General features: G+C 72.0%; 44 protein-coding genes (1 of these 44 only partly in view). 22 read left to right on the top strand and 22 right to left on the bottom strand.

The features are described from left to right. Positions 1-501, top strand: the 3' portion of a protein-coding gene (locus tag AB0D28_RS14390; protein WP_357385785.1) for a glucose 1-dehydrogenase. The gene continues 297 nt to the left of window position 1, outside the view; the window shows 501 of its 798 coding nt (coding positions 298-798); its start codon lies beyond the left edge, outside the window; the stop codon is at positions 499-501. A 6-nt stretch (positions 502-507) separates the two neighbouring features. On the opposite strand, the gene AB0D28_RS14395 is transcribed toward AB0D28_RS14390, so the two are convergent. The 20 genes from AB0D28_RS14395 to AB0D28_RS14490 form a co-directional block, all read right to left on the bottom strand. Next, positions 508-1,206, bottom strand: a complete 699-nt coding sequence (locus tag AB0D28_RS14395; protein WP_357385787.1) for a DUF4386 domain-containing protein — start codon at positions 1,204-1,206, stop codon at positions 508-510. A gap of 147 nt (positions 1,207-1,353) precedes the next feature. Further along, positions 1,354-2,445, bottom strand: coding sequence for a hypothetical protein (locus tag AB0D28_RS14400; protein WP_357385789.1), 1,092 nt, complete (start codon positions 2,443-2,445; stop codon positions 1,354-1,356). Further along, entirely contained in the window at positions 2,442-3,578 is a 1,137-nt protein-coding gene (locus AB0D28_RS14405) for an SPFH domain-containing protein (RefSeq protein ID WP_357385791.1), read from the bottom strand. Before AB0D28_RS14405 ends, AB0D28_RS14400 begins: the two co-directional genes overlap by 4 nt. 112 nt (positions 3,579-3,690) lie before the next feature. Beyond that, on the bottom strand, positions 3,691-4,701 hold the full coding sequence (locus AB0D28_RS14410) for a glycosyltransferase family 2 protein (RefSeq protein ID WP_357385793.1): 1,011 nt from the start codon (positions 4,699-4,701) through the stop codon (positions 3,691-3,693). 30 nt (positions 4,702-4,731) lie between these two features. After that, a complete protein-coding gene (locus AB0D28_RS14415) occupies positions 4,732-6,543 on the bottom strand; it encodes a hypothetical protein (protein ID WP_357385795.1) in 1,812 nt (603 codons plus the stop codon). 90 nt (positions 6,544-6,633) lie between these two features. Further along, complete coding sequence (locus tag AB0D28_RS14420; protein ID WP_357385797.1) at positions 6,634-7,224, bottom strand: DinB family protein; 591 nt, start codon at positions 7,222-7,224, stop codon at positions 6,634-6,636. Between the two features lie 47 nt (positions 7,225-7,271). Then, positions 7,272-7,688 (bottom strand): PPOX class F420-dependent oxidoreductase, encoded by a 417-nt coding sequence (locus AB0D28_RS14425; protein WP_357385799.1) that lies wholly within the window; start codon positions 7,686-7,688, stop codon positions 7,272-7,274. Positions 7,689-7,782: 94 nt separating this feature from the next. Continuing rightward, positions 7,783-8,907, bottom strand: coding sequence for a ricin-type beta-trefoil lectin domain protein (locus AB0D28_RS14430; protein ID WP_357385801.1), 1,125 nt, complete (start codon positions 8,905-8,907; stop codon positions 7,783-7,785). Positions 8,908-8,918: 11 nt separating this feature from the next. Continuing rightward, positions 8,919-10,673 (bottom strand): family 43 glycosylhydrolase, encoded by a 1,755-nt coding sequence (locus tag AB0D28_RS14435; RefSeq protein ID WP_357385870.1) that lies wholly within the window; start codon positions 10,671-10,673, stop codon positions 8,919-8,921. A gap of 118 nt (positions 10,674-10,791) precedes the next feature. Further along, a complete protein-coding gene (locus tag AB0D28_RS14440; RefSeq protein WP_357385803.1) occupies positions 10,792-13,209 on the bottom strand; it encodes a ricin-type beta-trefoil lectin domain protein in 2,418 nt (805 codons plus the stop codon). A 50-nt stretch (positions 13,210-13,259) separates the two neighbouring features. After that, entirely contained in the window at positions 13,260-14,780 is a 1,521-nt protein-coding gene (locus tag AB0D28_RS14445; RefSeq protein WP_357385805.1) for an arabinofuranosidase catalytic domain-containing protein, read from the bottom strand. 272 nt (positions 14,781-15,052) lie between these two features. Beyond that, a complete protein-coding gene (locus tag AB0D28_RS14450; RefSeq protein ID WP_357385807.1) occupies positions 15,053-16,369 on the bottom strand; it encodes a cellulose binding domain-containing protein in 1,317 nt (438 codons plus the stop codon). A 389-nt stretch (positions 16,370-16,758) separates the two neighbouring features. Further along, positions 16,759-17,610 (bottom strand): CoA ester lyase, encoded by an 852-nt coding sequence (locus tag AB0D28_RS14455; protein WP_357385809.1) that lies wholly within the window; start codon positions 17,608-17,610, stop codon positions 16,759-16,761. Beyond that, complete coding sequence (locus AB0D28_RS14460) at positions 17,607-19,064, bottom strand: dihydroorotase family protein (protein WP_357385811.1); 1,458 nt, start codon at positions 19,062-19,064, stop codon at positions 17,607-17,609. Before AB0D28_RS14460 ends, AB0D28_RS14455 begins: the two co-directional genes overlap by 4 nt. Then, on the bottom strand, positions 19,061-20,503 hold the full coding sequence (locus AB0D28_RS14465; protein ID WP_357385813.1) for an MmgE/PrpD family protein: 1,443 nt from the start codon (positions 20,501-20,503) through the stop codon (positions 19,061-19,063). The genes AB0D28_RS14460 and AB0D28_RS14465 overlap by 4 nt, the downstream gene beginning before the upstream one ends. Further along, positions 20,496-21,344, bottom strand: coding sequence for a cyclase family protein (locus AB0D28_RS14470; protein WP_357385815.1), 849 nt, complete (start codon positions 21,342-21,344; stop codon positions 20,496-20,498). The genes AB0D28_RS14465 and AB0D28_RS14470 overlap by 8 nt, the downstream gene beginning before the upstream one ends. Before the next feature lie 49 nt (positions 21,345-21,393). After that, positions 21,394-22,617, bottom strand: a complete 1,224-nt coding sequence (locus AB0D28_RS14475; protein ID WP_357385817.1) for a CoA transferase — start codon at positions 22,615-22,617, stop codon at positions 21,394-21,396. Positions 22,618-22,648: 31 nt separating this feature from the next. Further along, positions 22,649-23,314 (bottom strand): SDR family NAD(P)-dependent oxidoreductase, encoded by a 666-nt coding sequence (locus tag AB0D28_RS14480; protein ID WP_357385819.1) that lies wholly within the window; start codon positions 23,312-23,314, stop codon positions 22,649-22,651. Continuing rightward, positions 23,311-23,973, bottom strand: coding sequence for a carboxymuconolactone decarboxylase family protein (locus AB0D28_RS14485; protein WP_357385821.1), 663 nt, complete (start codon positions 23,971-23,973; stop codon positions 23,311-23,313). The genes AB0D28_RS14480 and AB0D28_RS14485 overlap by 4 nt, the downstream gene beginning before the upstream one ends. Beyond that, positions 23,970-24,779, bottom strand: coding sequence for a hypothetical protein (locus AB0D28_RS14490; protein ID WP_357385823.1), 810 nt, complete (start codon positions 24,777-24,779; stop codon positions 23,970-23,972). The genes AB0D28_RS14485 and AB0D28_RS14490 overlap by 4 nt, the downstream gene beginning before the upstream one ends. Positions 24,780-24,962: 183 nt before the next feature. Here AB0D28_RS14490 and AB0D28_RS14495 point away from each other — a divergent pair, with 183 nt between their 5' ends. From AB0D28_RS14495 to AB0D28_RS14595, 21 genes are all read left to right on the top strand, one after another. Continuing rightward, positions 24,963-25,718: a hypothetical protein gene (locus AB0D28_RS14495; RefSeq protein ID WP_357385825.1), complete on the top strand. Its 756-nt coding sequence runs from the start codon at positions 24,963-24,965 to the stop codon at positions 25,716-25,718. A gap of 166 nt (positions 25,719-25,884) precedes the next feature. After that, complete coding sequence (locus tag AB0D28_RS14500; protein WP_354874058.1) at positions 25,885-26,628, top strand: aspartate/glutamate racemase family protein; 744 nt, start codon at positions 25,885-25,887, stop codon at positions 26,626-26,628. A 44-nt stretch (positions 26,629-26,672) separates the two neighbouring features. After that, positions 26,673-27,785 carry an ABC transporter substrate-binding protein gene (locus AB0D28_RS14505; RefSeq protein ID WP_357385828.1) on the top strand — a complete coding sequence of 371 codons (1,113 nt, stop codon included), beginning with the start codon at positions 26,673-26,675 and terminating at the stop codon, positions 27,783-27,785. Between the two features lie 53 nt (positions 27,786-27,838). Beyond that, positions 27,839-28,927 (top strand): alpha-hydroxy acid oxidase, encoded by a 1,089-nt coding sequence (locus AB0D28_RS14510; protein ID WP_357385830.1) that lies wholly within the window; start codon positions 27,839-27,841, stop codon positions 28,925-28,927. Between the two features lie 22 nt (positions 28,928-28,949). Continuing rightward, entirely contained in the window at positions 28,950-29,771 is an 822-nt protein-coding gene (locus AB0D28_RS14515) for an ABC transporter ATP-binding protein (protein WP_357385832.1), read from the top strand. Next, positions 29,768-30,604 carry an ABC transporter permease gene (locus AB0D28_RS14520; protein WP_357385834.1) on the top strand — a complete coding sequence of 279 codons (837 nt, stop codon included), beginning with the start codon at positions 29,768-29,770 and terminating at the stop codon, positions 30,602-30,604. The genes AB0D28_RS14515 and AB0D28_RS14520 overlap by 4 nt, the downstream gene beginning before the upstream one ends. Before the next feature lies 1 nt (position 30,605). After that, complete coding sequence (locus tag AB0D28_RS14525) at positions 30,606-31,973, top strand: MmgE/PrpD family protein (protein ID WP_357385836.1); 1,368 nt, start codon at positions 30,606-30,608, stop codon at positions 31,971-31,973. Positions 31,974-32,032: 59 nt separating this feature from the next. Continuing rightward, a complete protein-coding gene (locus AB0D28_RS14530) occupies positions 32,033-32,896 on the top strand; it encodes an IclR family transcriptional regulator (protein WP_357385838.1) in 864 nt (287 codons plus the stop codon). A gap of 331 nt (positions 32,897-33,227) precedes the next feature. Then, the gene (locus AB0D28_RS14535) at positions 33,228-34,883 is read left to right on the top strand and encodes an ABC transporter substrate-binding protein (protein ID WP_357385840.1); all 1,656 of its coding nucleotides are present in this window, start codon (positions 33,228-33,230) and stop codon (positions 34,881-34,883) included. A gap of 16 nt (positions 34,884-34,899) precedes the next feature. After that, positions 34,900-35,910, top strand: a complete 1,011-nt coding sequence (locus AB0D28_RS14540; protein ID WP_013474645.1) for an ABC transporter permease — start codon at positions 34,900-34,902, stop codon at positions 35,908-35,910. Beyond that, positions 35,910-36,794 (top strand): ABC transporter permease, encoded by an 885-nt coding sequence (locus AB0D28_RS14545; protein ID WP_357385842.1) that lies wholly within the window; start codon positions 35,910-35,912, stop codon positions 36,792-36,794. Before AB0D28_RS14540 ends, AB0D28_RS14545 begins: the two co-directional genes overlap by 1 nt. Positions 36,795-36,796: 2 nt before the next feature. Then, positions 36,797-38,830, top strand: a complete 2,034-nt coding sequence (locus tag AB0D28_RS14550; protein ID WP_357385872.1) for a dipeptide ABC transporter ATP-binding protein — start codon at positions 36,797-36,799, stop codon at positions 38,828-38,830. Continuing rightward, the gene (locus AB0D28_RS14555; RefSeq protein WP_357385844.1) at positions 38,827-40,878 is read left to right on the top strand and encodes a hydantoinase/oxoprolinase family protein; all 2,052 of its coding nucleotides are present in this window, start codon (positions 38,827-38,829) and stop codon (positions 40,876-40,878) included. The genes AB0D28_RS14550 and AB0D28_RS14555 overlap by 4 nt, the downstream gene beginning before the upstream one ends. Next, positions 40,875-42,563 (top strand): hydantoinase B/oxoprolinase family protein, encoded by a 1,689-nt coding sequence (locus tag AB0D28_RS14560; protein WP_357385846.1) that lies wholly within the window; start codon positions 40,875-40,877, stop codon positions 42,561-42,563. Before AB0D28_RS14555 ends, AB0D28_RS14560 begins: the two co-directional genes overlap by 4 nt. Then, on the top strand, positions 42,556-44,226 hold the full coding sequence (locus AB0D28_RS14565; RefSeq protein ID WP_357385848.1) for a hydantoinase B/oxoprolinase family protein: 1,671 nt from the start codon (positions 42,556-42,558) through the stop codon (positions 44,224-44,226). Before AB0D28_RS14560 ends, AB0D28_RS14565 begins: the two co-directional genes overlap by 8 nt. Beyond that, positions 44,223-45,488 (top strand): amidohydrolase family protein, encoded by a 1,266-nt coding sequence (locus tag AB0D28_RS14570; RefSeq protein WP_357385850.1) that lies wholly within the window; start codon positions 44,223-44,225, stop codon positions 45,486-45,488. Before AB0D28_RS14565 ends, AB0D28_RS14570 begins: the two co-directional genes overlap by 4 nt. Then, complete coding sequence (locus AB0D28_RS14575) at positions 45,485-45,898, top strand: nuclear transport factor 2 family protein (protein ID WP_357385852.1); 414 nt, start codon at positions 45,485-45,487, stop codon at positions 45,896-45,898. The genes AB0D28_RS14570 and AB0D28_RS14575 overlap by 4 nt, the downstream gene beginning before the upstream one ends. Next, the gene (locus AB0D28_RS14580) at positions 45,895-46,899 is read left to right on the top strand and encodes a zinc-binding dehydrogenase (protein WP_357385854.1); all 1,005 of its coding nucleotides are present in this window, start codon (positions 45,895-45,897) and stop codon (positions 46,897-46,899) included. The genes AB0D28_RS14575 and AB0D28_RS14580 overlap by 4 nt, the downstream gene beginning before the upstream one ends. Then, on the top strand, positions 46,896-47,222 hold the full coding sequence (locus AB0D28_RS14585) for a TIGR04076 family protein (RefSeq protein WP_151500654.1): 327 nt from the start codon (positions 46,896-46,898) through the stop codon (positions 47,220-47,222). Before AB0D28_RS14580 ends, AB0D28_RS14585 begins: the two co-directional genes overlap by 4 nt. Beyond that, the gene (locus tag AB0D28_RS14590) at positions 47,219-48,217 is read left to right on the top strand and encodes an LLM class flavin-dependent oxidoreductase (RefSeq protein WP_357385856.1); all 999 of its coding nucleotides are present in this window, start codon (positions 47,219-47,221) and stop codon (positions 48,215-48,217) included. Before AB0D28_RS14585 ends, AB0D28_RS14590 begins: the two co-directional genes overlap by 4 nt. Before the next feature lie 5 nt (positions 48,218-48,222). Then, complete coding sequence (locus AB0D28_RS14595; RefSeq protein WP_357385858.1) at positions 48,223-49,302, top strand: alpha/beta hydrolase; 1,080 nt, start codon at positions 48,223-48,225, stop codon at positions 49,300-49,302. A gap of 61 nt (positions 49,303-49,363) precedes the next feature. Here AB0D28_RS14595 and AB0D28_RS14600 read toward each other — a convergent pair whose 3' ends face one another. Further along, entirely contained in the window at positions 49,364-49,999 is a 636-nt protein-coding gene (locus tag AB0D28_RS14600) for an XRE family transcriptional regulator (protein ID WP_357385874.1), read from the bottom strand. A 181-nt stretch (positions 50,000-50,180) separates the two neighbouring features. Further along, the gene (locus tag AB0D28_RS14605; protein ID WP_357385860.1) at positions 50,181-51,179 is read right to left on the bottom strand and encodes an alpha/beta hydrolase-fold protein; all 999 of its coding nucleotides are present in this window, start codon (positions 51,177-51,179) and stop codon (positions 50,181-50,183) included. Positions 51,180-51,299: the final 120 nt, after the last annotated feature.

Below are 51,299 nucleotides of genomic sequence, written 5' to 3' on the forward strand. Positions count from 1 at the left end.
GCCTTCAACAACGGCGCGACGATCGTGCCGCCCGGACCGATGGACCGGGTGCGCGAAGACGACTTCGACCACGTCTACGCCGTCAACCTCAAGGGACCGTGGCTCGCCATGGTCGCCGAGGTCGCCGCGATCCGGGCCACCGCCGGCACCGGCGCGATCGTCAACAACTCCAGCGTCGGCAGCCTGATGGGCAACCCCGAACTGCCCGCGTACGGGGCGATGAAGCGCGCCGTGAACAGCCTTACCGAGTCCGCCGCGGTCACCTACGGGCCGGAGGGCATCCGCGTCAACGCGATCGCCCCGGGCAGTACGCTCACCGAGATGATGCGCTCCTGGGACGCCGAGTCGCCGGGCATCATCGACCGGCTCGCGGCCGCCACGCCGTTGCGCCGGGCCGCCGAGCCCGACGAGATCGCCCAGGCCGCCGCCTGGCTGCTCAGCGACCGCGCCTCCTTCGTCACCGGCACGGTGCTGCGGGTCGACGGCGGCGCGCGGGCCTGACCCGGCTCAGACGGTGGCGTCCTGGACCGGCCGGGGCTCGACCGCGCCGGCCGGGACGGGCGAGGGCCGGAAGCCCTTCACGACCAGGTAGACACCGAGCGAGAACTCCCACACCGCGATGGGGAGCGCGGCGACAGCCGTCACCGGCGACAGCCGGTCCCAGGCGCCGAACAGGACGCCGAGGTCGGAGGCGACGAGCAGTGGCGCGCCGACGAGACCGAGCACCGGCAGCACGCGCGGCACGAGGCGGGACTGGTACAGCAGGGTGCCCACCAGCAGCGCGTTCACTGCCGGCAGGAGCGACTGGCTGAGCAGGAACACCGAGTCGTAGAAGGCGACGAGCGCCTGGCCGGTGACGAGCGCGTCCGGCCCGGCCCCGGACCGCCGCAGCGCGACGAGCGTCAGGACGCTCGCGACGCCGACGAGGATGCCGGCTGCCTCCAGGCCCCGGGCGCCGGCGAAACCCAGCGCCCGGGCCGGGCCCTGGTGCTTGAGCACCGGGTACAGCGCGACGGCGGTGCCGACGCAGGCGAGCGCGACGATCATCTCCAGCACGCCACCGAGGACGACCGGGGCGTCCGACGTGGTGCCCAGGACGTAGTCCGCCTCGCGGATCGGGGCGTACAGGGTCAGGGTGGGGATCGAGACGAAGGTGAGCAGATAGGCGCCGCCCGCGACCAGCGACGTCTTTCGCAGTGAGTCCATCGGGTTTCCCCTCCGCCGCCGCCCGGCCGATGGTGGTCGTGCCCTCACTGTCCTGCGGACCGGCCCGGCGGCGCATCGGCCGCTCGGGCAGTCACCTCGCGCGATGCGTACGGGCCACCGGTGCGGCACACCGGTGGCCCGTACGCGTCAGCGGCTCATCGCGTACGCCACCACGATCGCCGCGACGAGCGCGAGCGCGGCCAGCACCGCCGCCGCGATCTTCGCCGCACTGTAGGGGCGCTCGCCGATGACCTGACCGGTCCGCGCGTTCACCAGCACCTGGTACGACCGCCCGGCGTGCAGGTACGCGGCGATCCACACCGGCAGCAGGACCAGCTTGTACGACACGTCGGAGTACGTGGTGTCGACGGCGGACACCCGCTGCTCGTCGCCGCCGATGTCCGACCGGCAGTCCCGCTCGATGACCGGCGCCATCCGCGCCTTCGCCTCGGTCAGCCCTGCCTCGGGCTCGGTGTCGTACCGCAGGGCCTGGTATCCGGCCAGGTAGTCGCCGTGGTAGGCGGTCACCTCGGCCAGCGGCCACGGCGCAAGCTTGTCCAACTGCTCGGTGGGCAGGTGGGTGGTGGCGGGCACCAGCACATCGTCGAAGTCCCGGCGGACGGTGCCGGCGGCCGGATGCCACCGGGTGTGCCGCACCTGCCGGGTCCGCGTCTCCTGCTTGCCGTCGACCGTCACCGTGTACGTCTCGGTGACGTAGTAGTGCTCGCCCCGCTGACCCTGGTAGTCCGACACGGTCCGCGCGTCGAACGTCCAGTGCGGCAGGTACGTGCCCTTCAGCGTCTCCGCCTCGGTGATCTTCTTCAGGCTCCCGGGCGCGAACCAGCGGCTGCCGCACCACTGGCCCAGGGCCGTCCGCACGCCGTTACGGTCGACGGCGAACGGCAGCACCGCCTCCGGCGCGATCAGCTCACCCGCTCCGGCGTCGGCCACCAGCGGGGTGGCGCAGAACTGGCAGCGCTGTGCCAGCGCGTCGCTCTCCGTCCGGGCGCCGCAGCCCGGGCAGACGAACGTGTGCGCCCCGACGCTCGCCACCGGCTTGCGGGGCAGCGACGCCAGTTCCGCGTACGCGTGCTCGCGCACCTCCCGGCCGGCGCCGGCGATCTCCTGCCGGTACCCGCAGTACGGGCAGCTCAGCGTGGTGGTGCCCGGCGCGTACTCCACCCGGGCGCCGCACCCCCCGCACTGGTACGAGGGCGGCGAGACAGCCGTGTCGCTCATGCCGGCGGCAGCGGCGGCGGGACGCTGGCGAGGACCGACGCCAGCTCGGGCACCTGCCCGGCGGGCTGCCACTGCGCCATGCCGGCGCGCCAGACGAGCGTGTCCGCGCCGAGCGCGCCCGCACCCGCCTGCTCGGCCAGCCCACCGAGGTCGTACGGGCCCTGCCGCTGGCCGCCGACGCCGACGTACCACTGGGCCTGGTCCGGCAGCGGCGGCGGCTCGGCGGCGGCCGGCTGCGCGGGGGCCGGCTGGGCCGGCACCGGCTGCGTGGCCGCGCCCCCGCCCATCGACCGGGCCATCTGCTGGCCCATCGCCATGCCGAGGCCGAGGCCGATGCCCGCGCCCGCCTCGCCACCCGGGTTGTTCGCCGCGGCCTCCATCGCGTTCGCCGCCTGGAAGCGGGTGTACCGGTCCAGGTCGCCGACCGCGCCCATGCTGGTCCGCTTGTCCAGCGCCTTCTCGACCTCCGGCGGCACCGACACGTTCTCGATGACGAACTTGGGGATCGCGATACCGACCTCGGCCAGTTCCTCGGTCAGCACGGCGGCCAGCCGCCGGCCGATCGCGTCCTGGTGCGCCGCGAGGTCCAGCAGCGGCACCCCGGCCGTGGCGAGCGCGCCGCCGAGCCGCCCGACCATGAGCTGCCGCAGGTACTCCTGCACCTCCTCGGTGCGGAACTGAGGGTCGGTGCCGACCAGTTCCCGTAGCAGCCGCGCCGCGTCCACCACTCGGGCCGCGAAGGCGCCGAACGCCCGCACCCGCACCACACCGAACTCGGCGTCGCGCAGGATGACCGGGTTCTGGGTGCCCCACTTCATGTCCGTGAACTGCCGGGTGTTGACGAAGTACACCTCGGCCTTGAACGGAGAGTTGAAGCCGTACTTCCAGCCCTTCAGGGTGGACAGGATCGGCAGGTTGCGGGTCTCCAGCGTGTACGTCCCCGGTGCGAAGACGTCGGCGATCTTCCCCTCGTTGACGAACACCGCCGTCTGGGACTCCCGGACGACCAGTTGGGCGCCCATCTTGATCTCGTTCTGATACCGGGGGAATCGCCAGACCATCGTGTCGCGGCTGTCGTCCAGCCACTCGATGATGTCGATGAGCTCGCCCCGGAGCTTGTCCATCAGCCCCATCGCAACCCTTTCCTCGGCGCCGGTCTCCGGCGTCGCGGCGACCATAGCAACCGCCCGCCACCTGCGAAAAGACAGCTTTTCGGCGCTATCGGCGGCCACCGATCGGAGGCGCTCAGCCGGTTTCGCCGGCCATCGATTCGCCGGTGGCCGTACGCTGCTCCGGAAGCCGGGACGCCCGGCCGGGGGTATCGACGAGGCGCTCGGTCTCCTGCACCAGATAGTGCGGGCGGCGCTTGGTCTCGTAGTAGATCCGGCCGATGTACTCGCCGATCACCCCGAGGATCATCATCTGGATGCCGCCGAGCCCGATCACGCTGACGATGATCGTGGTGTAGCCGGGCACGTCGATGCCCTTCTCCACGGCGTCCGCTACCACCCAGGCCATGTAGCCCACCGCGATGAGCGTGAGGAACAGCCCGCCGTAGATGGCCAGGCGCAGCGGCCGGTTGTTGAACGACAGCAGGCCGTCGAACGCGTAGTTGAACAGCTTGCCGAACGTCCAGCGGCTGTGCCCGGCCTGCCGGGTCTCGTTGCGGTGCGCCACCACCGCCGTGCGGAAGCCGATCCACGAGAACAGGCCCTTGGAGAAGCGGTTGTATTCCGGCATGGCCAGGATCGCGTTCACCGCGAGCCGGGACAGCAGCCGGAAGTCGCCCGCGCCGTCGAGCAGGCGGACGTCTATCCACCAGTTGACCAGGCGGTAGAAGGAGCGCGAGGCGACCATCCGGATGAACCGGTCCCCACGCCGGTCCCGGCGGGCGATCACCTGGTCGAAGCCCTGGCGGTAGAGCATCACCATCTCGGGCAGCAACCGCGGCGGATGTTGCAGGTCGGCGTCCATGATGACCACCGCGTCGCCGGTGGCCCGGCGCAGGCCGGCGAGCATGGCCGCCTCCTTGCCGAAGTTGCGGCTCAGCGACGTGTAGCAGACGGCCGGGTCGGCGGCGGCGAGCCGGCGCAGCGCCGCAAGCGTGCCGTCCTCGCTGCCGTCGTCGACGTACACCACCTCGACGTCCACGTCCTGCAGTTCGGCGAACGCGACGCTGAGCATCTCGTGCAGCCGCTCCACCGACGCTTCCTCGTTGAAGCAGGGCACCACCACTGACAACCGCACGGCGCTCACCGTGCCCGGCCCGCGCCCGGGCACCCGGCGTCAGAGGCGGTAGACAAGCGTGCCATCGACATCCTCCCGGGTGATGCCCAGCCCGTCGACCGGCCGGGTCTCGATGCCCTCCCACGGCGTCCCCGCCGCGCGGCTCGGCACCGCGACGACCGACCGCACGCCGATCCCGCGCAGGTACGCCACGCTGCCCGCGTCGGGGAACGAGGCCACGGCGACCCGGGTCTGGGCCTGGGTGACCGGCTCGAAACCGCCGAGCCCGTTGGTGATCCGGGGGAACCCGTCGGTCGACCACAGCATGTAGTTCAGGTCGCCCACCCCACCGGCGGGCAGCACCAGCATGGGTTCCGGCGCGGTCCGCATCGCCGCCGGTGGCGTCGGCACGACCGGGTGCGGCGTACGGTTGACGCCCTCCAGCGTGACCAGGGCGAGCGGCACCAGCAGGACCAGTGCCGCGACGGCCCGGGACGCGCGCGCCGCCGCCGGCCGGCGCCACGACTCGGCCAGCGCGGTCACCAGCCCGGCCGCCAGCACGGCCAGCAACAGGCTGGTCCAGTGCATCATCCGGCCCGGGGTGCGCAACGCGTCCCAGCCCGGCAGGAGCCGGGACAGCGTCAGGTAGCCGGGTTCGCCGTCCCCGCCGAGCGTGGAACCGAGGCCCAGCAGCACGGTGCCGGCCACGCCGAGGCCCAGCGTGACCCGGTGCCGCACCGGGAAGGCCGAGACGAACAGCCCCGCCGCGGCCAGCCCGATCAGCGTCATGCCTGGTAGCAGTGCCATCTCCGGCGGCCAGGTGAGCTGTTCGCGGGCGGCGGCGTGCCGTTCCCCCCACAGCCACGAGTCGCCGGGCGCGGTGACGAACCCGATCAGCGGCGGGGAGAACATCTTGGTCCAGTCCAGCGACCGGACGGCCTGCGGGTTGAGGTCGACCACGCGCAGGTAGACCAGCCCGAGCAGCAGCGTGACGGTGCCGAACACGGCGCCACCGGCCAGGTCCGCGACGAGCAGCCGCCGGCCGAACGGGGGCCGTTCCCGCTTGCGCCACCAGGACCAGCCGTAGCAGCCGGCCGCCACCAGCGCGGCGGCCAGCAGGAAGTAGACGAGCGGCAGCCCGATGCCGAAGCCGAGCGTGACCTGCCAGGCCGCGACGAGCCACCCGGCCACCGCCCAGCCGGGCCGACGGCGCTCCGGGCGGTATCCGTGGCGCAGCGACCAGCCGTGGCCACGCGCCAGCATCGCCAGCGCCAGCGCGATCCCGCCGCTGGACAGGATGTTCAGGTGGCCGGAGTGCGCCAGCCGCCACGGCGCGTACGCCCACGCCACCCCGGCGACCGCACCGCCCCAGCGGTTCGCGCCGAGCTGCCGGGCCAGCGCGTACGCCCCGACGAACGCCAGCGCGTGCAACAGCACGTAGAGCACGTTGTAGCGGATCAGCGCGGCCTCGAATCCGGAGCCGAGCATCCCGAACGGCGCGTAGCCGAGCAGCGTGTCGCTGTAGGCGTAGGTGTAGCGCTCCGGATAGAACGTGTTCGAGTTCCACAGGTTGGCCGGGTCGTTGAGCAGGGCGTGTCCCGACCAGGCGACCTGCCACGCCTGCAACGTCGGGTCGCCCAGGTCGCCGGGGATCGTGGTCGCCGGGTGCCGCAACGTCGGCCAGGTCAGCACCACCGCCAGCAGCAGACTGCCCAGGATCGCCAGCGTCCACTCCGGGTTCGGCCGCCACCGGCGGCTGCCGTCCGTCGGGCGCTCGTCGGTGGGGCTGTCGTCCGAGGGCGGATCGGCGGGCGGCTGCGCGGGACCGCTGTCCTCAGCGGCCGGCGGGGCGACGGCGGGCCGGATTTTCATGGGATAGATGCTTCACGATGCTGCTGATCCTGTCGATCCGCTGTCCGAAATATGGTTGAAACTTCCGGCCCGCAGTACCGGAAGGGCCGGCTACGCGAACCGGTCCGCGAGCGCCGACAGCTTACTGACGTACGCCGGCCAGTCATAGCCGTCGGGGACGTTCCGGTTCTCCCGCCCCAGCCCGATCGCCGCGTCGTGCTGCTCGCGCATGATGTCGGCGTGACCGGCGTGCCGGGCCAGGTCGACGCAGACGTGCACGATGATCTGGTGCAGCGTGACGTCCTGCCGGCCCGGATACCACCACGGCACCCGCCCCGGCGCGTCCAGCGGCAGCGTCTCGATCGTCTCGTCCGCGAACGCTCCTACCCGGCGGTAGAGGTCGATCAGCCCGTCCTTGGTCTCGTCCTCCCGGGCGTACCAGTCCGCCTGCGGGTCCGCGTCGAACATCTCCAGCGCGACCAGTTCCCCGGGGTTGGGGAACTCGCGGCCGAACGTGGGCCCGAAGTAGCCGGCCTCGACGTTCAGGCAGTGCTTGAGCAGGCCCAGGAAGTTGTTGCCGGTCGCGGTGCGGGGAAGCCGGGCCTCGCGTTCGCTCAGCCCGTCGAGCTTCCAGATCAGGTTCTCCCGGATCGCGCGGAGGTAGTGGTGCAGCGCGGTCTTCGGGTCCTTCGATTCGGTCATGCCCGACACTCTCGCGCATGGGTCGGACATCGTGGGGGCGGCGGCGGTCAGCCGGTCTGGTCGTTGTCCTTGTGCGCGCCCCACCCGTGCCAGCGCTCGATCTCGATCCACGCGCTGACCCGGCCGCGGTCCCGTCGCGGGTACGGCCGTCCGGTGTAGTGCTGCGAGATCCGGTCGATGTCCGCCAGGCCCTCGTCGTCGCGCACCTCGACCACCCGCCCGATGAGGCTGACGTGGGTGTACCAGTTCCCCTCGTCCAGCACCGTCAGGGAGACCCGGGGGTCGCTGCGCAGGTGCGCCAGCCGGCGGCGGCCCTCGTCCATGTTCACCAGGACGCGGCCGTCCTCCCAGAGGTACCAGGTGGCCGCGGTCACCGGCTGGCCGTCGCGCAGTGTGGCGATGACGGCGGGATTCGGCTTGGACAGCATGGCGACGGCGGGCTCGGGCAGCGGCGGCTTCGACATGGCTCCCACTCTACGTACCCGCCGGTCCCGCCGCTGGTCATGCGGCGGGCGGGGCTCCCCGGCGTCGTGGGCCGGGGAGCCCGTCGCGTGCCGGTCAGGCGCGCACGCTCCACCGCTGGTTGGTGCCGCCGTGGCAGTCCCAGAGGTTGATCCTGGTCCCGTTGGCGGTGCCGTAGCCGGCCGCGTCCAGGCAGCGCCCGGACTGGACCCCACTGATCGTGCCGTCGGCGTTGAGGTTCCACTGCTGGTTGGGCTGGCCGTTGCAGTCCCAGATGATCACGCTGGTGCCGTTGGCGGTGCCCCGCCCGTTGGCGTCCAGGCACTTGTTGCCGAGCACCTGCAACTGCTTGGCCGAGGTGTACGTCCAGCGCTGCATGGTGCCGCCCCAGCAGTCGTACAACTGCACGGCGGTGCCGTTCGTGGTGCTGCCGTTCGGCACGTCCAGGCACCGGCCCGAGCCGACGCCGACCAGTTGCACGTTCTGGTAGGTGCCCCCGCCGCTGCCGGGGGTGCCGATGCTGCCGGACACCGACTGCAACGCGCGGTACCAGACGGCGGCCATCTTGTCGTAGCCGGTGGCGGTCGGGTGGACGCCGTCGATCAGGTCGGCGGTGGTCAGCGCCGAGTGCTGGTCGACCAGGTGGACCCGCTTGCCGGCGTTCACCTTCGACTGCACGATGCCAGGGATGGCGGCGTTGAACGTGCGCACCGCCGCCTCCTGGCCGGAGTTCGCCAGCGGGATGATCTGCGCGACGAACACGTCCGCGTTCGGCGCCGTGTTGGTGATGCGGTCGATCAGCGACGACAGCCGGTTCGGCGCGGTCGAGACGTTGTAGTTCTGCAGGATGTCGTTGGTGCCGATGTGCAGCAGCACGGTGCGTGGCTGGTAGGAGTTCAGCCAGCCGGTGATGTTGGCGTCGATCTGGTCGATGCGCCAGCCGGGGTGGCCCTCGTGGTCGTGGTCGCCGAGGTTGCCCGGCCCGTTGAACTGGGAGCCGACCAGGTCGACCCGGTAGCCGCCGGCGGCCATCCGCTGCCACAGGCCGATCCGGTAGCCGCCCGGCACCTGGGTGCCCTCGGTGATGGAGTCACCGAGTGGCATCACCCGGGTGCCGCCGTTGGACTCGGCGCCCGCCGGGCCGGCGGACGTGAGCACGCCGGCGGCCAGCAGGGCGAGCGCGGCGCCCGCGGTGAGCCATCTTCTCGCTCGGGTACGCATGACTGTTCCTCTCACGGGCTGGTGCAGGTCAGGGACGGGGTGGAGGGCGAGCCGTTCGCCACGAAGCCGAACGTGGTCGAGCCGGACGCCGGCACCGAGCCGTTGTATTCCGCGTTGCGGACGGTCGCCGTGGAGCCGCTGGTGCTCAGCGTGCCGCTCCAGACCTGGCTGATGCTCTGGCCGCCGGCGAGGTTCCACCGGACCGACCAGCCGTTGAGCGCCGCGGTGCCGGCGGTGACCGTCACCTCGGCCTGGAACCCGCCGGACCAGGAGTTTGTGGTGCGGTAGGTCGCGGTGCAGGCACCACCGGACGGCGGCGGCGTGGTGGGCGGCGGGGTCGTGGGCGGCGTGGTGGTCGGCGGGGGATCGATCGGCGGCGGCGTGGTGGTCGGCGGGTTCGTGGGCGGGGGAGTGCTCCCGGCGGGGGTGAACCGCCAGTGGTCGATGTTGAACAGCGAGCCGCTGCCGCCGGTGAACCGCAGGTACAGGTCGTGGGTGCCGGTGGCGCCGCTGACCGCGCAGGTCGTGTCGGCCCAGGTCTGCCAGCCGCCGGTGCCGGAGACCCGGCAGGTGCCCACCACCGTGCCGCCGGTGCCGTCCAGGCGCAGCTCGATGGTGCCGCCACTGCCGGCCGAGGCCACCCGCGCGGTGAACGAGGCCGCGCCGGTGCCGAAGGCGACGCCCTTGACCTTGATGTAGTCACCGTTGTCGACGAAGCCGACGTTCATCCCCCCGCCGCTGGCCGGCTCGGTCTCGATCCCCTGCCCCCAGGCGATCGTCTCCGCCTCCTGCCGGACGTACGGGTTGAGCGTGCCCACCTGAGGTGCGCCGGTGGTGGTCATGTTGATCGTGGGGATCGAGCCGTCCGCGCCGTAGGAGAACTTCTCCACCGCCACCGACCTGGTGAAACCGCCGCCGCCGGGCAGGGCCCCGTTGTGGTAGAAGAGGTAGGAGCCACCCTTGAAGTCGACGATCCCGGGGTGGTTGGTGAAGCTGCTGCCCTGGGTGGGCATGACCGTGCCGCGGTAGGTCCACGGCCCCAGCGGGCCGGGCGCCGTCGAGTAGGCGAGGAACTCCGAGCAGCACTTGGCGGCGAACACGTTGTAGTAGATGTTGTTGCGCTTGTAGACCCAGGGCCCCTCCTCGTAGAGGGTGGGCCGGTTCGCGTCTCCGGTCCGCGTCCCGAAGCCCGCGGTGGTCAGCGGGATCTGCGTCGGGCTGCCCGAGTACGAGGTCATGTCCGAGTTCAGCTTCACGTACCACAGGCGCGGGTTGCCCCAGTACAGGTATGCCTGGCCGTCGTCGTCGATGAACACGGTGGGGTCGATCTCGCCGTTGCTCACCAGCGGGCGCCCGATGGCGTCCCGGAACGGCCCGGTGGGGCTGTCCGCCACCGCCACCCCGATGCCCATCTGGCCGGTCGCCCGCACGACCATCGGCACGTACCAGTAGAACTTGCCGTTACGGTAGACCGCCTGGCCGGCCCACGCGTCCTGCTTGGCCCAGCTGAACGTGGCGAGGTTGAGCGGTGAGCCGTGGTCGGTCCAGTTGACCATGTCGTCGGACGAGTAGACCCGCCACTCCTTCATGGTGAACCAGGTCGAGTTGTCCTCGTCGTGGCCGGTGTAGAGGTAGACGCGGCCGTTGTAGACCAGCGGTGCCGGGTCGGCCGTGTAGATGTTCTGCACGATCGGGTTGTCCGCCCGGGCGGCGGTCGGGCTCAGCTCTCCGGCGATGACCGGGGCCAGCCCCAGCAGGGCGAGCATGGTCACGGCCAGCGCGAGCCATCGTCTGGTCCGGCGGTCGGTTCTCCATAGCGTTGAGGTCACAGGTCATCTCCCCGGTTGGCCGCGCCGCGGCGGATGGGTGTGGTAGGTCGGGCCGTCATGCCCGGCTCCATTTCTGGCTGCTGCCGCCCGTGCAGGCGGACAGGACGATCGCGGTGCCGTTGCCGGTCCCGCCGCCGTTCGGGCTCAGGCACAGTCCGGACTGGACGCCGGTGATCGTGCCGTCGGTGTTGACGTTCCACTGCTGGTTGGTGCCGCCGTTGCAGTCCCAGATGATGACCCGGGTGCCGGACGAGGTGCCCTGGCTCTCGGCGTCGAGGCACTTGCTGCCGTACACCTGGAGCTGGCGGCCGGAGGTCGCCGTCCACTGCTGGTTCGCGCCGCCGTTGCACTCCCACAACGTCACCTGCGTGCCGTTGGTCTGGGACTGGTTCGGCACGTCCAGGCAGCGGCTGGAGTTGGGGTTGAGCAGCGCGCCGCTCGTACCCCCGGGGTTGCCGCCCGGGCCGGCGACCACCGACAGGTTGTCGAACTGGGCGGTCCCGCCCTGGCTGGTGCCGAAGCCGACCTGGCCGGTGCCGAACGTGGAGTCGGTGGCCGTGCCGACGGTCGTGCCGTCGATGGTCGCGGTGATGGTGGTGCCGGAGAAGCCGAGCGCGAGGCTGTGCCAGCGGTTGGTGCCCAACGCGGCGACGTTCCCGCTGCGCAGAGTGACGAGCTGCCCGGCGGTGTTGTTGCGCAGGATGGACCACGCGCCGGAGTCGGTGACCCGCAGGAAGTAGGCGTTGTACCGGCCGATCGGGTCCAGGTTGGTGCTGCCGACGCGCCCCATGATCTGGGCGTAGCCGGCCTGTTCGAGCAGGACGTCGGCGGAGACCGTGTAGTTGCCCCAGCTCAGGTTCCCGCCGTAGGTCGCCGGGTCGGCGAGCGTCTTCCAGGTGATCGGCGCCTGCGCGGACATCTGGCGCAGGCACATGCCGGCCCGCCCGCCGCCGCAGCCGACGGTCTCGAACGCGCCCTGCATGTCCTGGAGGTACTTCGGGAACCGTCCGCTGGCGTAGCCGTCGAAGTCGTCGCGGTACGGCAGGCCCAGCGAGCCCTGCGCCGGGCTGGTGGCGGTGCCCTTGCCCTGCCCGCTGGTGGTGGTGACGGTGTAGAGGTGACCGGGCTGGACGGTGAGCGAGAACGACCCGCCCGACGGGGTGATGTCCGCGCCGCGGACGAAGAAGTCGTTCGGGTTCGTCGAGTTCAGGTTCGTGGCCCAGATGTGCACCTGGCCGGTCGACAGCCCGCCGGTGACGTTCATGGTGACCTGCTGGGCCGCGGTGGCGTCCATGGTCTCGATGACCGTGCTGTAGTCGCCGCTGCTGGTCGACCGCAACGATACGTAGCTGCCGTTGTTGCGGTTGCCGCCCAGGTAGCCCGAGGACGAGTCCAGGTAGCGCCAGCCGGGCGCGGTGAACTGGGTGGTGTGCGCCAGCGCCCAGGTGTTCTTGCCGACCGAGTACCAGCCGGACCACGGCTGGTTGGCCAGGATCAGCCCGACAGTGGACCAGGGCAGGTTCGGCGTGATCGCCGCGATCAGGTCCCAGTTGAGGTAGGCGACCATCCGGCCGTCGATGTAGCCCCGGTTGATGCCGCGGGCGAGGGGCTTGGCGCCGTCGTTGTAGTCCTGCGATCCGCCCTCGCTGTTCCACAGCGTCTTGCCGGTGCTGGTGGCGGTGGACGAGACGGTGCAGGTGGTCTGCGCGCTGAGGTAGCCGCACGGGTAGTGGCCGCTGAGCACGTCGATGCTGTTGCGTAGCGTGGTGTTGCTGGCGACCGCGTTCGCCGGGCCCCAGCTGCCGGGGTAGTCGTCCCCGTAGATGATCTTCACACCGCTGTAGCCGTTGGCGTTCAGCGCCTGGCGCAGGCTGATGGTCCAGTTGGCGTCGGTGCGCTTCTCGTTCTGGGCGGCGGTGATGTAGTCCATGGTGAGGTTGTGCTGCCGCGCGCAGCCCAGCCAGCTCACGAAGTAGTCGATCATGTCCTGGGACATGAAGTTGCCGTTGCCGATCCAGCCGGGAGCGCCCCACGGCAGCGCCGCCAGCTTGATGGCGGGGTTGCGGGCCTTGGCCTGCTCCATGATCCACCACTGGTAGCCGCGGTTGCAGTTCAGGTCGCCCCGCACGTGTGCGTGGCTCGGCTCCGAGCCGCTTGTGGAGTTGGTGTCGCCGCCCATCTCGACCTTGAGGATCTGCAACGCGGCGCCGTAGCCGGGCTTGAACAGGTAGTCCAGGATCTGTCCGCGCTGCGGCTCCGGATAGTCGATCAGCAGCCGGCTGTTGCCGCCGCCGCCGCTGACCGCGCCCACCCCGTCGAACGTCTGGCCGCCGGAGGTGCCGTTGACGGTGATCGTGGTGGCCGCCTGCGCGGGTCCGGCGGTGAGGGTCAGGCCGCCGGCGGCGGCAAGGACGCTGGCGGCCAGCGCCGCCAGCAGTCGGGGGCGACGGCGCCTCCGTCTCGGTTCGGACATGACGAGTCCCTTCACGAATGCGGGGTGTGGTCGCTTGCCTCGCCCGCCGGTCAGCGGTAGCCGGCGGCGACGATGTCGGCTTGGACGGCGTTCTCGGTCGCGTCGGACGGATAGCCCGCCACCATGGCGCCCTCGTAGAAGGTGCCGGCGCTGAGGTTCGCGCCGCCGCCGGGCTTGCAGCAGTCGCCGCCGCTGCCCAGGATGATGGCGCCCTGCTTGCGCATCGGGCTGTAGCCGGCCGGCAGCGACCCGTCGTAGAGCGTGGCGAGGCCACCGGACTGGGCGTTGCTGCCCTTGATGGCGAACCGCGAGGTGCCGTTGTTCTTCAGGGTGGCGGTGACGAACCGGTTGGTGAAGGCCCGCTGGTTCGGGTTCCAGGACTGGCTGCCACCCGGGTAGAGACCCCACTCCAGGTCGGCCTGCACCCAGGGGCCGCTGCCGGAGCAGCCGCCGAACCAGCAGCTGGTGCTGAAGTTGATCGCGTCCATCGCCCCGGCCGCGTCGGCGCTGCGGGTGGTCTCGCTGTTGCCGTAGTCGAAACAGCAGCCGCTGTTGACGTGGGTGCCGCTGGTCACCATGTACATGCCCTCGGGGGCCGCGCCGGTGGGGACGCCGGTCAGGTGGCCGTCGCGCCAGTAGCTGTTCCCGGGATTGATGTAGAGCGAGTACGCCCGGGCGCCCCCGACCGTCAACGACTCGCTCGTCGCGTTCGCGGGCCGGCTGGAGGTGGAGCCGGGGACCTGCGCGGAGCCCTGGTACCACAGGTCGTTCCCGCGTCCCGACTGGTCGAACACGGCGGTGATCACGCAGCTCGTACCGGCGCAGAACGCGTCCTGTGCGGCGGCGTCGGCGTAGCCGCCGTTGCCCAGCAGCCCGATGTTGCGGGTGGCGTTGTCGGAGGCGCGGCGAACCTGGTAGAGGTTGCCGCCGTACGCCGAGAACAGCGCCCGGGTGGTGCTGTGCGCGGCCACGCACGGCGTGCCGCCCGCGGCGTAGATGTCGCACGGCCGCCCCCCGGGCGGGGGCGTCGAGGTGGGCGGCGGTGACGACGGCGTGGCCGAGGTGTTCCACCGCTGGTTGGCCTGGCCGTTGCAGGTCCACAGGATGATCCTGGTGCCGTTGGCGGTGCCCGCGTTCGTGGCGTCCAGGCACAGCCCGGACTGCTGGCCGGTGATGGTGCCGGCCGAGGTGACGTTCCACTGCTGGTTGGCCTGGCCGTTGCAGTCCCAGATGATCACGGCCGTGCCCGGGCTGGTGCCCTGGCCGTTGGCGTCCAGGCACTTGCTGCCGTACACCATGAACTGCTTCGCCGACGTGTACGTCCAGTTCTGCGGCGTGCCGCCCGTGCAGTCGTAGAGCTGCACCTGGGTGCCGTTCGTGGTGCTGCCGTTGGGGACGTCGACGCAGCGGCCGGACTGCGCGCCCACGATGGAGCCGGGCCCGGGGGCGGCCACGGCGTTTCGGCTCGAAGTGGCCAGGGCGGCACCGGCGACGACAAGGACGAGAATCAGCGCGGGGATGGTCAGACGGGATGGTCCGGATCGGACGGACCGGGGACGGGGGATCACCATGACGGCTCCTCGGGTACGCAGGGCTCCGCGACCGTTCGTGCCGGCGCGGTGCCTCACGAGCTATGGATGGCCGCCGGTGCAAGCGCTAACACCTGTGAAGCAAGGGGTCTGAACAGCCTGGTGGTGGTGGCATGTCAGGTGGCAGTGTTAACGCAAACATCGACCAGTGTTAATTAGAGCACACCTCGGCGGGAAGCGGGATCTCGGTTTGCTCCCCGCCCAGGGCCGGGCCGGGGGCGGTCTGCCACCCCCGGCCCGGCGGGCCGTCCTGGTCAGGGACTGGTGCAGGTGACACCGCTGGGCGCGGTGGCGCCGTTCCCGGTGGCCGTGAACCCGAACGTCGTGGAGGCGTTCGCGCCCAGGGTCCCGTTGTAGTCCGCGTTGCGGACCGACACCGAGCCGGTGGTGCCCGTGTTGACGCCGCTCCAGAGGCTGCTGATCGCCTGGCCGGAGGCCAGGGTCAGGCGTACGGTCCAGCCGTTGAGCGTCGCGGCGCCGTTGTTGGCCACGGTGACCTCGGCCTGGAAGCCGCCCGGCCAGGTGTTCACCGTCCGGTAGGTCGCCGTGCAGGCACCCGGCTGACTCGGCGGCGGCGTGGTGACCGGCGGAGTCGTGGGCGGCGCGGTGGTGACCGGCGGAGTGGTCGGCGGCGTGGTCGTCGGCGGCGCCGTGGTCGGCGGCGTGGTGGACGCGAACTGGCTGAAGAACCGCCAGATCTCCGCCGACGTCCAGGTCCGGGAGTCGTTCGGGCTCGACGACCCGTCGACCGGGCTGGGGGTGTGGTCGCCGTCGAACGCGGCCCACTGCACGGGGTAGCCCTCACGGCAGCCGGAGTACGCGGTGGTGATGTGCGTGAGGCTGCCCCGGCTCGGCTCGCGCGGGCTCTGCGCGGTGCAGCCGTTGTTGCGGACGAACGTGTCCCGCAGCGACCGGCCCATGGAGATGTTCAGCACGCTGTCGTAGATGCCGTGGATGCCGAAGTAGGCGACCGGCTGGGTGCCGCCGTTGCAGCCGCTGAGGTTGGCGCCGGAGATGACGGTGACCGCGCGGACGACGTTGGGCCGGGCGCAGGCCACCGCGTAGCTCATCGCCCCGCCGTAGCTCCAGCCGAGCGCGAACCGTTGGGACGTGTCCACGCAGAGGTCGTTCTCGATCTGCCGGGAGATGTCGTCGAACAGAGTCAGGTCCCGGCCGTTGGTGTTGGCCCAGCCGTTGTCGATGCCCTGCGGCGCGACGAAGATCGTGCTGTTGTTCGACAACGGCAGCAGGCCGTAGTAGCCGGCCGAGGCGACGTTGTTCGCCGAGCCGTTCAACCAGTGGAAACCGAAGATCAGGCGGTACGGGCGGTTGCGGTCGTACCCGTCCGGGATGCGCAGGATGTAGCTGCGGTTCTGGCCGCCGCTGGAGATGGTGCGCGTACCGCTGGACAGCGTGGGCGCCTTGCCGCAGCCGGCTGTCGCCGCGAGCGTGCCGTTCGTCGACGCCTGCGCCGTCTCGCCGAGGCCGCCGTTGAGCGCGCCGCCGGCCGCCGCCGCGAGAAGCACCGCAGCGGCGGCGATGGATGAGAAGAGCCGTGTTCGTTTCGCCATTGACTGACTCCTTGCCCTTGGTGGCGGTGCAGGCCGGGCCGTCCGTCGATGCCGACGTCGCCTGCGAGAAGGGCGCGGAGCCGCGCGTGGGCCGGGGCCGAAGTCGTCCGTGGCCGCCTGCGTCGCGTGCATCGGCGGAGCGGCCCGGACTGGTCACCGACCGGCCGGGCGGCGAGGAGGGTGCCTCGGGACGCCTTGCCGGTTGTGGGGGTGACGGGGAGCGTGCCCTTCGCTCCCGTCCCGGAACATAGCAGGTTATCGATAACACATTCAACAGCTAACGCCGGGACGGGCCGTGCGGACCCGTCCCGGCGCTGGTTGCCGCGGTCTCGGCGGCCGGGCCGTGGGCCCAGCCTGTTAGCGATAACAGATGTCTCGCCGGCCCCGCCTCAGACCGCGCGGGCCAGGACGTCGTGGGCGGCTCGGGCCACGGCGGCGTCGATCATCCGGCCGTCCGCCGCGACGGCGACGCCGTGCCCGTGCCCGGTGACGGCGGCGAGACGCGCCACCACGTCCCGCGCGTCGGCCACCTCCTCGGCGGACGGGGTGAACACGTCGTTGATCACCGCCGCCTGCGCGGGATGGATCGCGGTGCGGGCCCGGAAGCCCTGCCGCAGCAGCATCCGGGTGCTCCGGTCCAGGCGCTCGGCGTCGCGTACCGCCGTCTCGACCGGACCCACCGGCGGCACCAGGCCGGCCGCGGCCGAGTGGAGCACCACAGCCGTGCGCAGCGGCCACAGCTCCTCCCGGTCCGGCCCCGGCCGCAGGCCCAGCTCGGCGGCGAGGTCCGCCTCGCCGAGGCCCAGCCGCAGGACCCGCGGCGCGGCGGCCACCCGGTCCAGGGTGAGCACGCCGCGCGCGGTCTCCAGCAGCGGCAGCACCCGCAGCGTGCCGGGCGGCAGCCCGCACGCCGACTCGGCCCGAGCCAGCGCCTCGGCCACCTCGTCGAGCAACTCCGGCTCGGCCTTGGGCACCACGACGCCGCGCAGCGCCGGGCCGGCCACCGCCGCCCCGTCGGCGGTGGCCGAGTCGGCGTTGATCCGCACCCACCACTCACCGTCGCGCCGCGGCGGGTCGGCCAGGAACGCGGCCACGTTGTCCCGGGCCTGCGACTTGGCGGCCGGTGGGACCGCGTCCTCCAGGTCGCAGATCACGGCGTCGGCGTCGGCCGTCGCGGCCTTGGCGAGCTTCCTCGGCTCGTTCCCGGGCGCGTACAGGTAACTGCGCGGCGTACGGGTCACGCCGGCCGGGCCAGGTAACGCCCGCGGGGCGTGCCGACCACGGCGCCCGCCTCCAGGATCCGCTCGCCGCGCAGGAACGTGTCGGTGACCCGGGCGTTCAGCTCGAAGCCCTCGAACGGGGTGTACTCCTGCACCGACTCCGAGTCGGCGGCCCGCACCGTCCAGGTGTGGTCGTCGTCGACCAGGCAGAAGTCGGCGTCGAAGCCCTCGGCGATGTCGCCCTTGGTGCGCAGCCCGAAGCGCCGGGCCGGGTTCCACGCGGTCATCTCGGCGATCCGGTGGTACGGCAGGCCGCGGCGGCGGCCCTCGGAGACGAGGCCGGGCAGCAGGTACTCGGCGCCGCCGAAGCCCGACTTCGCCACGAACACGTCGTCCCGGGGCTCGCCGAACTTCACCTCGTCGCGGCAGCAGGCGTGGTCACTGACCACCCAGTCGATCTTGCCGTCCAGGACGTACTCCCAGAGCGCCTCGACGTCCTCGCGCGGCCGGATCGGCGGGTTCACCTTGGCGCCCAGGTTCGCGGTGTCGATGTCGGCGAGCAGGTGCCCGACGGTGACCTCGCGGCGGAAGTCGATGTGCGGGAACGCCTGCGACATCCGCAGGGCGGCGTCGACCGCCTTGCGGGAGGTCAGGTGCAGCAGGTTGATCGTCGGCAGGCCGGTCTCGTGGGCCAGGTACGACGCGATGCTCACGGCCAGGCCCTCGGAGTGCGGCGGCCGGGAGGCGTGGTACGCGGCCAGCCCGGACAACGTCCCCTCCTCCTCCACCATCCGGGTGTACGCGTTCATGATCTCGGCGGTCTCGCAGTGCAGCGACAGCGAGATCTCGTCGGCCAGCTCGGGGAACCGCTCCCGGGCCGCCTGCACGCCGCGCATCACGAACTCGAAGTGCGCGTAGTCGTACCGCTCGTTCTCCGGGATCATCAGGAAACTGCTCTGGTCGGACGACCGGCCGTGCAGGCCGTGGCTGCCGTAGAACATGAACACCTTGAACGAGGTGACCCCGTGCCGCTCGACCAGCTCGGGGATCTCGCCGATGTGCTGCTTCGACATCGGCGCGAGGTGGAACGCGTAGTCCACGTGCGACCGCTCGGCGGTGGCGGCGAGCACCTCGGGGAAGAAGTCGGCGTACGCGCCACCCCGGTTCAGGTAGTACTGCCCGGTGCGCATGTAGGTGATGGCTGAGGTCACCCCGCCCTGGGCGCAGGCCCGGCTCTCCGAGGCGGCGTCCTGGTCCAGCGGGTTGTAGATCCCCCAGTGCTGGTGCGCGTCGACCACGCCGGGGAAGGCGAGCCTGCCGCCGCCGTCGACGACGGTCCGGGCCAGCGCCGGGTCGATGCCGGCGGCGACCCGCACGACGCGGCCGTCGCGGATGGCGATGTCCACCTGCCGCGGCTGCGTCCACTCGTGCCGCACCACGCGGACGTTTGTCACGAGGGTGTCAAAGGACGTCATGGGTTACTCCTTGAGGTGGGTGAGCCGGCCTCCAGGCGAGCCAGGGTCCGGGGGATCTCGTCGATCGAGTCGAGGGTGTCGAGGCGCAGCACCAGGTCCTCGACCCGGCGCGCGGCCTCGTCGGTGAGCCGGCCGGCGACGTTCTCCCGGAACTTCACCGCGAGTTCCTCGTCGCTGAGCGGGCGCTGCGGGCCGCCACGGTTGGCCAGCACCTCCTCGGTCCACTCCCGGCCGTCGTCCGTGCGGACCGTCACGATCGCCGGGAACTGGTTGGGAAAGATCGAGTCGCAGCGGTCGTCGGGGAGCACGTCGACGGTCGCCATCAGCGCGCGGCGGCGGGGATCGCGGGCCAGCTCGTCGGTGTAGTCGGTCAGCCCGACGCCGAGCCCGGAGCCGCCGAGCAGGCCCGCCACGACCGCGTACGGCCCGGAGAACTGCGCCTGGTAGCCGGTCTCCGGCGCCCGCTTGACCTCGATCGGCTGGCCGATCGTGCGGATCACCGCGGCGGGTACCCGCAGTTCGATGCGGCTGATCCGGTCCAGCGGCAGGCCGCGCTCGCGCAGCCGCAGCCCGGCGTCGATCGCGGCGTGGGTGAAGTGGTTGGCCGGGTACGGCTTGAAGAAGATCCCCGGCACCGACCACTCCTCGCCCAGCCGGTCGGTGACCTGGTCCAGGTCGACCTCGTCGCGGAGGAAGGCGCGGAAGAAGCCGAACCTGCCCTCCAGGACGGTCGGCGGGCCCGTGAAGCCGCGCTTGACGAGTTGCGCGGCGGTGACCGCCGAGTGCGCCGCCCATCCGCAGTGCAGTCGCTTGACGGTGCCGCCGGTGCGGTTGGCCTCGATGATGCCGGCGGAGAAGGAGGCGGTGACGCCGAGGGCGTTGGCGACCCCCTCGGAGCCCAGGCCGAACAGCAGCGCCGCCGAGGCGGCTCCGCCCATCGCCCCGCAGATCGACGTGGCGTGCTGCCCGTGCTCGAAGAAGACCGAGTTGCCCAGCTCGCGGTCGTACCCGGCCATGCCGAGACGGACGGCGACCTCCAGGCCGACCGCGACGGCGGCCGTCAACTGACCGCCGCTGGCCCCCGCCGCCTGGGCGGCGGCCAGCGCGGCCGGCACCACGCCGGCGCTGGGGTGCAGCACCGAGGGCAGGTGCGTGTCGTCGTAGTCGAGCGAGTGGGCGAGCACCCCGTTGGCGAAGGCGGCCTGCGCGGCCGGTACCGCCTCGGGCAGGCCGACGGCGTGCGCCTCGGGCCGGCCGCCCTGGTCGGCCACGAACCCGGCCGCCGCGGTGCTCGTCGGCAGCCGGTACGCGGCGACGCAGAGGCCCAGCACGTCGAGCACGCGCTGGCGGACGCTGTGCCGTACGTCGTCGGGCAGGCCGGTGTGCGTGGTGGCCGCGGCGAACGCGGCGAGCCGCTCGGCCAGCGTGGGCTCAGCCATGCCCGACCACCGCCAGCGGACGCACCGGCGAACCGGTCGCGCCGAACAGCGGCAGCGGCGCCAGGACCAGGGTGAACTCGTGTACTCCGGCGGCGGCCAGCTCCTCCAGCGCCATCGCCTCGATGATGTAGATGCCGCGTTCCACCAGGAGCACCCGGTGCGCCGGCAGAACGCTGTGCGCCGCACCCGGGCGCAGCCGCTCGAAGGCGATGGTGTCGGCCCCGACGGCGTGCACCGCGCGGTCGGCGAGCCACACCGCTCCGGCCTCGCCGACGCCCGGCACCCCGGACTCCAGGCCCATGTAGACGGTGCGGTCCTCGTGCTCGAAGAACCGGCCCCAGCCGCTGCGCACCAGGACGACGTCGCCAGCGCCGACGGGCGTGCCCTGGGCCGCCTCCGTGGCCGCGAGGTCGTCCGGCGTGATCTCGTAGCCGGCCGGGCAGCCGTCGCCGGCGCCGATCGCGCGGGGCACGTCCAGCAGCACGCCACGGCGCACCATCGGGGCGATCGTGTGCGCGCCGAGCTCCACGTACCGGCCGCCCCGGCCCGCCTCGACCGCGTCCGCCCCGCCGTGGAGCAGGCCGCGGTGCGAGACGTGGGCGAGCGCGTCGATGTGCGTGCCGACGTGCGTACCCATGGTGATCATGTCGTTCGCCGCGGAGCCGCCGTCGGACCGGACCATGTCCCCGTGCCGGCGGGGCAGGGAGTGCCAGTAGGCGGGGTGGTTGGGGGACTGCGGCATGCCGACGGAGAGCCGGCGGCCGAGGTCGTAGACGGTCACTCCGCCACGGACGGCCGCGAGCAGCGGATCGGCGACTGTGGCCTGGGTTGGGGGTGTCACGGGTTGTTCCTCACTCTTTTCGGAATCGGTCGACCGACCACGGGGGCGGTCAGGCGACGACCTTGCGCGCGCGCAGCTCGGCCAGGAACTCGGGCGTGCAGCCCAGCTCGGTGCCGAGCAGCTCGTCGGTGTCGGCGCCCAGGGCCCGTCCGGTGAACCGGATCGCGCCGGGCGTGTCCGACATCCGCCACATCACGTTGTGCATGCGCATCGGTCCGAGGTCGTCGTCCTGCACCGTGGTGATCATCTCGGTGGCACGGACGTGCTCGTCCTCCACCAGGTCCCGCGCGTCGTAGACGGGGGCGACGGCCGCGCCCGCCGCGCTGAACTCCCGCAACACCTCGTCGCGGGTACGCTCGGCGATCCATCCGCCCACGTACGCGTCGAGGAGGTCGGCGTGCGCGGCCCGCTCCCGGCCGGAGCGGAACCACGGCTCGTCGATGACCTCGGGGTGACCGACCAGGCGCAGGACCCGCTCGGCGATCGCCTGTGCGCTGGTGGACACGGCGACCCAGCTCCCGTCCCGGGTGCGGTAGGTGTTGCGCGGGGCGTTGTTCGTGGACCTGTTGCCGTGCCGCTGCCCGACGACGCCGAGCTGGTCGTACGCGATCGGCCCGGGGCCGACGGCGGTCATGATGGGTTCCAGCAGGCTCATGTCGACGACCTGGCCCCGGCCACCCCGGGCGTCGCGGGCGTAGAGGGCCATCACCGCGGCCGACGACGCGGCGATGCCGCAGATGCTGTCGGCCAGGCCGAACGCGGGCAGCGTCGGCGGGCCGTCCGCCTCGCCGGTCAGGTGGGCGAAGCCGCTCATCGCCTCGGCCAGCGTGCCGAAGCCGGGGCGGGCGGCGTAGGGGCCGGTCTGACCGAAGCCGGTGATCCGGACGATCACCAGCCCGGGGTTGACCTCGTGCAACCGGTCCGGGCCGACGCCCCATCGCTCCAGCGTGCCGGGGCGGAAGTTCTCCACCACGACGTCGGCGGTGGCGGCGAGCCGGAGGAAGAGGTCGGCGCCGTCGGGGTCGGAGAGGCTGAGCCCGACGGTCCGCTTGTTGCGCGAGATCTCCTTCCACCACAGCGGCACGCCGTCCTTGGCCTCGCCGTGGCCGCGCATGCTGTCCCCGGCGACGGGGTGCTCGATCTTGACGACGTCGGCGCCGTAGTCGCCGAGCAGTTGGCAGCAGAGCGGCCCGGCCAGAATGGTCGAGACGTCAAGCACCCGGATGCCGTGCAGCGGGCCGTGCCCGTCCGCCCGGTTCTCCCGTTCAGTCACCGCTGGTACCTCCTTACTCGTACGGTCCCGGTCATCCCGTCCACATCCCGCCGTTGACGTCGACCGTGGCGCCGTTGACGTAGCTCGCGCGTTCGCCGAGCAGGAACGCGATCGTCTCGGCGACCTCCGCCGGCTCGGCGGGCCGGCGCAGCGGCACCTGCCCGACCAGGTCCGACAGCTCCCGGGCGGACAGGCGCTCGGTCATCACCGACCGGACCGGTCCGGGCGCCACCGCGTTGGCCCGTACGCCCCGGCCGCCGAACTCCTTGGCGACGTTGCGGGTCAGCGCCAGCACACCGGCCTTCGCCGCCGCGTAGGCCGGCCCGGACATCGCGTTCCCGCCGTGCCGGCCGTTCACCGAGCTCATCAGCACGATCGCGCCGCCACCGGCCGCGAGCATGGCCGGCAGCACCGCCCGGACCACGACGTAGGCGCTGGTCAGGCTGTCGTCCAGCACCTGCCGCCACTGCTCGGGCGAGACGTCCAGCAGCCCGCCGTGCCCGACCGACCCGGCCAGGTGCGCCACCCGGGTCGGCGCCTCGGGGAGCGCGTCCAGGAACCGGCTGACCTGGCGCGGGTCGGCGGCGTCCACGCCGTCGGCCCGGTCCAGCACGTGGACCGTCTCCCCGTCGCGGCGCAGGGCGTCGACCACGGCGGCGCCGATCGCCCCGCGTCCGCCGACCACCAGCGAGGTCATGACCGGCGGGTCCGGGTGTTGACGCCGGCCAGCTCACCGGTGGGGGTGACGCGGCCGGACTCCACCGCGGCCAGCCACTGGTCGGTGGCCCAGAGCAGCGCGTTGGCGCCGCGCGGCAGCAGCAGGTAGCTGATCGCCTCGGCGATGTCCCGCTCCCGCACCCCGGCGGCGTACAGCCGGTCGAGGTGGTGCAGGAACGCCTCCTCCTGCTGGTGCACCGCGTGCACCACCACGGCGATCAGGTCGGCCTCACGGCCGGACAGGTCCGGCGCGGCGGCGGCGAGCAGGGCGTGGTACCGGGCGAAGCCGTCCATCGGCAGCGTGGCCGCCCAGGCCCGCGCGGCGAAGAAGATCGGCCGCCACGCGGCCGCGGCCCCGGCCACCGCCGTCGCCTGCGCCATCTCGTCGGTGGTGAGCCCCGCGGCGTAGCCGCGCTCGACGTGCAGCGTGCCCACCGCCTCCTCGTCGGCGACGAGCAGACCGACCCAGATCAGCTCCCGCTCGCGGGCCGACAGGTGCCGCTCGTCGAGGGTGAACCGGCGGTAGAGCCGGGTGTACGCCTCCAGGAAGCCGGGCTCCGTGCGGGCGTACACCTCGTGGTACGACAGCAGGTAGCCGCGCTCGGCCCGGATCGCGGCGAGCTGATCGGGCTCGCTCATCGCTGCGACGGCCCGAGGCTCGGGGTCAACGAGGCGTCGCGGTCGTAGAAGGCGGGGATGAGACTGCCCAGGTCGTGGCCCGGCAGCGGGTCGCGGTAGTCAGTGCTGCCGAAGTCGTTCTTGCGGATCAGGGAGAGGTTGCCGGTGCGGCTGTAGAGCGGGCCGTGCCAGGTCTGCGGGCTGCGGAAGAAGTAGCCACCGGGCTTGACCACGCCACGGCGTCCCAGCATCAGGTCCCCGGCGATCTTGAAGGACTCCTCGTAGACCGGGTGCTTCTCCTCGTTGATCGCCGTGTATCCGGGCAGCATCCCGACCAGGAAGACGATGCCGGCCTCGTCGCGGCGCAGCCACCGGATCCGCACGTCGGCCGGCTGCGGCTCGTCGCCGCGCCAGCCCATCGACACCCACTCGTCGCGGGTCTCGTGCATCACGGTGAGCGTCCCCGACCCCGGTCCGGCGGCGAATTCCGGCGTGCTGTGCGGGCCGAAGTACAGCACCGTCTCACCGACGCCGGGCACCCAGTCGAGCTCGGTCATCGCCTGGGCGTGCAGGTAGGTGCCCGGGGCGTACGGCTCGTCGTTGACGGTGCCCCGGCCGGCGATCACGAAGATGTCGGCCTGGGCGCTCAGCACGCCCTGCTGCCGGTTGGTGAAGGCGAGCAGCTCGGTGCGGGCGCCGTCCTCCTCGTCGACCGAGAAGGTCTTGCGCAGGCCGCCGCCGTGGCCCGAGCCGAACTGACCGCCCGGGACCGGGGCCCAGGGCAGGTCTTGGGTCGAGATGAAGTCGACGTCAGGGCGATTCCACATGTCAGTCTGCACACCTTTGCCTCGGGGTTCCTGGGTGCCCATCCGAGATAAGGATTGTTCCTGTCAAACGAACGGTGGTTTCCCAGGCGGAACAAGGTGGATACTGTCGTGCCACTGCCCGGCCTGTCAACGGTTCGGGCCAAGTCTCGAAAACGATCAGCGAACTGGAAGGCGGTGGCTGTCATGGGCGACGAGCCGAATCGGATCGACGTGTCGGCGGGCGGTAACGGCGGTGGCGGGGTCGCGGCGCTGGTGCCGCCGGAGAACCCCACGGTGGCGACCGAGCTGCGCGCTCTGCTGCCCGCTGCGGTGGATGTCCGGATCGCGCCGCTGCCGCAGGTCCCGGGCACGTTGAAGGAGCGGCTGCTCGGCTACAACGACGCGCTCACCTCGACCACGAGCACGCTGCTCCCGGCCCGGCCCGACGTCTCCTACTTCGCCTGTACCGGCTCGTCCTACCTGGTGGGAACGGATGGCGACGCGCGGCTGCACGAGGCGATCGACGCGGCGGGCGCCGGACAGGGGCTGACCGCGGCCCGGGCGATCCTGGAGACGCTTGCCGAACTCGGCCGCACGCGGGTGCTGGTCGTCTCGCCGTACCCCGACTGGCTCACCGACCTGGCGGTCGCGTACTGGACCTCCGCCGGGCTCACCGTGGCCGGCGTGGAGAAGGCGCCGGCGCCGAACGGGATCTACGCGATCACTCCCGCCGAGGTCACCGCCCTGCTGCGTGAGCTGCGGCCCGACCCCGAGACGGTGGTGCTGCTCAGCGGCACCGGCATGCCCACCGTCGAGGCCATCGCGGCGGTCGGCGGCGAGCTGGGCGTACCGGTGCTCTCCTCGTCGGTGGCGGCGGCGTATCGCGCCCTGCGTCGCCTCGGTCAGCCGGCGGCCTCGTCGTCGTGCCTGGTCAACGACCTGGTCGGCCGCTGGAGCTGAGCGGGCCGGGCGTTTTGTTTCGGCTGCTTTTCCACCCTTGACGGGGCTCGGGACCAGCCATTAGCGTCCCGGCATACACAGCGGACCGGCGTTCCACTGAGGCGAACGAATCCGCTTTCCCACTAAACCTACGCCCCGGCACCGGGCCGCCAGGAGGTGACGAACGATGCACGGCTGGCGAGCCCGAATCGGCTTGATCGTCCCGCACGTCAACATGACGATGGAGCCGGAGATCTACTCGGTACTGCCCCGCGGCGCGTCCGCACACGCGGCCCGGATGGTGATCCCCCGGCTCGACCCGGCCGGTCTGGTCACCATGGCCGACGACGCCCTGCGCGCCGCGGAGCAGTTGTCCGAACTCGACGCCGACGTCGTGGTCTTCGGCTGCACATCCGGCAGCTTCGTCGGCGGCCACGAGTACGAGACCGACCTGGTCGGGCGGATCGCCGAGCGCGCGGGCTGCCCGGCGCTGTCCACGTCGGGGGCCGGCGTGCAGGCGCTCCGCGCGCTGGGCGTCACCCGGATCGCCGTCGCCACCCCCTACGACGACACCATCAACCAGCGACTGCGCGAGTTCTTCACCGCACACGGGCTCGACGTGGTCAACCTGGTCGGTCTGGGCCTGCGTGAGCGCGTCGCGCACTTCCCGCTCGCCCGCACACCGGTCTCGGCCATCGCGCAGCAGTCCGAGGAGGTCGTCTACCGACTCGCTCGTGCCGCTGCCCACCCGGACGCCGAGGCGCTGTTCATCAGTTGCACGAACCTCTCCACCCTCGGCGTGGTCGCCGAGCTGGAGAGCGACCTTTCCATCCCCGTGGTCACGGCCAACCAGGCCAGTATCTGGGCCGCCTTCCGGGCGGCCGGACTCGGCGACTCGCCGGCGGCGTTCGGCGCCCTCGGCCGGCACTGAGCGCGCCACCTCCTCTCACTTACTCGTTTCCCCCGGGAGTAACCATGTCTTCTCTGTCCCGTCGCAACCTGCTCCGGCTCGGCGCCCTGGCCGGCGCCGGTGGCCTGCTGGCCGCCTGTTCCCGTCCCGACGGCGCCCCGGCCGCCTCCGGCGGCGGCAACTCCGGCGGCCCGTACACCACCATCCGATCGACAGCGACCTCCTACATCTGGGCGCCGTTCCTCGTCGCCGAGAAGAAGGGCTACTTCGCCGAGGAGGGGCTGCAGCAGAGCGGCAAGGTCGCCGGCCAGGGCGTGGTGGCGAACATCGTGCTCGCCGGTGACGCCGAGTTCGTCGTCGGCTCGCCGATGGACACCATGAAGTCCACGGCGGTGGGCCAGCCGCTGATCAGCTTCTGCGGCATGGTGACCACCCTGGCCACGAACATCGTGGTCAGCGCCGAGTCGTTCGAGAAGGCCGGACTGTCCGACTCGAGCACGCCCGAGCAGCGGGGCGCGGCCATGCGCGGCATGAAGCTGGCCTCCACCGGCGTCGCCGGCACCCCGGACCTGCTGATCCGCTACGTCTCCAGCAACCTGGGCAAGCTCGACCCGAACAAGGACCTGCAGATCGTGCCGATCCAGGGCGGCGGCTCGGCGATGCTCGCGGCGGTGAAGAACAAGCAGATCGACGGCATGGCGATCTCGTCGCCGATCTCCGACCAGGCGATCTCCGACCTCGGCATGAAGTACCTCTACGACATGTCCAAGGACCCGGTCCAGCCGCTTGTGGGCTTCCCCTACATCATGGCCTCCTGCAAGAAGGACTTCCTGGAGAAGAACCCCGAGGCCATCGCGTCGTACTGCCGGGCGATCCAGCGGTCGCTCAACTTCATCCAGGCGGAGAAGGACGAGTTCCGCGACCTGCTCGGCGGCATCTTCACCGACATCAAGCCCGAGGTCTTCAAGACGGCGTTCGAGTCGAACTACCCGATCTACGGCAAGAGCATCGTCCCGACCCCGGAGCAGTACGAGCAGGCCAAGGAGTTCGTGGTCACCGCCTTCGAGATCAACGGCAGCGTCAGCGAGGCGGCCGCGGCCAAGAAGATCGGCTTCGACGACACCTGGAACGCCACCATCGCCCAGCAGGCGTTCGACAAGGTCGGCACGTCCTACTGAGCTGCCCCGCCCATCGCCGGCCGGGCCGGCTCCTCGACGTTGGGAAGACGATCGTGACCACGACTTCGGTACCAGGGGTGAGCTCCACCCACATCAAGAACTTCGGAGATCTCAAGGCCGCGGCCCGCAACGGGGCACGGCAGGCCGTGTGGGACTTCCTGGAGGGCGGCGCGGGCGCCGAGCGCAGCGTCGCCGCCAACCTCGACGAGTTCGACCGGTGGACGTTCCGGCCGCGGATCCTCACCGGCAGCAAGCCGCCGTCGCTGGAGACGACGTACCTGGGCTGGCCGCTGAAGATGCCGGTGGCCACCGCGCCCTTCGGCGCGGACGGGCTGTTCCACCCGGACGGCCAGCTCGCGGTGGCCGGCGCGGCGCAGGACGTCGGCGCGCTGGCCCTGGCGCCGCACGTCTCCACCCACCCGCTGGAGAGGATCCGCGAGGTGGCACCCGAGTCGGCGCTGATGTTCCAGCTCCACCCGGTCGGCAGCCTGGTCAACTTCCGGCGGCTGGTCCGCCGTGCCGAGTCGGCCGGATACCGCGGTCTGGTGATCACCGCCGACTGCCCGACCGCCGGTTACCGCGACCGCAACCTCGCCAACCAGTTCGTCTACGAGGACGTCATGCGCGGCAACTACCAGGGCGAGACGGGCCACGCCGAGGAGATGTTCGGCGAGTTCCGCGCCATGAGCCAGCCGGTGTGGACGTTCGACTACCTGGCCGAGGCGCTCAGCGAGACCTCGCTGCCGGTGGTGATCAAGGGCGTGATGACCGGCGAGGACGCGGTGCTCTCCGCCGACATGGGCGCGGCCGGGGTGATCGTCAGCAACCACGGCGGACGGCAGCTCGACTGCACCCCGGCCACGCTTCGGCAGCTGCCCGAGGTGGTGGACGCGGTGGGCGGCCGGATCAGCGTCGCCGTCGACGGCGGCATCCGGCGCGGCACCGACGTGCTGAAGGCGATCGCCCTCGGCGCCGACCTGGTGGTGGTGGGCCGGCTCGCGGCGATGGGGCTGTGTGCCGGCGGTCGCGACGGCGTACGGCGGGCCCTGGAGATGGTCGCGGCGGAGATGGTCAAGTCGCTGGCCCTGCTCGGGCGATCGAGTCTGGCCGAGGTCGACCGTTCCATGCTTCAGCCGGCCTGACAGCAGATACGGGAGAAGTCGGATGTCTACTGACAAAACGGGGACCGCCCGCAACGCCGTCGTGTCGGCTGAGGGCGTGTCCATGACCTACCACGGGCGTCGTGGCCCGGTGAACGCCCTTTCCCGCGTGGACTTCAACCTCTGGGAGGGCGAGTTCGTCGCGCTGCTGGGGCCCTCCGGCTGCGGCAAGTCGACGCTGCTCAACATGGTCTCCGGGCTGATCACGCCGACCAGTGGGTCGCTGACCTACCGCGGGACGCCGATCGACGGCCCGAACACCAGCATCGGCTACATGACCCAGCGGGACTCGATCCTGCCCTGGCGTACGGTCGCCGAGAACATCGAGCTGCCGCTGCAGATCCGCCGGGTGCCGGCACGGCAGCGCCGGGAGAAGGTCGCCACCTACATCGAGATGGTGGGCCTCAAGGGGTTCGAGAACACGTACCCGGCGGGTCTGTCCGGCGGCATGCGCAAGCGGGTGGGCCTGGCGCAGGCGCTGGTGTACGAGCCGGAGACGCTCCTGCTCGACGAGCCGTTCGGCGCGCTCGACGCGATCCTGCGCCTGCGCATGCAGGCCGAGCTGCTCTCGCTGATGGAGAAGCTCGGTGCGGCGGTGCTGTTCGTGACCCACGACATGGACGAGGCGATCACGCTGGCCGACCGGGTCGTGGTGATGAGCGCCCGCCCGGCCCGCATCGTCGACGTGATCGAGGTCGACCTGCCCCGCCCACGGGACCTGGAGCAGCTTCAGTTCACCGCGGAGTACCAGGAGGTACGCCGCCGGGTCTGGCACAACCTCGGGCGGGAGATCCACGCCGGCGAGAAGGAGATGGCGAACCCATGAGTGACACCGAGACGGTCAGCCGTGGCGCGGTCACCGCGCCGGCCGCCGGGCCGGCCGCCGCCAAGCCGCCCCGCAAGCTCAATCCGAAGATCAAGATCGCGCTCGGCCAGATCGCCGTGGTGATCGTCTGGCTCGGCTCCTGGCAGTGGATGTCCGGCCGGCTGATCGACCCGTTCTTCACCAGCTCGCCCGGCGCGATCGGGCAGCAGCTTCTGGAATGGTTCCGTACCGGGTCGATCTGGCCGCACCTGCTGATCACGTTGCAGGAGTTCGGCGCCGGTCTGGCGATCGGCAGCGTGGCCGGCGTGCTCGTCGGCTTCACCCTGGGCCGGCTGCCGACGACCGCGGCGGTGCTCAACCCGTTCGTCACAGTCGTCTACAGCATGCCGAAGCTCGCCCTGGCCCCGCTGTTCGTGCTCTGGTTCGGCATCGGGTTCGGCTCGAAGATCGTCCTGGTCGGACTGATCTCGTTCTTCCTGGTCTTCTACAACACGTTCACCGGCGCGCGCGACGTCGACCCGCTGTTCATCAACTCACTGCGGATCATGGGGGCGAACCGGCTGACCATCTACCGCCGGGTCGTCATGCCGTCGGCCGCGGTGTGGGTGATGACCGGCCTGCGCATCGCCGTGCCGCAGGCCGTGATCGGCGCTGTCGTCGGTGAGCTGATCTCGTCCAACCAGGGCGTGGGTTACGTCATCGCCAACGCCGCCGCGTTCTTCAACACCACCGGCGTGCTGGCCGGCGTCGCGCTCGTGGCGTGCGTGTCGGTCATCCTCTCCCAACTGATCATCGTGCTGGAACGCTGGGCGACCCGCTGGAAGCAGGGCTGAGATGAACCCGACCGCCGCGCTCGCGCGCTGGGCCGCCGACCTGCGGTACGACGATCTCTCCGCCGACGTGGTCGGGCGGGTACGCGGGCTGCTGCTCGACCACCTCGGCGTGGCGGTGCTCGGCAGCACCCGCGACCACCACCGGCGCTGGGTCTCCAACGAACTGCGCATGGGTGGCGGGGAGCCGGGCCTGAGCACCGTCGTCGGCACCGCCCTGCGCGTGGCGCCGGACCGGGCGGCGTTCCTCAACGGCGTCGCGGGCTCGTCCGGCCCCAACCTCGACGACGTCTGGCACGGCTCGCTCGGGCACCCGGGCGTGGGCACGTTCCCGGCGCTGCTGGCGCGCGGCGAGGAGGTGCGGGCCTCCGGCCCGGCGCTGATCGAGGCGGCGGTGGTCGGATACGAGGTCACCATGCGGATCGGCACCGCTCTCGGCCGCTCGGCGTTCGACCGGGGCTGGCATCCGCGGGGCGGGTGCAACACGGCGGCCGCCGCCGTGGCGAGCCTGAAGGTGGGCGGCGAGCAGCGGGCCGAGGTCTACCAGGCGGCGATCGGCCTGGCCGTCAACGCGGCGGCGGGCGTGGTCGGCGCGTCGTACTTCTCCGACGCCTGGTACGCCCTGTCCGGCCAGGCGTCCCGGGAGGGCCTGCTCGCCGGTCTCGCCGCGCGCGCCGGACTGTGCGCCACCGACGAGCCGCTGGCCGCCGACCGGGGCTACCTGGCCGCCGCCTCCGATCAGGTCGACCTCGACAGCCTCACCGAGGGGCTGGGCGGCGAGCCGATGCTGATGCGGGCGGGCCAGAAGCTCTACCCCTCGTCCGGCGCGACGCACGCCGCGCTGGAGGCGGCGGTGGCGGCCCGCGCCGAACTCGGCTGCGACGCCGCCGAGATCGTGGAGATCAACGGCTGGGGTTTCCGGGAGATGGTCGACGTGCTCGGCCGGGCCCATCCGTCGACGGCGCTGGCCGCGAGCATGAGCACCCCGTACGTGGTCGCCTGCGGAGTCCGCGACGGCGGATTCGACCTGTCCCATCTGGACCCGGGCCGGATCGCGGACCCGGAACTCGCGCGCCTGCAGTCGGTGACCCGGCTGGTCGTCGACGACCGGCTCGACCGGATGCCGCCCCGGCACCTCGGCGCCCGGATCCAGTTGGTGGCCCGGGACGGGCGGCAGGCGACCGCCGAGGTGCTCGCCGCGAGCGGGCACGCGGGCAATCCGCTCGGGTTCGACCGGGTCGCGGACAAGGTACGGCGGCTGCTGGCCGGCTGCTGGCCGGAGGCCTCTGTGGAACGGCTGGTCGAGCGGGCGGCCGCGCTGCCCGCGACGGATGTCGAGGCGCTGATGCGGGCGGTCCGGCTCGGCGATTAACGTGTCCGCGGCATTCTCCGGCAACATAGACGCCAACTGTTCTGTAAGGAGCCTTCGACATGGCCCCAGTGGATACCGGTCCGGCTGGCGCGGAGATCATCGTTCAGTCCCGGCCCGGCCGGCGACCGGAGCCGGGCGCGGAGCCGGAGGGGGAGGACGGCCGGGCCCGCTCCGGGCTGGCCCGGACCTTCGCGATCATCAATCTGCTGGCCTCCCGGGCGCCCGAGGCGCTGGGCGTGTCGGCGATCGCACGTGACCTCCGGATTCCCAAGGCGGTCGCGCACCGGATCCTCAAGGAGCTGGTGACGGACGCGTTCCTCGCGTTCGACGAGGGGACAAAGCAGTACCAGCTCGGCCCGGGCGCGCTGACCGTCGGCCTGGCCGCGCTGCGGACCCTGGACGTGCCGAAGACCGCCCGTCCCTATCTCGAACGGCTCGTCGAGCTCAGCGGAGAGACGGCAACGCTCTCCATCCGGCAGGGCTGGCAGCGGGTGTACGTGGACCAGGTGCTCTCCCCGCACGAGGTGCGGATGTCGGTGGCCCTGGGCCGGATGTACCCGCTGCACGCCGGGTCGTCCTCCAAGGCGATCCTCGCCGCGCTGCCCGACGAGACGATCGAGGAGTTCCTCACCCAGCACCGCCACGCCAGCCTCACCCCGCGGACGCTCACCTCGGCCGACGCGTTGCGTGACGACATCGCCGGCATCCGGGAGCGGGGATACGCGGTGAGCTTCGGCGAGCGGCAGGCCGGCTCGGCGAGCGTCGCGGCGGCCATCCGCAACGCCTCGGGCGACGTGGTGGGCGCGGTCTCGCTGTGCGGCCCGCGGGAGCGGCTCGCCGAGCAGACGCTGCGGCACGGCGCCGCGGTGGTCGAGGCGGCCCGCGCCGTGTCCCGCGACATCGGCTACCGCGGACCACTCTGACCGACGGCCGGCTCCGACCCGCGCGGCGGGTTCGCGGAGTCCGGCCCGCCCCTGACCGCGCGGACCGCCGCGCGAACGATGACCCCGGGTGTCCCTCCCGGGGTCATCGGCGTTTCAGCCCTCCGCGCGGTCCGTGTTCATAACGTTTCAGTGAAACCATGTGAACGCTGCCATCCTGGCCATCCCGCAGTTCGGGAGCCTTCATGGTTCATCCTGCGAGCGCCATCGTGAACATCTGTTCACCCTATTGTTCACTGCTGCCTAATCCGGTAGAACACCAGGTAGGTCCGCAGCTCGGGCCATTCGCCTCGTGCTTCTAGGAGGGCTTCTCATGGCTCGTTCACACCGTCCGGGCGCCTCCTCGCCCGCGCTCTCCCGCCGCGGCGTCCTGCAGTTGGGTGGCAGCGTCGCGCTCCTGTTCGCCACCGGTGCCTGCGCCGCGGACAGCGGCAGCAAGTCAGGCGACGGCAAGTCCGGCGGCGCCTCCGCCAAGACGCTGCGCATCGCCGTCTCCAGCTACCTGTCGAGCTGGGACCAGGACTTCGTCGGTTTCGACCTGACCGCGCTGATGCTCTACAAGAACGTCTTCCCGTACCTGGTCGACTACGGGGTCACGAACGCCGGCGGCAGCCAGATCCTCGACACCCAGAACATCACCCCGACGTTCGCCGAGTCGTTCGAGCCGGACGCCGAGCAGAAGGTGTGGACCCTCAAGCTGCGCCGGGGCGTGAAGTTCGCCAGCGGCAACGAGATGAAGGCCGCCGACGTGAAGTGGTCGAAGGACCGCGCGTTCGCCGCCCAGGCCAACGTGGCCGGCGTCTACCGCACCATCGGCCTGACCAGCGCGGACCAGGTCAAGGTCGTCGACGACTACACGGTCGAGTTCCACCAGGCGTTCCCGAGCGCCCTGACCCGGCAGATCCAGGCGATCTCGCTGTACGTCTTCGACTCCGTCGAGGCCAAGAAGCACGCCAGCGGCAGCGACCCCTGGGCCAAGGAGTGGTTCGCGAAGAACCCGCCGACCGGCGGCTACTTCAACGTCGCCAAGGCCACCCAGGGCCAGGAGATCGAACTCAGCGCGAACACCGGATACCCGGGTCCGGACCCGGCCAAGACGCCGACCATCCGGATCTCGGTGGTGCCGGCCGCCTCCAACCAGCGGCTCCAGCTCCAGGCCGGTGACATCGACATCGCCCTGGGCATCAGCCAGCGCGACATCCAGGACCTGAAGAAGGCCCCGGGCATCAAGGTCATCTCGGCGGCCAGCAACCGCCAGGTCGCCATCCAGATGTCGGTCACCGCCGCGCCGTTCAACGACGTGAACGTGCGCAAGGCGCTCGCCTACGCGGTGCCCTACGAGCAGATCATCAACAACGTGTACGGCGGCGACGCCCGCCCGGCCAAGAGCCCGGTCCCGCTGGACATGCCCGGATACGACGAGAGCGGCTACCCGTTCACGCACGACCTGGACAAGGCGAAGGCCGCGATGGCCGCCTCCGGCCGGGCGTCGCTCGACTCCGAGCTGGTCTTCGAGGCCGACAACGAGGAGCAGCAGAAGATCGCCGTCCAGGTGCAGAGCGAGGCGGCCAAGGCCGGCATCCGGCTCAAGCTGACCCCGCTGGACCCGGCGACCCTCGGTGAGCGGCGGACCAAGAAGAACATCCCGCTCCAGATCACCTCCGGGCAGCTCTGGGTCGACGACGTCGAGTACATGCTGGCGACGAGCTTCGTCAAGGGCGCCAACCTCAACTACTCGAACTACAGCAACCCGGAGATCGAGCAGATCTACGAGAAGTCGCACACCACCGTCGACACGGGCGCCCGCAACGCGCTGTGGAAGCGGGTCCAGGAGATCCTCGCCGCCGACGTGCCGTGGGTGGTCATCTGCCAGCCCAACTTCAACCTGCCCGTCCGGGAATCCGTCGCCGGCTGGGTGCAGCCGATGGACGGCCTCGCCCGCCTGCGCTACCTGAGCGCATCGGCCTAGGAAACGTCACCCCTCCATGCGAATTCTCCGGTTTGTCGTCAGGCGACTACTCCAGCTGATCCCCGTTCTGCTCGGAGTGGTCGTCCTGGCCTTCCTCCTGGTCCGAGTGCTGCCGGGCGACCCGGTCCGCAGCATCCTCGGGCAGAACGCCACCGAGGAGGACGCCGCCGCGGCCCGGGCCCGCTTCGGGCTGGACCAGTCCCTCTGGCAGCAGTTCCTCGACTACCTCGGAGGGCTTCTCACCGGTGACTTCGGGACCTCGATCCAGAGCGGCAGCTCCGTGGGTTCGGAGATGGCGCTACGGGTCGGTCCGACGCTGGAGCTCGTCGTCATCTCGGTGAGCATCGCGCTCGTGGTGGCCACCGTGCTGGGCATCTGGTCGGCCAAGCGGGCCAACCGGGCCGGCGACCACAGCGTCCGGATCTTCGCGCTGGTCGGCAACTCCGTCCCGGAGTTCTGGCTCGGCCTGGTCCTGGTGCTCGTCGGCTACAGCATCCTCGGCTGGTTCCCGGCACCGAACGGCCGGGTGGACCCGGACACCGGCCTGACCCCGCTCACCGGCGCCGACCTCGTCGACGCCGTCCTCACCGCCAACGGGCCGGCGATCGCCTCGGCCGCGGCGTACCTGGTGCTGCCGGTGCTGACCCTCGTGGTCGGCGTGGTCGCCCCGCTGCTGCGCAGCGTCCGGGCCTCCGCGCTGGAGGTGCTGCACTCGGAGTCGTACGCCGCGGCCAAGGCCCACGGGCTGCGCGACCGCACGCTGCACTACGGCTACCTGCTGCGCGCGACGCTGGTCCGGCTGCCGTCGCTGGCCGCGCTGGTCTTCGGTACGGCGATCGGCTCCACCGTGCTCGTTGAGTACGTGTACTCGTGGCAGGGCTTCGGCCAGTGGGCCCTGCGCGGCCTGCTCTACCGGGACTACCCGGTGGTGCAGGCGTCGGTGCTGGTCATCGCGTTGTGCTACGTGCTGGTGTTCCTCATCGCCGACGTGGTCCACGCGATCCTCGACCCGAGAGTGAGGCTCTGATGGCCGAGCTGCGAACCGTCCCCGACGGTCCCGCCGCCGCGCCGGTGGTCGTGCCCGGCGGCGACCGGGACAGCCGTTTCGCCCGCCGCATGATCATCGCCGGGGCGAGCATCCTGTCGGTGGTCGCGCTGGCGGCGGTGTTCGCGCCGCTGCTGAGCCAGTGGGGCGAGACCGAGATCGACGCGGCGAACACGCTCGTCGCGCCGGGCGGCAGCCACCTGCTCGGCACCGACGGCAACGGCATGGACATCTGGAGCCGGGTGCTCTACGCCGCCCGGCTCGACCTGGGCATCGCCCTGGCCGCGGTGGCGCTCGCGGTGGTCGTCGGCACGCTGCTCGGCCTGGTCGCCGGCTACTTCGGCGGCTGGCTCGACGACGTGCTGATGCGGGTGGTCGACATCTTCCAGTCGTTCCCCACCTTCATCCTGGCGCTGGCGGTGGCCGCCCTGCTCGGCAACGGCACGATCAACCTGATCATCACGATCGCGGCGGTGAACGCGCCGGCGTACGCCCGGCTGGTCCGCGCCGAGGTGCGGTCGCTGCGGGAACTGCCGTTCGTGGACGCCGCGATCACCTCCGGGGCGTCGCCGGTCGGCGTGCTCTGGCGGCACCTGCTCCCCAACAGCCTCACCCCCGTCCGGGTCATCGCGCCGCTGAACTGCGGCTGGGCCATGCTCACCCTGGCCGGGCTCTCCTTCCTCGGCCTGGGCGTGAGCATCCCCGACGCGGAGTGGGGCGCCATGATCAGCCTCGGCGCCGCGGACGTGGTCGGCGGCCGGTGGTGGACCTCGGTCCCGCCCGGCCTGGCCCTGTTCGTCTGCGTTCTGGGCTTCAGCCTGCTCGGCGAAGGCCTGCAGGACCGCGCCAACGCGAAGCGGCGGTGACCATGCTGTCGATCGAGAACCTCTCCGTGACGATCCGCCGGCCCGGCCGGCAGGTGGCCGCGCTCAGCGGCGTGAGCTTCGCCGTCCGGCCGGGCGAGGTCGTCGGCCTGGTCGGCGAGAGCGGCGGCGGCAAGAGCATGGTGGCCCGCGCCATCGTCGGGCTGCTGCCCGGCGGATCGCACGCCACCGGGCGGGTGCTGTTCGGCGACTCGGACGTGCTGCGCATGGACGACGCCGCGCTCGCCGCCCACCGCGGGCGGGGGGTGGCGATCTGCTTCCAGAACCCGCGCGGCGCGCTCAGCCCCACCCGCACCATCGGCAAGCAACTCGTCGACCGGCTCGCCACCCACCAGGAGATGTCCGGCGAGCGGGCCCGGGAGGCGGCGCGCGAGCTGTTCGAGGCGGTCGGCATCCGCAGCCCGCAGCGGCGGCTCGACGCGTACGCCCACGAGCTGTCCGGCGGCATGGCCCAGCGGGTGATGATCTCGCTGGCCACCGGCTGCGCGCCGGAGCTGCTGATCGCCGACGAGCCGACCACCGGCCTGGACGTGACGCTGACCCGGGAGATCCTGCGCCAGTTCCGGCACGCCGCCGACACCGACGGCCGGGGCGTACTCCTGATCTCGCACGACCTGGCGTCCATCGCGGAGGTCTGCGACCGGGTGGTGGTGCTCTACGCCGGCACCGTGGTGGAGAGCGGCCCGGCCGCGCAGGTGCTGCGGGAGCCCGCGCACCCGTACACCCGGGCGCTGCTGCGTTCGGTGCCGGACGTCGGCGGCCGGCCTGTCGTCGCCACCCCCGGCGCCATGCCGCTGCTGACCGAGGCGCCGCACAACTGCCCGTTCGTCGCCCGGTGCGCGCACGCCGACCGCACCTGCTCGTCGCGCCGCCCGGCCACCACGCCGGTGCCCGGCGGCGACGAGTGGTCGCTCGCCTGCTTCCACCCGCAGACCCGGCCGCTCGACGCCGACGTGCCGCACACGTCGCACACGCCCGTGGCGTCCGGCGCACAGCCGTCCGGCGCGGACCCGAAGCCGGCCGTGCTGGAGATCGAGGACGCGCACGTCGTCTATCGCAGCCGCTTCGGCTCCGGCGGGCACCACGCGCTGCGCGGCGTCACGCTGCGGCTCGGGCCGGGCGAGACGCTGGGCGTGGTGGGTGAGAGCGGCTGCGGCAAGAGCACCCTCGCCAAGCTCGTGATGGGCCTGGTCGCGCCCACGTCCGGCACCGTCACCGTCGCCGGGCAGGCGCTGGTCAAGCAGCCGGGCCGCGCCCGGCCGCGCGGACGGGCGCTGCGCCGGGCCCGGACCCGGGCCCAGCTCGTGTTCCAGGACCCGATCGGCTCGCTGAGCCCGCGCCGGCCCGTCGGCGACTCCATCGCCGAGCCGTTGCGCGCCGCGGGCCTGTCCCCGGCGCAGCGGGAGGAGCGCGTCACCGCCGTGCTGGACCGGATGGAGCTGGACCGGTCGATCCTGCGGCGCTACCCGCACGAGCTCTCCGGCGGCCAGGCGCAACGCATCGGCATCGCCCGCGCGCTGGTCGGCGAGCCGGACCTGATCGTCTTCGACGAGCCGACCTCGGCGCTGGACGTCACCGTCCAGGCGCAGATCCTCGATGTGATCGCCGACGTGGCGGCCGACGCGGACCGCGCCTCGGTGTTCATCTCCCACGACCTGGCGACAGTGCGCGGGTTCGCCGACCGGGTCGTGGTGCTCTACCTCGGCCGGGTCGTCGAGGAGGGGCCGGTGGACGTCGTCTTCGACACGCCCCGGCACCCGTACACCCGGGCGCTGCTGGGCAGCGCCCCCCGCCTCGGCGGGACGACCGGGTCCGACGGCGAGGCCGTCGAGCTGGTCAAGGACCTGGAGGAAGCCGACGCCGCGACCGGGTGCCCACTGGCCGCCCGGTGCCCGTTCGTCACCGACCGGTGCCGATCGGAGCAGCAGGAGCTTCAGTCGTACGGCGAGAGCCGGGCCGCCTGCTGGCGCGTTCCCGAGCTTCCCGCCCTCATCGGAAGGCAGGCTGTCACGCCATGACCCGTCGCCCCATCCGGCTCGCCGTCGACATCGGCGGGACCTTCGTGGACGCCATGGAGCTCGACACGCGCACCAACCGGGTCCGCTTCCGCAAGGCGGCGACGACCCCGGCCCGGCCCGCGGACGGTGTCCTCAACGCGATCACCGCGCTCGGCACCGACCTGTCCGAGGTGGAGCTCTTCATCCACGGCACCACCCTCGGCCTCAACGCGGTGCTGGAGCGTCGTGGTGGCCGCACCGGCATCATCACAAACGAGGGCTTCCGGGACATCTTCCTGATCGGCCGCGGCAACGTGCCGTCCGACCACATGTACGACTTCCAGTACCAGCGGCCGGAGAGCCTGGTGCAGCGCCGCTTCACCGCCGGCGTGCGGGGCCGGCTGGACTACCGGGGACGCGTGGTGGAGCCGCTGGACCCGGACAGCGTCCGGGAGGCCGCCCGCACGCTCGTGGTGGACCAGCAGGTCACCTCGATCGCCATCTGCTTCCTGCACTCGTTCCTCGACCCGAGCCACGAGCGCGAGGCCGCGCGCCTGATCCACGAGGAGTTCCCCGAGGTCAGCCTGTCGCTGTCGACCGACATCGTGCGCGAGTACCGGGAGTACGAGCGCACCAGCACCACTGTGCTGGAGGCGTACATCCGGCCGATCTTCGAGCGGTACGTGGACGAGCTGGAGGCCGGCCTGGCCGAGCGCGGCTTCTCCGGACGCTTCCTGATCATGCGGTCCGGTGGCGGCTCGATGACGAGCGCGGTCGCCAAGACCGCACCCACGCACACGGTGCTCTCCGGTCCGGCCGGCGGCATCGTCGGCGCCGCGTACGTCGCCTCCGAGCTGGGCCGGGACAACGTGCTCACGTTCGACATCGGCGGCACCTCGCTGGACGCCTGCGTGATCGAGCGCGGCAACCCGGTCGCCGCGTACGAGGCCCAGCTGGAGCACTTCCCGCTGCTCATCCCCACGTACGACATCCGTACCATCGGCGCCGGCGGCGGCTCGATCGCCTGGCTGGACCACGGCCTGCTCAAGGTCGGCCCGCAGAGCGCGGGCGCCGACCCGGGCCCGGTCTGCTACGGCCGGGGCGGCACCAGGCCGACGGTCACCGACGCCGCTGTGGTGCTCGGCTACATGGATCCGGACCGGTTCCTCGCCGGCACCATGGGTCTGCGCGACGCCGAGGCGCGGGCCGCGATCCAGGAGCAGCTGGCCGATCCGCTCGGCCTGAGCGTGGAGAACGCGGCGGCTGGTGTCTTCGACGTGCTGCTGGCCCGCACCGTCGGCGCGGTCCGGCAGATCACCGTCGAGCGGGGGCACGACCCCCGGCAGTTCGCGCTTCTCGCGTTCGGCGGGGCAGGCCCGCTGCTGGCGCCGCTGCTGGCCCGGGAGATGGGCATCGGCGAGGTGGTCGTGCCGTTCGCGCCGTCCGGCTTCTCCGCCTGGGGCATGCTCTCGGCCGACATCGTCAACGACTTCAGCCGTACCGTGATGGCCACCCTCGACGACGCCGACCTGTCGGACCTGGAGCAGCTGTTCAAGGCGGTCGAGGCCGAGGCGGTCGCGTCGCTGGTGGCGCAGGGCGTGCCCGCCGGCGAGGCGGTGCTGGAGCGGCAGTTCGAGCTGCGCTACCTCGGCCAGGAGCACAGCCTGATGGTCACCGTTGGGCGTGAGCTGGACCGCGACGCCGTCCGCGCCGCGTTCGACGAGACGCACCGCACCCGGTACGGCCACACCATGGGCAACCCGCTCCAGATCCTCAACCTGCGGGTGCGCGGCATCGGGCGCACCGACCGGCCGGAGCTGGAGACCCTGCCGCGCGGCGACGGCGACCCGTCGCAGGCGCTGCTGGCGCACCGCGACGCCTACGACTTCGGGCAGCACGCTGTGGTGCCGTTCGCGGTCTACGACCGGGCCCGCCTGGAGCCGGGCGACACCTTCGACGGACCGGCGCTGGTCGACGAGGGCACCTCCACCACAGTGGTGCCCAGCGGCCAGCGGGTCACCGTCGACGACCACGGATACCTGCTCGTCACCCTGGAGGAAGCCGCATGACCACGCTGGACGGAGCCCAGGTCGAGGTCGTCCGCAGCTATCTGCTGTCGGCGGCGGAGGAGATGCGGGCCACCCTCATCCGTACCTCCTTCAACCCGGTCATCTACGAGGTGCACGACTTCGGCCTGTCGATGTACGACGCCGACCTGCGGCTGGTCGCCGAGGCCACCGGCCTGACGTTCTTCCTCGGCGCGAACGACTTCTCGCTGCGCAAGGGCGTGGAGTACGTGGGCCGGGAGAACCTGCACCGCGGCGACGTGGTGCTGCTGAACTACCCGTACTGGAACGCGGCGCACGCCTACGACGCGACGCTGTTCGCCCCGGTGTTCCGGCCGGACGAGGCCGACCCGGACGCGGACGGCGAACTGGTCGGCTTCCTCTGCGTCCGCGCGCACTGGATGGACCTGGGCGCCAAGGACCCGGGCTACGTGCTCGACTCGACCGACATGCACCAGGAGGGGCTGATCTTCCCGGGCACCAAGGTCGTCTCCCGGGGCGAGCCGGTGCGCGAGATCCACGAGCTGATCCGCTTCAACTCGCGGATGCCGGACGCGGTGCTGGGTGACCTGCACGCGCAGATCGCCGCACTGCGCACCGGCGAGCGCCGGATGCTGGAGATCATCGAGAAGTTCGGCCGGACCACGGTGGACCAGGCGATCGAACGCATCATCGCCGACGGCGAGGCCCGTGCCCGCGCGGCGCTGGCGACGCTGCCGCAGGGCACCTGGACCGCCGAGGACTGGGTGGACGACGACGGCATCACCGACGAGCCGGTGAAGATGCGCGCCACGGTGACCATCGCCGACGGGCGCTTCATCGTCGACTTCGCCGGTTCCGCGCCGGCCACCCGCGGCCCGATCAACATGCCGTTCGGCGCGACCGAGGCGATCTGCAAGGTCGTGCTGAAGTCGCTCACCTCGCGCGACGAGCCGTCGAACGCCGGCACCGTGGCGCCGCTGGAGGTGCGGGCGGAGCCGGGCACCCTGTTCCACGCCGTCTACCCGCAGCCCACGTTCACGCTCTGGACCGGCATCGTCGCTGTGGAACTGATCCTCAAGGCGCTGGCCCAGGGCATGCCGGACCTGCTGCCCGCCTCCTCCGGCGGCGACGTGCCCGGCTTCATGATGGTCGGCCTGCACCCGGACACCGGCAAGATGTTCGCGGTCAGCAACAACGACCTGGTGGGCTGGGGCGGCACCGCGCAGCACGACGGCATGGACGCCGCCACCCACGTCTCCGGCAGCACCGGCCGGGGCACCCCGATCGAGGTCATGGAGGCCAAGACCGGGATGTTCTTCGAGCGCTGGGAGATCCGCGCGGACTCCGGTGGCGCGGGCCGGTTCCGGGGCGGCTGCGGCCTGCGGCGGGACATCCGGTTCCTGACTTCCGGCGAGTTCCTCACCGTCATCAAGAAGACGAAGAGCGCGCCGTGGGCGCTCGACGGCGGCGAGCAGCCGGAGCCGAACCAGATCGTGGTGTTCCCGGGTACCGACCGCGAGCACCGGGTGAGCACCAAGCGCACCGTGGTGGCGGCGGGTGACCGGGTCACGCTGCTGACCGCCGGCGGCGGCGGGCACGGCGACCCGGGCGACCGCGACCCCGAGGCGGTGCGGCGGGACGTGGCCGAGGGCTACGTCTCCCGGGAGGCGGCCCGGGACGTCTACGGAGTGGACGTCGATGGGTGAGCCGACGGTCGACGGGGCAACCGTCGAGGTCGTCCGCAGCCACCTCGTCTCGGCCGCCGAGGAGATGCGGGCCGCGCTGGTGCGCACCGCGTTCAACCCGGTGATCTACGAGGTGTACGACTTCGGCATCTCCATCTACGACCGGCGGTTGCGGCTGGTCGCGGAGTCCACGGGGCTGTCCCGCTTCCTCGGCGCCAACGACTACTCGCTGCGCAAGGGCGTCGAGTACGTCGGCCGGGAGAACCTGCACCGCGGCGACGTGGTGCTGCTGAACTACCCGTACTGGAACGCGGCGCACACCTACGACGCGACGATGTTCGCGCCGGTCGTCCTGCCGGACAGCGAGGAGCTGATCGGCTTCCTGTGCATCCGGGCGCACTGGATGGACCTGGGCGCCAAGGATCCCGGCTACGTGCTCGACTCCACGGACATGCACCAGGAGGGGATCATCTTCCCCGGCACGAAGGTGTACTCCCGGGGCGAGCCGGTGCCGGAGATCCACGAGCTGATCCGGTTCAACTCCCGGATGCCGGAGCTGGTCATCGGCGACCTCAACGCGCAGATCGCCGCGCTGCGTACCGGCGAGCGGCGGGTGACCGAGCTGTACCGCGACTACGGTCCGCCCGTCGTCGACGCGGTGGTCGACCGGGTGATCGACGCCGCCGCGCAGCGTGCCGGGGAGGCGGTGGCCGCGCTGCCGCAGGGCAGCTGGACCGCCGAGGACTGGCTGGACGACGACGGCGTCAGCGACGAGCCGACCCGGATGCGGGTCACCGTCACGGTCGCCGACGGCGAGTTCACTGTGGACTTCGCCGGGTCGTCCCCGGCGGTGCCCGGGCCGGTGAACCTGCCGCTCGGCGCCACCATCGCCACCTGCCGGGTCGCGTTCAAGGGCGTCACCACGCCCGGCGAGCAGACGAACGCCGGGCACTTCGCGCCCCTGCGGGTACGCGCCGAGCCCGGCACGTTGTTCCACGCGCGGTATCCGGCCGCCACGTTCACCCAGTGGACCGGCACCGTCGCGCTGGAGCTGATCCTCAAGGCGCTGGCGCAGGGCATGCCGGACGGGCTGGCCGCCTCCTCCGGCGGTGACGTGCCCGGGTTCATGATGGTGGGCCGGCACCCGGACACCGGCGACATGTTCGCGGTCAGCAACAACGACCCGGTCGGCTGGGGCGGCACGCCCCGGCACGACGGCATCGGACCGGCGAACCACCTGTGCCAGACCCAGGCGCGCAACACGCCCGTCGAGGTGCTGGAGTCGAAGACCGGGATGTTCTTCGAGCGCCTGGAGATCCGGACGGACTCCGGTGGTGCCGGCCGGTTCCGGGGCGGCTGCGGCCTGCGGCGGGACATCCGGTTCGTGACGTCGGGCGAGTTCCTGACGGTGATCAAGAAGACGAAGAGCGCGCCGTGGGCGCTGGCCGGCGGCGCACAGCCGGAGCCGAACCAGGTGGTGGTGTTCCCGGGCACGGACCGGGAGCACCGGGTGAGCACACGGCGTACCGCGGTGGCGGTGGGGGATCGGGTGACGTTGCTGACCGCCGGTGGCGGTGGGCACGGCGACCCGAGATCGAGGGATCCGGAGGCGGTACGGCGGGACGTGGCCGAGGGCTACGTCTCCCCGGGGGCCGCCCGAGACGTTTATGGAGTGATCGCGTGAGTGCCGCCTATTCGCCCGAGCAGCCGAGCGTGCTGCTCGGCAACTGCACAGTGCTGGACGCCCGCGTGGTGGACGGCATGACGCCAGTGACCGGCGCCGGGGTGTGGGTCCGGGGTGACCGGATCGCCGCCGTCGGGCCGTACGCCGAGGTGGCCGAGCAGGCGCGGGCCGCCGGCCGGCTGACCGAGGTGGACCTCGACGGCGCGTACCTGACGCCCGGCCTGGTCAACATGCACACCCACTTCTCGCTGTCGCTGCCCGGCTCCGGGGGCGACGGCGTCAAGGGGATGGGCTCGTACGACCTCGCCCACTACATGGCCGACGGCGCGCGGCGCACGCTGCACTCCGGCGTGACCACAGTGCGCTGCGTGGCCGAGAAGGACCACGCCGACTTCGCGCTGCGGCGGGCGATCAACGCCGGGCGCGTGCCGGGTCCGCGCATCTACACCGCCGGCCGGGCGCTGGTGTGCACCGGCGGGCACGGCCACGAGAGCAACGACACGCTCGAGTGCGACGGCCCGGTGGGCTTCCGCCACGGCGTGCGCAGCCAGATCAAGGCCGGCGCCGACCTGATCAAGGTGATGATCTCCGGCGGCATCGCCGGTGAGCACGAGAGCATCCACACGCCCCAGCTGTTCGCCGACGAGATGAGCGCGGTGATCGAGACGGCGCACGCGTGGGGCCGCAAGGTCACCGCGCACGCCGGGCCGGCCGAGGTGATCGGCGCGGCGGTCGAGCTGGGACTGGACTGTGTGGAGCACGGCTACCAGCTCACCCCGCAGGTCGCGGCGCGGATGGCCGAGCGCGGCACCGCTCTCGTGCCGACGCTGCTGGTGACCCGCTGCAAGGAGTTCTTCGACGAGCTGGGCGTGCCGGAGTGGATGCAGTGCCGGTCGCTCGGCGCCGGCCCCCGGCACCTGGAGAGCTTCGACATGGCGATCGCCGCCGGGGTGGAGGTGCTGCTGGGCAGCGACATGCCCCCGTTCTGGGAGTTCGAGGGCACCACCGCCTCGATCCGGGAGCTGGAGTACATGTCCGAGCGGATCGGCACCGCACGGGCCATCCACGCCGGCACGCTCGGCCCGATCCGGTGGCTCGGCGCGGAGTCCGACCTCGGCACCGTCGAGGCCGGCAAGCTGGCCGACCTGATCGCGACCGACGCCGACCCGCTGGCCGACACCTCGGCGTTCCGGGACGTGCGGTGGGTGATGAAGGGCGGGCAGATCGCCCGCGACGACCGCAACCAGGAGGAGACGCGATGACGTTCGCGGATTCAGGCGCGGCGGCGATCGCCGCCGGCATCGACGACATGTACGACGCGTTCCTCGCCGGGGACCAGCAGCGGTTCGACACGCACCTGCACCCCGACGTGACCACCTGGGAGACGCACCTGCCGGGGCCGCTGCGGACCCGGGCCGAGCTGGACGAGTACCGCGCCCGGCGGGACGCCGCGGGTCAGCGTCCCCGGCTGGCGGTGCTCGCCGCGCGGGACAAGCGCATCGACGTGTGGGACGACTTCGGCGTGGCCCGGTACGAGCTGATCGCGCAGCTCGGCCCGGACGACGCGCCGGAGGTCACCCGGGTCACCGACGTGGTGCGCCGGATCGACGGCCGCTGGGTGATCGTGCACCATCACGCCGAGCTGGTCCGGGAACCGGTGGGCGCGGCATGATCCGGCGGCTGGTCGCCGGGCGGACCGGTGAGCCGGCGGACGTGCTGTCGGTCGCCGAGCTGCCCGACGACCCGCCGCCCGCCCCCGGTGAGGTACGGCTCGCCGTCCGCACGGTGGGGCTGAACTTCCTGGACGTCATGCTCTGCCGGGGCGAGTACCCGGTGCGGCCGGACCCGCCGATGACGCCCGGCGTGGAGACGGCCGGCCGGGTCGTCGCCGCCGGTGCCGGAGCGGAGCACCTGCTGGGTCGGGAGGTGCTCGCCTGCCCGGCGCTGCCGCGCGGCGCGCTCGGCACGACGGTGACAGTGGACGCCGCGGTGGTGGTGCCGCGGCCGTCCGCTATCGACCCGGTGACCGCGGCGGCACTGCCTGTCACCTACCAGACGGCGTGGTTCGCGCTGGAACGCGCGGGGGCCACCGCCGGGCAGACCGTCCTGGTGCACGCCGGTGCGGGCGGGGTGGGCATCGCCGCGATCCAGCTCGCCGTCGCCCGGGGCGCCCGGGTCCTCGCCACCGCGGGTGGCCCGGCCAAGACCGCTATCTGCCGCGACCACGGCGCCCAGGTGGCGATCGACTACACGGCGGAGGACTTCGTGCCCGCGGTGCTCGCGGCCACCGGCGGGCGCGGCGTGGACGTCGTGGTGGACCCGGTGGGCGGCGACGTGTTCGCCCGTACCTGGGACTGCCTGGCGTTCGAGGGCCGCCTCGTCGCGGTGGGCGCGGCCGGTGGCGCACCACCGCCTGTCGACCCGCTGCGGCTGATGGCGGCGAACGCGACGCTCGTCGGCCTCTCCTGGGGCTCGCAGTACCCGTGGCAGCGGGCCAGCGCCGTCGAGTCCGCCTACCAGGAGCTGTTCGACATGTGCGCCTCCGGCGCGGTCCGGCCGCCGGTCAGCCGCGTCGTCTCGCTGGACGAGGCGCCCGCGGCGCTCACCGAGCTGGCCGAACGCAGGACCACCGGCAAGATCATCGTACGGATCGACGAGGGGGAGGGACCGTGAGCGACAGCGACGGCGACATGGAGATCTACGACCTGAAGGTCACTGTCGACCGGATCGAGGGCCGGTCGGTGTGCGGCATGGCCGTGGGCGACCACTTCGAACTGACGAACAGCGCGCACCTGCGGCTGCCCGAGGGAAAGCACTTCTGCGTGTACGCGCTCGCCTCGGTGCTGCCCTTCCTCGCCGCCAAGCAGCGTGACCTCGCGCCGGGTGACTGGCTGGCCCAGGACTCCCACTTCATCTGCCCGGACCCGGAGGAACGGCTCGTCATGAAGGTGGAACGGACCTGCCGGCGCACGATGAACTCGGCGGACCTGACATGACAGTCGAGATCGGACTCGGCCTGCAGAGCGACAAGCCGGCCGGCGCCTACGCCCGGCTGGCCCGCGCCGCCGAGGCGCACGGCTTCGACGTGCTCACCGTCTTCGGCGACCTGATGTACCAGCCGCCGATCTTCCCGCTGCTGGAGATGGCGCAGGCGACCGAACGGGTACGCCTCGGCGCGGCCTGCCTGAACCCGTACTCGATGGCGCCGTACGAGATCGCCGGTCAGCTCGCCGCCCTGGACCTGGCCTCGCACGGGCGGGCCTACCTCGGTTTGGCCCGGGGGACCTGGCTGGGCGCCGTCGGCCTGCCGCAGCCGCGGCCGCTGACCACCATCGAGGAGGCCGTCCAGGTCGTCTACCGCCTGCTGCGCGGCGACCGGACCGGCTTCACCGGAAAGGTCTTCTCGCTCGCCCCCGGCACCGCGCTGCGCTACGACGTGCGGCGGCCCGACCCGCCGCTGCTGCTCGGCGCCTGGGGCCCGCAGGGCGCGGCGCTGGCCGGGCGGATCGCCGACGAGATCAAGGTGGGCGGCAGCGCCAACCCGGACATGGTCCCGGTGATCCGCGAGCGGCTGCGGACCGGCGCGGAGAAGGCCGGGCGCGACGTCGCCGACGTCGGCATCGTGCTCGGCGCGGTCACAGTCGTCGACACCGACGGCGAGGCGGCCCGCGCCAAGGCCCGTACCGAGGTGGCCATGTACCTCGCCGTGGTGGCGGAGCTGGACCCGACCGTCGAGATGCCCGACGACCTGGTCAAGCGCGTCGGCGACCTGGTCGACGCGGGCGAGGACGAGGCGGCGGGCCGGCTGATCCCGGACGACGTGCTCGACCGGTTCGCCTTCTCCGGCACCCCGGAGCAGGTCGCCGCGCAGGCCCAGGCGCTCATCGACGCGGGCGTACGCCGGGTCGAGTTCGGCACACCGCACGGCCTGACCGACGAGCGCGGCGTGGACCTGCTCGGTTCCGCCGTTCTGCCCCTGCTGCGCAGGTGAGTCCGGTGCGGCTCACCGTCGTTGCCGGTCCCGGCCTGGTGGCCGACACCGCGCTGCTGGCGTCGCTCGTCACCACCACCTGCGCGGAGCTGGACGTCGTCGGCGAGGTCGTCGCCGCCGCCTCGGCCGGCGAGATGCGCTCGTTGCTCGCCGCGCCGGACCAGCCGGTGGTGGTGCTTCCCGGCCCCACACCAGCGGCCCGCGCGCTGATCGGCGCGCAGCCGCCGCACGCGGTCTGGTACGACCTCACCGTCGAGACGGCGGTCCCCGGCGCGGTCCACCTGGCGGGCCGGGGACTGTGGGGCGTGGCGTGGGCGATCCGGCACGCCGTGCACCGCTTCCGCGCGCCGGCCGACCGGATCGCCTACGGTCCCGGCCCGGAACAGTGGGGCGACCTGCGACTGCCGTCGGCTCCGGGTACCGGGCCGGCGCCGGTCGCGGTGCTGCTGCACGGCGGCTTCTGGCGATCGATCTGGGGCGCGGACCTGATGGACGCCCTCGCCGTCGACCTGGCCGACCGTGGCTACGCGTCCTGGAACCTGGAGTACCGGCGCCCGGACCGGCACGGCTGGGACGCGACCGCACAGGACGTCGAGGCCGGCATCACCGTGCTGCGGGACCTCGCCGCCGACCGGCCGCTGGACCTGGACCGGATCGTCGTGCTCGGCCACTCGGCCGGCGGGCAGCTCGCGCTGCGCGCCGCGGCCGACCTCGCCGGGCGTGCGAGCGGGCCACGTGTCGCGCTGGCGGTGTCGCTGGCCGGGGTCCTCGACCTCACCGAGGGCGAGCGGCGCTTCCTCGGCGACGGCGCGATCTCCGCGGCCCTGGGCGGCTCACCGGCGACAGCGCCCCGGCGGTACGCCGAGAGCGACCCGATGCTCCGGTTGCCGGTCGGTGTCCCGACCCTCCTCGTGCAGGGGACGGCGGACAGTCTCGACCTGGTCGACGCCAACCGGCGCTACGCCGTGGCGGCAGCCGACGCGGGCGACGACATCCGGTACCTCGAACAGCCGGGGGACCACTTCGCCGTGATCGACAGCGGCGCGGACATCTGGCACGCCACCATGACCGCGATCGACGGCTGACCATCCGGCGCCTGCTCCGGGCTTGTTCACCGGTGTGAACAAGCCCGGAGTTCGGCGTGCCTCAGAACAGGCGGGGCGTGACCACCGAGACCACTGTCGTCACCGAGTCGGTGTCGTTGTACATCTGGTGCGGCACCGACGAGCGCAGGTGCACGCTGTCGCCCGGGCACAGCCGGTGCTCCACGCCCTCGACCTCGTAGAGCAGCTCACCGGAGATGACGTAGGCGAACTCCTCGCCCCGGTGGCCGTACGCGTTCTCCCGGCGCCCGCCGGGCGCGATGTGCACGAGCATCGGCTCCAGCACCAGGTCCGGCCCCCGGTCGGAGAGCATCCGGTAGGTCTGCTGCCCGGACACGTACTGGGTGGCCGACGTTTCCGCCCTGGTCAGCGTGAAGTGCCGGGGAAGCGGGGAGACGTTGCTGTCCGGCGCGCCGTTGCCGGCGTCGAAGAAGTCGGCCACCGAGCGGTCCAGCGCCTTGGCGACGCTGCCCAGCGCGGTCAGGCCGATCGAGGAGATGCCGCGCTCGACCTGGGACAGGAAGCCGATCGACAGGCCGGAGCGGGAGGCGAGGCCGCGCAGGGTGAGCCCGCGCTCCTTGCGGTACCGCCGGATCCGGGCGCCGACCAGGCCCGCCGGGGTGCTCTCGTCCGCGGCGCCACCGGGGGCGGCCTGCTCCGACGGCGGCTGACTGTCCATGGACCGCACGAGGACCTCCTGTTGCGGTGGCGGGGGATCCGCCCGGGATGTTCGATCCTATCGAACATGCCGCCCCTGTGCGAGGGGGAGGCACGGCATTTCCCGTCCGCTTCCGCCATGTCTTCCCTGGTGGACGGGGGGCGGCGCCAGCCGGCAGGCTGGCGCCGCGACACCCGGTGGGTCAGCCGGCGCGGCGCAGCCGGCCCATCATGCCGTTGAGGTCGTCGACGAACTGCTCGTGGCGGAAGTAGTGCCCGCCGGGGACCTCCCGGCCCTCGTGCGGGATGCCCGCCCGGGCGAGCAGGCTCCGGAACTCACGCTGGCCCGCCAGCACCTGGCTCTCGTTCGCCGTGTCGAACCAGTTGATCGGGTCGGGGGACGTGCCGGCGACCAGGAAGATCCGCTTGTTGCGGTAGCTCTCGATGCGCTGCACCGGGTTGTCCATGTTCACCCGGGCCTCGTCCCACAGGGGCGCACCGTAGACGGTCCCGCCGCCGAGGTCGAGCGCGGCCGAGGTGGCGTTCGCCCAGTGCACCACGAGACCGAAGTCCCGCCGCAGACTCGCCGGGCCGGAGTGGGCGCTGACCGAGCAGAAGTGGCCGTAGTACTTCGCGGCGTACTTCAGCGCGCCGAAGCCACCCATCGAGAAGCCGGCGACGGCGCGGCCGTTGTACTCGGCGAAGGTCCGGAAGTTCGCGTCGATCCAGGGCAGCAACTGGGCGATGTGGAAGGTCTCCCAGTTGCGCGGCCCGGTGTTGCTGCTGACCGGGTTGCTGTACCAGCCGGTGGAGGCGTCCGGCATGACCACGATGACCTCGCGGCCGGCGGTCAGGTTGATGATGTTGTCCTGGAGGTGGAACGTGCGGAAGTCCTGTTGGCCGCCGTGCAGCAGGTACAGCACCGGGTAACGCTTGCGGCTGGTGTGGTAGCCGTCGGGCAGCAGCACGTTCACCGCCGGATCCCACTCGATCGCGTCGGTGGCGAAGCGGTAGTACTGCAACCGGCCGCCGTTCTCGTTGCGGCCGACGATGCGCAGGCCGAACCCGTCGACGGCGGCCGCGCTCGCCGCGGACGGCGCGGTGAAGGCCCCGGCCAGGGCGCCGGTCGCCGCGACCGCGGCGGCGCCGGTGAGCAGGCGGCGGCGGCTTACGGTGGGGGGAGTGGTCCGGTCGTGCGACATGAATCCTCCTGGGAGTCGATGGGGGTCAGAGTGTGGTTTCGCCGGTGAGGCCGAAGTAGTCGTGCCATTTGGTGGAGGGGCTGAATGTGGTGCCGGTGGACAGGGCGACGTAGATGTCGT

Source organism: Micromonospora sp. NPDC048169, assembly GCF_040652815.1.
Lineage (GTDB): Bacteria > Actinomycetota > Actinomycetes > Mycobacteriales > Micromonosporaceae > Micromonospora.

What these genes read in the sequence shown, in the direction of transcription:
- AB0D28_RS14395 (WP_357385787.1), bottom strand. Translation starts at nt 1,206, where the DNA reads ATGGACTCACTGCGAAAGACGTCGCTGGTCGCGGGCGGCGCCTATCTG.
- AB0D28_RS14400 (WP_357385789.1), bottom strand. Translation starts at nt 2,445, where the DNA reads ATGAGCGACACGGCTGTCTCGCCGCCCTCGTACCAGTGCGGGGGGTGC.
- AB0D28_RS14405 (WP_357385791.1), bottom strand. Translation starts at nt 3,578, where the DNA reads ATGGGGCTGATGGACAAGCTCCGGGGCGAGCTCATCGACATCATCGAG.
- AB0D28_RS14415 (WP_357385795.1), bottom strand. Translation starts at nt 6,543, where the DNA reads ATGAAAATCCGGCCCGCCGTCGCCCCGCCGGCCGCTGAGGACAGCGGT.
- AB0D28_RS14420 (WP_357385797.1), bottom strand. Translation starts at nt 7,224, where the DNA reads ATGACCGAATCGAAGGACCCGAAGACCGCGCTGCACCACTACCTCCGC.
- AB0D28_RS14425 (WP_357385799.1), bottom strand. Translation starts at nt 7,688, where the DNA reads ATGTCGAAGCCGCCGCTGCCCGAGCCCGCCGTCGCCATGCTGTCCAAG.
- AB0D28_RS14430 (WP_357385801.1), bottom strand. Translation starts at nt 8,907, where the DNA reads ATGCGTACCCGAGCGAGAAGATGGCTCACCGCGGGCGCCGCGCTCGCC.
- AB0D28_RS14435 (WP_357385870.1), bottom strand. Translation starts at nt 10,673, where the DNA reads ATGCTCGCCCTGCTGGGGCTGGCCCCGGTCATCGCCGGAGAGCTGAGC.
- AB0D28_RS14440 (WP_357385803.1), bottom strand. Translation starts at nt 13,209, where the DNA reads ATGTCCGAACCGAGACGGAGGCGCCGTCGCCCCCGACTGCTGGCGGCG.
- AB0D28_RS14445 (WP_357385805.1), bottom strand. Translation starts at nt 14,780, where the DNA reads ATGGTGATCCCCCGTCCCCGGTCCGTCCGATCCGGACCATCCCGTCTG.
- AB0D28_RS14450 (WP_357385807.1), bottom strand. Translation starts at nt 16,369, where the DNA reads ATGGCGAAACGAACACGGCTCTTCTCATCCATCGCCGCCGCTGCGGTG.
- AB0D28_RS14460 (WP_357385811.1), bottom strand. Translation starts at nt 19,064, where the DNA reads ATGACGTCCTTTGACACCCTCGTGACAAACGTCCGCGTGGTGCGGCAC.
- AB0D28_RS14465 (WP_357385813.1), bottom strand. Translation starts at nt 20,503, where the DNA reads ATGGCTGAGCCCACGCTGGCCGAGCGGCTCGCCGCGTTCGCCGCGGCC.
- AB0D28_RS14480 (WP_357385819.1), bottom strand. Translation starts at nt 23,314, where the DNA reads ATGACCTCGCTGGTGGTCGGCGGACGCGGGGCGATCGGCGCCGCCGTG.
- AB0D28_RS14485 (WP_357385821.1), bottom strand. Translation starts at nt 23,973, where the DNA reads ATGAGCGAGCCCGATCAGCTCGCCGCGATCCGGGCCGAGCGCGGCTAC.
- AB0D28_RS14490 (WP_357385823.1), bottom strand. Translation starts at nt 24,779, where the DNA reads ATGTGGAATCGCCCTGACGTCGACTTCATCTCGACCCAAGACCTGCCC.
- AB0D28_RS14495 (WP_357385825.1), top strand. Translation starts at nt 24,963, where the DNA reads ATGGGCGACGAGCCGAATCGGATCGACGTGTCGGCGGGCGGTAACGGC.
- AB0D28_RS14500 (WP_354874058.1), top strand. Translation starts at nt 25,885, where the DNA reads ATGCACGGCTGGCGAGCCCGAATCGGCTTGATCGTCCCGCACGTCAAC.
- AB0D28_RS14505 (WP_357385828.1), top strand. Translation starts at nt 26,673, where the DNA reads ATGTCTTCTCTGTCCCGTCGCAACCTGCTCCGGCTCGGCGCCCTGGCC.
- AB0D28_RS14515 (WP_357385832.1), top strand. Translation starts at nt 28,950, where the DNA reads ATGTCTACTGACAAAACGGGGACCGCCCGCAACGCCGTCGTGTCGGCT.
- AB0D28_RS14520 (WP_357385834.1), top strand. Translation starts at nt 29,768, where the DNA reads ATGAGTGACACCGAGACGGTCAGCCGTGGCGCGGTCACCGCGCCGGCC.
- AB0D28_RS14525 (WP_357385836.1), top strand. Translation starts at nt 30,606, where the DNA reads ATGAACCCGACCGCCGCGCTCGCGCGCTGGGCCGCCGACCTGCGGTAC.
- AB0D28_RS14530 (WP_357385838.1), top strand. Translation starts at nt 32,033, where the DNA reads ATGGCCCCAGTGGATACCGGTCCGGCTGGCGCGGAGATCATCGTTCAG.
- AB0D28_RS14535 (WP_357385840.1), top strand. Translation starts at nt 33,228, where the DNA reads ATGGCTCGTTCACACCGTCCGGGCGCCTCCTCGCCCGCGCTCTCCCGC.
- AB0D28_RS14540 (WP_013474645.1), top strand. Translation starts at nt 34,900, where the DNA reads ATGCGAATTCTCCGGTTTGTCGTCAGGCGACTACTCCAGCTGATCCCC.
- AB0D28_RS14545 (WP_357385842.1), top strand. Translation starts at nt 35,910, where the DNA reads ATGGCCGAGCTGCGAACCGTCCCCGACGGTCCCGCCGCCGCGCCGGTG.
- AB0D28_RS14550 (WP_357385872.1), top strand. Translation starts at nt 36,797, where the DNA reads ATGCTGTCGATCGAGAACCTCTCCGTGACGATCCGCCGGCCCGGCCGG.
- AB0D28_RS14555 (WP_357385844.1), top strand. Translation starts at nt 38,827, where the DNA reads ATGACCCGTCGCCCCATCCGGCTCGCCGTCGACATCGGCGGGACCTTC.
- AB0D28_RS14560 (WP_357385846.1), top strand. Translation starts at nt 40,875, where the DNA reads ATGACCACGCTGGACGGAGCCCAGGTCGAGGTCGTCCGCAGCTATCTG.
- AB0D28_RS14565 (WP_357385848.1), top strand. Translation starts at nt 42,556, where the DNA reads ATGGGTGAGCCGACGGTCGACGGGGCAACCGTCGAGGTCGTCCGCAGC.
- AB0D28_RS14575 (WP_357385852.1), top strand. Translation starts at nt 45,485, where the DNA reads ATGACGTTCGCGGATTCAGGCGCGGCGGCGATCGCCGCCGGCATCGAC.
- AB0D28_RS14580 (WP_357385854.1), top strand. Translation starts at nt 45,895, where the DNA reads ATGATCCGGCGGCTGGTCGCCGGGCGGACCGGTGAGCCGGCGGACGTG.
- AB0D28_RS14590 (WP_357385856.1), top strand. Translation starts at nt 47,219, where the DNA reads ATGACAGTCGAGATCGGACTCGGCCTGCAGAGCGACAAGCCGGCCGGC.
- AB0D28_RS14600 (WP_357385874.1), bottom strand. Translation starts at nt 49,999, where the DNA reads ATGGACAGTCAGCCGCCGTCGGAGCAGGCCGCCCCCGGTGGCGCCGCG.
- AB0D28_RS14605 (WP_357385860.1), bottom strand. Translation starts at nt 51,179, where the DNA reads ATGTCGCACGACCGGACCACTCCCCCCACCGTAAGCCGCCGCCGCCTG.